This is a genomic window from Caballeronia grimmiae (genome assembly GCF_000698555.1).
GTDB lineage: Bacteria > Pseudomonadota > Gammaproteobacteria > Burkholderiales > Burkholderiaceae > Caballeronia > Caballeronia grimmiae.
The window spans coordinates 1-57,671 of record NZ_JFHE01000017.1; the positions used below are offsets into that span (position 1 = coordinate 1).

Annotated in this window: 49 protein-coding genes and 2 pseudogenes (1 of these 51 running past the window's edge); 16 read left to right on the plus strand and 35 right to left on the minus strand. The window is 63.5% G+C overall.

All coding sequences use genetic code 11. From position 1 onward, the window contains the following. From BG57_RS34325 to edd, 6 genes are all read right to left on the minus strand, one after another. Nucleotides 1-3,055: ESPR-type extended signal peptide-containing protein (locus BG57_RS34325; protein ID WP_420912088.1), on the minus strand; the 3,055-nt coding region annotated here is incomplete at its 3' end. 430 nt (nt 3,056-3,485) lie between these two features. Next, entirely contained in the window at nt 3,486-4,613 is a 1,128-nt protein-coding gene (locus BG57_RS17785; protein WP_035966732.1) for a DUF2827 domain-containing protein, read from the minus strand. A gap of 46 nt (nt 4,614-4,659) precedes the next feature. After that, complete coding sequence (locus BG57_RS17790; RefSeq protein ID WP_052005879.1) at nt 4,660-5,808, minus strand: DUF2827 domain-containing protein; 1,149 nt, start codon at nt 5,806-5,808, stop codon at nt 4,660-4,662. Next, nucleotides 5,805-6,965: a DUF2827 domain-containing protein gene (locus BG57_RS17795; RefSeq protein ID WP_081850936.1), complete on the minus strand. Its 1,161-nt coding sequence runs from the start codon at nt 6,963-6,965 to the stop codon at nt 5,805-5,807. Before BG57_RS17795 ends, BG57_RS17790 begins: the two co-directional genes overlap by 4 nt. Before the next feature lie 512 nt (nt 6,966-7,477). Continuing rightward, nucleotides 7,478-8,110: a bifunctional 4-hydroxy-2-oxoglutarate aldolase/2-dehydro-3-deoxy-phosphogluconate aldolase gene (eda, locus tag BG57_RS17800; RefSeq protein ID WP_035966734.1), complete on the minus strand. Its 633-nt coding sequence runs from the start codon at nt 8,108-8,110 to the stop codon at nt 7,478-7,480. 78 nt (nt 8,111-8,188) lie between these two features. Continuing rightward, the gene (gene edd / locus BG57_RS17805; protein WP_035966736.1) at nt 8,189-10,141 is read right to left on the minus strand and encodes a phosphogluconate dehydratase; all 1,953 of its coding nucleotides are present in this window, start codon (nt 10,139-10,141) and stop codon (nt 8,189-8,191) included. 296 nt (nt 10,142-10,437) lie between these two features. Here edd and BG57_RS17810 point away from each other — a divergent pair, with 296 nt between their 5' ends. Both BG57_RS17810 and BG57_RS17815 read left to right on the plus strand, forming a co-directional pair. Then, nucleotides 10,438-11,277 carry a MurR/RpiR family transcriptional regulator gene (locus BG57_RS17810; protein ID WP_035966738.1) on the plus strand — a complete coding sequence of 280 codons (840 nt, stop codon included), beginning with the start codon at nt 10,438-10,440 and terminating at the stop codon, nt 11,275-11,277. A gap of 87 nt (nt 11,278-11,364) precedes the next feature. Further along, complete coding sequence (locus BG57_RS17815) at nt 11,365-13,242, plus strand: tetratricopeptide repeat protein (protein WP_035966740.1); 1,878 nt, start codon at nt 11,365-11,367, stop codon at nt 13,240-13,242. Here the strand turns inward: BG57_RS17815 and BG57_RS17820 are convergent. The 7 genes from BG57_RS17820 to BG57_RS17850 all read right to left on the minus strand — a co-directional run bounded on the left by BG57_RS17820 (nt 13,229) and on the right by BG57_RS17850 (nt 21,524). Further along, complete coding sequence (locus tag BG57_RS17820) at nt 13,229-13,645, minus strand: CopD family protein (RefSeq protein ID WP_035966743.1); 417 nt, start codon at nt 13,643-13,645, stop codon at nt 13,229-13,231. The two genes, BG57_RS17815 and BG57_RS17820, sit on opposite strands and share 14 nt — an antisense overlap. Before the next feature lie 8 nt (nt 13,646-13,653). After that, entirely contained in the window at nt 13,654-14,925 is a 1,272-nt protein-coding gene (locus tag BG57_RS17825) for a glutamate-5-semialdehyde dehydrogenase (protein WP_035966903.1), read from the minus strand. A gap of 133 nt (nt 14,926-15,058) precedes the next feature. Continuing rightward, the gene (holA, locus tag BG57_RS17830) at nt 15,059-16,156 is read right to left on the minus strand and encodes a DNA polymerase III subunit delta (protein WP_035966745.1); all 1,098 of its coding nucleotides are present in this window, start codon (nt 16,154-16,156) and stop codon (nt 15,059-15,061) included. Nucleotides 16,157-16,186: 30 nt separating this feature from the next. Further along, nucleotides 16,187-16,738 (minus strand): LPS-assembly lipoprotein LptE, encoded by a 552-nt coding sequence (locus BG57_RS17835; RefSeq protein ID WP_035966905.1) that lies wholly within the window; start codon nt 16,736-16,738, stop codon nt 16,187-16,189. Between the two features lie 77 nt (nt 16,739-16,815). Next, nucleotides 16,816-19,410, minus strand: a complete 2,595-nt coding sequence (gene leuS, locus BG57_RS17840; protein WP_035966748.1) for a leucine--tRNA ligase — start codon at nt 19,408-19,410, stop codon at nt 16,816-16,818. Between the two features lie 398 nt (nt 19,411-19,808). Continuing rightward, on the minus strand, nt 19,809-20,606 hold the full coding sequence (dapB, locus tag BG57_RS17845) for a 4-hydroxy-tetrahydrodipicolinate reductase (RefSeq protein ID WP_035966749.1): 798 nt from the start codon (nt 20,604-20,606) through the stop codon (nt 19,809-19,811). A gap of 126 nt (nt 20,607-20,732) precedes the next feature. Beyond that, entirely contained in the window at nt 20,733-21,524 is a 792-nt protein-coding gene (locus tag BG57_RS17850; protein WP_035966753.1) for an outer membrane protein assembly factor BamE, read from the minus strand. A gap of 172 nt (nt 21,525-21,696) precedes the next feature. On the opposite strand from BG57_RS17850, the gene fur reads away from it, so the two are divergent. Continuing rightward, nucleotides 21,697-22,125 carry a ferric iron uptake transcriptional regulator gene (gene fur, locus BG57_RS17855; RefSeq protein WP_008342866.1) on the plus strand — a complete coding sequence of 143 codons (429 nt, stop codon included), beginning with the start codon at nt 21,697-21,699 and terminating at the stop codon, nt 22,123-22,125. 183 nt (nt 22,126-22,308) lie between these two features. Here fur and gap read toward each other — a convergent pair whose 3' ends face one another. Next, complete coding sequence (gap, locus tag BG57_RS17860) at nt 22,309-23,319, minus strand: type I glyceraldehyde-3-phosphate dehydrogenase (protein WP_035966755.1); 1,011 nt, start codon at nt 23,317-23,319, stop codon at nt 22,309-22,311. Between the two features lie 44 nt (nt 23,320-23,363). After that, a complete protein-coding gene (gene tkt, locus BG57_RS17865; protein WP_035966756.1) occupies nt 23,364-25,415 on the minus strand; it encodes a transketolase in 2,052 nt (683 codons plus the stop codon). Nucleotides 25,416-25,767: 352 nt separating this feature from the next. On the opposite strand from tkt, the gene BG57_RS17870 reads away from it, so the two are divergent. Then, entirely contained in the window at nt 25,768-26,181 is a 414-nt protein-coding gene (locus BG57_RS17870) for a VOC family protein (RefSeq protein WP_035966757.1), read from the plus strand. Between the two features lie 18 nt (nt 26,182-26,199). Beyond that, entirely contained in the window at nt 26,200-26,937 is a 738-nt protein-coding gene (locus tag BG57_RS17875; protein ID WP_035966758.1) for a 16S rRNA (uracil(1498)-N(3))-methyltransferase, read from the plus strand. Between the two features lie 77 nt (nt 26,938-27,014). On the opposite strand, the pseudogene BG57_RS17880 reads toward BG57_RS17875, so the two are convergent. From BG57_RS17880 to BG57_RS17890, 4 genes and pseudogenes are all read right to left on the minus strand, one after another. Next, nucleotides 27,015-27,422 (minus strand): annotated as a pseudogene (locus BG57_RS17880) (barstar family protein); the annotation flags it as partial. A gap of 63 nt (nt 27,423-27,485) precedes the next feature. Continuing rightward, nucleotides 27,486-27,593 (minus strand): annotated as a pseudogene (locus BG57_RS34330) (barstar family protein); the annotation flags it as partial. Between the two features lie 15 nt (nt 27,594-27,608). Next, nucleotides 27,609-28,118, minus strand: a complete 510-nt coding sequence (locus tag BG57_RS17885) for a ribonuclease (RefSeq protein WP_035966762.1) — start codon at nt 28,116-28,118, stop codon at nt 27,609-27,611. A 412-nt stretch (nt 28,119-28,530) separates the two neighbouring features. After that, on the minus strand, nt 28,531-30,825 hold the full coding sequence (locus tag BG57_RS17890; protein ID WP_035966764.1) for an NADP-dependent malic enzyme: 2,295 nt from the start codon (nt 30,823-30,825) through the stop codon (nt 28,531-28,533). 266 nt (nt 30,826-31,091) lie between these two features. On the opposite strand from BG57_RS17890, the gene thiL reads away from it, so the two are divergent. From thiL to BG57_RS17905, 3 genes are read left to right on the plus strand one after another with little or no spacing between them, the layout of a single operon-like run. Continuing rightward, on the plus strand, nt 31,092-32,078 hold the full coding sequence (thiL, locus tag BG57_RS17895) for a thiamine-phosphate kinase (RefSeq protein WP_035966907.1): 987 nt from the start codon (nt 31,092-31,094) through the stop codon (nt 32,076-32,078). Continuing rightward, nucleotides 32,068-32,601, plus strand: a complete 534-nt coding sequence (locus BG57_RS17900) for a phosphatidylglycerophosphatase A family protein (RefSeq protein WP_174447232.1) — start codon at nt 32,068-32,070, stop codon at nt 32,599-32,601. The genes thiL and BG57_RS17900 overlap by 11 nt, the downstream gene beginning before the upstream one ends. A gap of 28 nt (nt 32,602-32,629) precedes the next feature. Next, nucleotides 32,630-33,130 carry a CinA family protein gene (locus tag BG57_RS17905; RefSeq protein WP_035966765.1) on the plus strand — a complete coding sequence of 167 codons (501 nt, stop codon included), beginning with the start codon at nt 32,630-32,632 and terminating at the stop codon, nt 33,128-33,130. A 98-nt stretch (nt 33,131-33,228) separates the two neighbouring features. Here BG57_RS17905 and pyrF read toward each other — a convergent pair whose 3' ends face one another. Next, on the minus strand, nt 33,229-34,044 hold the full coding sequence (gene pyrF / locus BG57_RS17910) for an orotidine-5'-phosphate decarboxylase (protein ID WP_035966767.1): 816 nt from the start codon (nt 34,042-34,044) through the stop codon (nt 33,229-33,231). A 333-nt stretch (nt 34,045-34,377) separates the two neighbouring features. Here pyrF and BG57_RS17915 point away from each other — a divergent pair, with 333 nt between their 5' ends. Then, entirely contained in the window at nt 34,378-35,109 is a 732-nt protein-coding gene (locus tag BG57_RS17915; RefSeq protein WP_035966768.1) for a 2OG-Fe(II) oxygenase, read from the plus strand. Between the two features lie 61 nt (nt 35,110-35,170). Here the strand turns inward: BG57_RS17915 and BG57_RS17920 are convergent, their stop codons facing one another. From BG57_RS17920 to mpl, 15 genes are all read right to left on the minus strand, one after another. Next, a complete protein-coding gene (locus tag BG57_RS17920; protein WP_035966769.1) occupies nt 35,171-36,250 on the minus strand; it encodes an aldose 1-epimerase in 1,080 nt (359 codons plus the stop codon). A gap of 81 nt (nt 36,251-36,331) precedes the next feature. Next, the gene (locus BG57_RS17925; protein ID WP_035966770.1) at nt 36,332-37,225 is read right to left on the minus strand and encodes an SMP-30/gluconolactonase/LRE family protein; all 894 of its coding nucleotides are present in this window, start codon (nt 37,223-37,225) and stop codon (nt 36,332-36,334) included. Beyond that, nucleotides 37,225-38,010 carry an SDR family NAD(P)-dependent oxidoreductase gene (locus BG57_RS17930; RefSeq protein ID WP_035966771.1) on the minus strand — a complete coding sequence of 262 codons (786 nt, stop codon included), beginning with the start codon at nt 38,008-38,010 and terminating at the stop codon, nt 37,225-37,227. The genes BG57_RS17925 and BG57_RS17930 overlap by 1 nt, the downstream gene beginning before the upstream one ends. 12 nt (nt 38,011-38,022) lie before the next feature. Further along, complete coding sequence (gene araH, locus BG57_RS17935) at nt 38,023-39,039, minus strand: L-arabinose ABC transporter permease AraH (RefSeq protein WP_035966773.1); 1,017 nt, start codon at nt 39,037-39,039, stop codon at nt 38,023-38,025. Nucleotides 39,040-39,057: 18 nt separating this feature from the next. After that, nucleotides 39,058-40,572 (minus strand): L-arabinose ABC transporter ATP-binding protein AraG, encoded by a 1,515-nt coding sequence (gene araG / locus BG57_RS17940; protein ID WP_035966775.1) that lies wholly within the window; start codon nt 40,570-40,572, stop codon nt 39,058-39,060. Between the two features lie 66 nt (nt 40,573-40,638). Next, nucleotides 40,639-41,646 (minus strand): arabinose ABC transporter substrate-binding protein, encoded by a 1,008-nt coding sequence (locus BG57_RS17945; protein ID WP_035966776.1) that lies wholly within the window; start codon nt 41,644-41,646, stop codon nt 40,639-40,641. A gap of 204 nt (nt 41,647-41,850) precedes the next feature. Continuing rightward, complete coding sequence (locus BG57_RS17950) at nt 41,851-42,630, minus strand: SDR family oxidoreductase (RefSeq protein WP_035966777.1); 780 nt, start codon at nt 42,628-42,630, stop codon at nt 41,851-41,853. Next, on the minus strand, nt 42,627-43,304 hold the full coding sequence (locus BG57_RS17955) for a 2-dehydro-3-deoxy-6-phosphogalactonate aldolase (RefSeq protein WP_035966778.1): 678 nt from the start codon (nt 43,302-43,304) through the stop codon (nt 42,627-42,629). Before BG57_RS17955 ends, BG57_RS17950 begins: the two co-directional genes overlap by 4 nt. A 25-nt stretch (nt 43,305-43,329) precedes the next feature. Next, nucleotides 43,330-44,319: a 2-dehydro-3-deoxygalactonokinase gene (locus BG57_RS17960; protein WP_035966779.1), complete on the minus strand. Its 990-nt coding sequence runs from the start codon at nt 44,317-44,319 to the stop codon at nt 43,330-43,332. Continuing rightward, complete coding sequence (locus BG57_RS17965) at nt 44,316-45,242, minus strand: IclR family transcriptional regulator (RefSeq protein WP_052005880.1); 927 nt, start codon at nt 45,240-45,242, stop codon at nt 44,316-44,318. The genes BG57_RS17960 and BG57_RS17965 overlap by 4 nt, the downstream gene beginning before the upstream one ends. 362 nt (nt 45,243-45,604) lie before the next feature. Continuing rightward, the gene (gene mtgA, locus BG57_RS17970) at nt 45,605-46,366 is read right to left on the minus strand and encodes a monofunctional biosynthetic peptidoglycan transglycosylase (RefSeq protein WP_081850937.1); all 762 of its coding nucleotides are present in this window, start codon (nt 46,364-46,366) and stop codon (nt 45,605-45,607) included. After that, the gene (gene aroE / locus BG57_RS17975; protein WP_035966782.1) at nt 46,366-47,220 is read right to left on the minus strand and encodes a shikimate dehydrogenase; all 855 of its coding nucleotides are present in this window, start codon (nt 47,218-47,220) and stop codon (nt 46,366-46,368) included. The genes mtgA and aroE overlap by 1 nt, the downstream gene beginning before the upstream one ends. Then, nucleotides 47,217-49,277 (minus strand): ribonuclease catalytic domain-containing protein, encoded by a 2,061-nt coding sequence (locus BG57_RS17980; protein WP_035966783.1) that lies wholly within the window; start codon nt 49,275-49,277, stop codon nt 47,217-47,219. The genes aroE and BG57_RS17980 overlap by 4 nt, the downstream gene beginning before the upstream one ends. Before the next feature lie 62 nt (nt 49,278-49,339). Further along, a complete protein-coding gene (locus BG57_RS17985; protein WP_035966784.1) occupies nt 49,340-49,939 on the minus strand; it encodes a YqiA/YcfP family alpha/beta fold hydrolase in 600 nt (199 codons plus the stop codon). Beyond that, a complete protein-coding gene (mpl, locus tag BG57_RS17990) occupies nt 49,936-51,354 on the minus strand; it encodes a UDP-N-acetylmuramate:L-alanyl-gamma-D-glutamyl-meso-diaminopimelate ligase (protein ID WP_035966785.1) in 1,419 nt (472 codons plus the stop codon). The genes BG57_RS17985 and mpl overlap by 4 nt, the downstream gene beginning before the upstream one ends. 173 nt (nt 51,355-51,527) lie before the next feature. On the opposite strand from mpl, the gene BG57_RS17995 reads away from it, so the two are divergent. From BG57_RS17995 to tpx, 7 genes are all read left to right on the plus strand, one after another. Continuing rightward, nucleotides 51,528-52,184, plus strand: a complete 657-nt coding sequence (locus BG57_RS17995; RefSeq protein ID WP_035966787.1) for a hypothetical protein — start codon at nt 51,528-51,530, stop codon at nt 52,182-52,184. Between the two features lie 20 nt (nt 52,185-52,204). After that, complete coding sequence (locus tag BG57_RS18000; protein WP_035966788.1) at nt 52,205-52,744, plus strand: TlpA family protein disulfide reductase; 540 nt, start codon at nt 52,205-52,207, stop codon at nt 52,742-52,744. A 526-nt stretch (nt 52,745-53,270) separates the two neighbouring features. Then, nucleotides 53,271-53,747, plus strand: a complete 477-nt coding sequence (accB, locus tag BG57_RS18010) for an acetyl-CoA carboxylase biotin carboxyl carrier protein (protein WP_035966790.1) — start codon at nt 53,271-53,273, stop codon at nt 53,745-53,747. 152 nt (nt 53,748-53,899) lie between these two features. Then, nucleotides 53,900-55,267, plus strand: a complete 1,368-nt coding sequence (gene accC, locus BG57_RS18015) for an acetyl-CoA carboxylase biotin carboxylase subunit (RefSeq protein WP_035966792.1) — start codon at nt 53,900-53,902, stop codon at nt 55,265-55,267. Between the two features lie 19 nt (nt 55,268-55,286). Then, the gene (gene prmA, locus BG57_RS18020) at nt 55,287-56,189 is read left to right on the plus strand and encodes a 50S ribosomal protein L11 methyltransferase (protein ID WP_035966794.1); all 903 of its coding nucleotides are present in this window, start codon (nt 55,287-55,289) and stop codon (nt 56,187-56,189) included. Nucleotides 56,190-56,237: 48 nt separating this feature from the next. Further along, nucleotides 56,238-57,482 carry a zinc-ribbon and DUF3426 domain-containing protein gene (locus BG57_RS18025; protein ID WP_035966796.1) on the plus strand — a complete coding sequence of 415 codons (1,245 nt, stop codon included), beginning with the start codon at nt 56,238-56,240 and terminating at the stop codon, nt 57,480-57,482. Between the two features lie 99 nt (nt 57,483-57,581). Next, a protein-coding gene (gene tpx / locus BG57_RS18030; protein ID WP_035966798.1) for a thiol peroxidase crosses the window boundary here: on the plus strand, nt 57,582-57,671 show its start. 411 nt of this gene lie beyond the right edge of the window; 90 of the gene's 501 nt are visible here — the first part of the coding sequence; its start codon is at nt 57,582-57,584; its stop codon lies beyond the right edge, outside the window.

Genomic DNA, 57,671 nt, shown 5'->3' on the forward strand with positions numbered 1-57,671 from the left:
TCGTCGAGACCGAATCGACGCCCGTGGACAGCGAATTGATCGCCGTGGAGATCGAGGTCGACAGCGAGTTCACGCCCGTCGACAGCGAGTCGATGCCCGTCGACAGCGAATTGACTGCGGTCGAGGTCGAGGTCGACAGCGAATTCACGCCCGTGGACAGCGAGCTGACACCCGTGGAAAGCGAATTGACACCCGTCGACAGCGAGTTGATCGCCGTGGAGGTCGAGGTCGACAGCGAGTTCACGCCGGTCGACAGCGAGTTGACACCCGTCGACAGCGAATCGATCGCGGTCGAGGTCGAGGTCGACAGCGAATTCACGCCTGTCGACAGCGAGTTCACGCCCGTCGACAGCGAGTTGATCGCCGTGGAGGTCGAGGTCGACAGCGAGCTCACGCCCGTGGACAGCGAGGTGACACCCGTAGACAGTGAGTTGATGCCCGTCGAAGTCGAGGTCGACAACGAGGTCACGCCCGTCGACAACGAATTGATCGCCGTGGAAGTCGAGGTCGACAGCGAGGTAACACCCGTCGAAAGCGAATTGACGCCGGTGGACAACGAATTGATCGCCGTGGAGGTCGACGTCGACAGGGAGTTCACGCCCGTCGAGACCGAATCGATGCCCGTCGACAACGAATTGACCGCCGTAGAAGTCGAGGTCGACAGCGAATTCAAGCCAGTGGACAGCGAGCTCACACCCGTGGAGAGCGAGTTGACACCCGTGGACAGCGACGTAATCGCCGTGGAGGTCGAGGTCGACAGCGAGACCACGCTCGTCGAGACCGAATCGACGCCCGTCGACAACGAGGTGATCGCCGTAGAAGTCGAGGTCGAAAGCGAGTTCAGACCCGTCGACAGCGAACTCACACCCGTGGAGAGCGAGTTAACGCCCGTCGACAACGAGTTAATTGCCGTCGAAGTCGAAGTCGACAGCGAATTGACGCCCGTGGACAACGAATTCACGCCCGTCGACAGCGAGTTCACACCTGTCGACAGCGAGTTCACGCCCGTCGACAGCGAATTGACCGCCGTGGAACTCGAGGTCGACAGCGAATTCACGCCCGCCGACAGCGACGTGATGCTGGAGGACAGCGAGTCGAAGTTGCCATTCGAAGCCGAGATGGCCGTCGACAGAGAGTTGAAGCCCGAGGACGTCGCAGTCGACAGCGAGGTCAACTGGCCGAAGTTCACCGCATCCAGCGGGTCGGTGCCATCCGCCACGTTCGTCAGTTTCACCGCCGGACCGGCTGCGCGACCCAGCCTGACCGTCGAATGCGACGAATCCGTGTACATCACCGCGTCACTTAGCACCGTCGACAAGCTGCCGACCGTATTGTTCGTGGTGCTCAAACCGGATGACAGCACCGCGACCGTGCTGTTGGTCGTGGAGAGGCCCGTCGACAGCGTGCTCACCGCACTGGAAAGCGATGTGACGTTGCTGTTAGTCGTGGACAGGCCAGTAGACACGCTGGTGATGCCGCTGTTAGCCGTGCTCAGACCCGTCGACAGCGAATTGATGCCGGTCAACGTCGACGTAGACAGCGACACCAGACCAGTCGAGAGGCTACTGACAGTGCTGTTCGTCGTGCTCAGTCCGGTGGACAGCGAGCTCACCACGCTGTTGGTCGTGCTAAGGCCAGTCGACAGCGAACTTACCGCGCTGTTAGTCGTGGACAGACCGGTCGACAGGCTGTCGGCCTTGCTGTTTGCCGTGCTCAGGCCAGTGGACAACGAACTGACAGTGCTGTTGGTTGTCGACAAGCCCGTCGACAGCGAGCTCACCGTGCTGTTCGTCGTGCTCAGCCCGGACGAAAGCGAGTTGACCGCACTGTTGGCGGTGCTCAAACCGGTCGAGAGACTCGTTACCGAACTGGCGGCCGAACTGAGGCCGGTGGAGACACTGCTTACCGAACTGTTGGCGGTGCTCAGCCCCGTCGAGAGACTGAGCACGCTGTCGTTCGTGGTGCTGACGGCGCTCGAAAGACTGGTCACCGCGCTGGTGGTGGTGCTGACGGTCGTGGAAAGACTGGTGACCGTATTCGCCGTGGTGCTAAGGCCGATCGACAGGCTGCTAACCGCACTGTTCGCCGTGCTCAGCCCAGTGGAGAGCGAATTGATTCCCGTCGAAACGGACGACGACAGCGACGTGATCCCCGTGGACGCCGAAATCGACAGCGAATTGAGACCCGTCGAAAGACTGGTCACCTTGCTGGTTGCGGTGCTGACCGTGGTCGACAGCGAATTCACCGTGGTCGACATCGACGTGACAGAACTCGACATCGAGTTGACGGTCGTCGAAGTGGTCGTCGAAAGGCTGACCCAGGTGGTCGACATCGAGTTAATGGCAGTCGACGCGCTGGTCGACAGCGAGCTCAACCCCGTGGACAGCGTGATAACCGCGGTGGACATGCTCGACGATGCATTGAGCACCGAAGTGGACATGGAATCGACTTTCGAGGCCATCGTGGAGAAGCTCGAGGACATCGACTGCGACACCGTACTGATGGAGCCGGAGAGCGACACGGAGAAGCTATACAACTGACCGCCGTTCACTGCGTCCAGGCTGGCACCCGCGATATTCCCGTTCCCCACGTTGCTAAGCGCGACGTTGCTGAATTGGATGGTTGGCGCATTGAAATTGAGCGCAGTCTGAGCAACCATTCCAATGTTTCCATCGGCGCCTACCGATGATACGTAGGTACCCGCGAAGCTCCCAGTGAGAAAGACGCCCGAAAAATTCGTGAAACCGAAACTCGAACCACAACTGGGAGTGCCAAGCCCACTACCAGTCCCGTTGGTACACGCCGTCATGGACTGCGCCCAGGCGCTAGGAGCGCCAAACAACATGGCAACTGATGCGCCAACACCGGCTACCGCGAGCATGGCGCTCTTGGGGCCATCTTTACGCCGACTTACCGCACCGACGGCTTGCTGACCGGTTTCCGCGTCGCATACCGCGCCGTCAGAATTCCGCTTGCCACGCGCCATCGCAGTCTCGGCGACTGCGACAAACGTCCCTACTTTTTCATTCCAAATACTGCGGTATGACTTATTCATAAACCGAATGACCCACAAAAAAACGAGCGTCTTTTATAAAACGAGAAAGGAAACACCCTTGACCACGGCACAGAATATTCAGGAGCACATCTCCGTTGAAGCGGACATGTCCTAAATTCTTTGAAACCAGACCGAAAACGCACGAAATTTAGACTCAGACTAAATTTCGGAGCTTTCTGATTGACCAAATATCACCACGACAAACAAGCAATGCAGCGCAAATCGTTAAGACTTATCTCAAGATAATGGCTTTATAAAGGCGCAATCTAAAGCGCAAGACGTCGACGCCATAAGCGCAGACTCTTGCCGATTACCAACGAATCTCTTAGGTACTGGGACGCAGACGTGAACGCGAAAAGGCGATATGGCTGATCGCTAGATCAGACATGCCGCCTGTAGAACTTCAAAGGGAAGATGCTGAACCGAAGGCTTACCGCAACGGCTTTTTGGTTAACGCGTCGAGCAGTGCTGTGTAGCCACTGACGAGTTCCGCGTTGTCCGGCAAATAGCGCGCTATCGCCGCCCGTTGTTTATCGCGATATTCCGTGAGCTGCGAGTCGTGATGATCGATTGCTTCGATCACCCGTCGCGCGCCCTCGCGCACGTCATTGGCCTGATAGTAGTAGCCAAGGTCCGTGCACAACGTCGCGTTGTGCACCAGCGGGTAGCCCTGCCAGCACACTTCCAGGTAGAAATAGTTCAGCGGGTTTTCCCACTGGTGCGATACGACGATATCCGTGTGATGCGCCAGATACCCCGGCGTTTCAAAGCGGCCCAGGAAGACAGCCTTATGATTGCGCACGATATCGAGCTGATTCATCAACGCGATAAATTCTTTGCAATTTGTTGCAATGGACTGCGCGTTGGTCACCTGAAGCAGTTCGATGTCATTCGGACGTTCGCGGTAAGCAAGTTCCGCAATAAGCGCCGGATAGAAGCAGAACTTCACGACATTGATGTTCGGCTCCATCACGCTCAAGCGACGCGGCCCCGACTTCGCCTGATACTCGCCTGAATTCGGCAAGGCGGCCGTACGCACGTTCAGGAACATCGGGCTCCATATGAACGGCACCACCTGCGCGGTCTGCCGTCGCAACACTTCGAAATACGGCGCGCTGATGTTCGCGACCTGCGGAATCATCCAGATGTCGTCGTAACGCTGATTCACGAACAGGTTATCGCCGAAGGTCGGCCTGTTGAACAGGATCGACTCCATCGCGTGAACGTATTCGAAGCCGCAGCAGTACGAGATCAGCCGCGCGCCGCGCCGCTTGAGGTACTCGGTGGCGTTCGCATCGATCTGGCCACCGAGTTCGATCAGCACATCGACGTTGTCCTTCGCGGTGTCGAATGTCACCGTCGGCCAGCGTTCAAGATCCCACGGCAGTTGTTTCGTGATCGCAACGTGTGTCGTATTGACGAGCACGACGCTTTTGACGTTCGGGCAGTTCTTGAGCGCTTCCGCCAGAAACACGGCGTTCTGCTTGATGCCGTTGTTCCACAATGTTTCGGCCTCGTGAAACAGACCGATGGTGATGCCAATTCGCAACTTCTTCATTACTGGTTACTCCATTGCCTTGCGGCGCATCCGTTTGACCAGGGGCTTATGCCCGCGCGTACACCGCTTCGATCGCTTCCGTGTAAGCCCGGACGTTGTCCTCATTCTCGGGATCGAGCGTGTGGAGGAATTTCCTTGCCGTCGCGCGATAGCTCTCGAAATTCGCGTCGTGCTCCGCGAACGCGCGAAGCAATGCGCGCCCGCCTTCTTCACAATCAAAGTCGTGATAGCGATAGCCGCAATCGCCGATCAGATGCGAGTTGTGAATCAGCGGATACCCGCCGTGAAGCGCTTCGTAATAGACGTAGTTCTGCGGGTTTTCCCACTGGTGGCTCACGACCGCATCGACCGAATGCGGCACGATATGAGCGAACGGGAAACGGCCCTCGAAGTTGCCGAGGCCGTGCTTCACGTAATCGAGGCTTTGTGCGAATCCAGCGAACGCGGGGTGATCCTTCAGCTTGAACGTGTTGTAGGCCCACACGCGTTCCAGCATGTCCGGATTTTCGCGATGCGCCGCTTCGCACGCGAGCATCGGGATATAACTCGTCTTCACCATGCAGACGTTCGGCTCGAAGATGCCCACGCGCCAGCGGCGGCGCCCCGGCTGATACCCGAACTTGACACCCTGCAGCTTCGCGGCTTCCCGCTCGAGCACGACCGGACTCCACAGGTGCGGCATGAGCTTGACCGGCGCACGGAACAGCGTCTCGAAATACGGCTTGCAGCTGACTTCGTATTCCGGCAGCGTCCAGACCTCGTCATACGGCGAGCCCGTAATGAGCATTGCGTGCTGAAGGTTGAACACCATGCGCTCGATATCGATGACGTAGTCATTGCCGACGCGCATCGTAATGATCTTGCCGCCCCGCTCGCGGAACTTCACCGACCATTCGCGGCCCAGTTGCGCGCTCATCTCGATCATCACGTCGAGCTTCGACATGGCCGTTTCCATGTCGATGAGCGGCACCGGGGAATCCGAGAGAAAACGCTTGGCGTCTTCGGGACCGCCGTCGCCGCCGCCCGTAACGAGGTACGTCGACTTCACGCGCGGCGAGCGCATGAGCAGCATCACCAAGTACAAGCAGTTCTGGAAGATTCCGTTTTCCCAGAGCGATTGCTCGCCCTTGCGGATGAAGATGGAAACGCCGATGTTGATCCGCTCCGGCATGCGGGATGTGCTTTGCATGTTCATACGCCTACTTTGAGCTCGGTTCCATGACAGAGGTTGATCAATCGGTCCGCGAAAGCGTTGAGGTTCACTTGATTGAACGGATCGACCGCATCGATTACGCGCTGCGCGCGCGCGCGATAGTCATCGAGCGAAGCGTCGTGCTCACGGAACGCGCGCAGCAACTGGCGGCCGCCCTCTTGCGCATCGAAGCCGGGATAGTAGTAACCGGCATCCTTTAGCCACGGCGAGTTGTGAATGAGCGGATAGCCGCCATACAGCACGTCCAGATACAGATAGTTCTGATCGTTGCCCCACTGGTGCGACACCACGGCGTCCGAGTACTGCGCCATGAAGCCGGCGATGTCGTTGCGGCCGTGGAACGTCGCCTTCGAGTCCTTCACGATGTTCAGCGAGTTGGCCATGTACGTGAGGGTCGGATGGTCCTTCATGTGCATCGTGTTGAGCACGTGCATGGCGGAGACGCTCGACGGATCTGCGCGATAGGCTTCCTCGCACACGAGCATCGGAATGCTCGACGTTTTCACCACCGAAATATTCGGCTCGTAGATCGAAACGCGGAAACCTTGCGGCTGAATGGCCGGCTGATCCGGCTGGCCCGAGCGGCGCTCGTAGCCGAAACGCAAGTTGTGCTCTTCCACTTCCGCGATGCGCTTCTCGAGAAACTGCGGATGCCAGATGAACGGAATCAGATGAACCGGGCAGCGATGCAGGGTGCGCATCATCGGGATGGAGAGGCGATCTTTCGACATAAGCCAGACTTCGTCGTAACGGTCCGGGCGCATGACGTGCACCGGCTTGTCGAAGACTGCAGACTCGGTCAGGCCAACATACGGCTGACCGCAGCAGTAATACGCGACCTTCTTGCCGCGTGCACGCATCAGGTCGAGCCATTGCGTATCCAGCGCGCCGCCCATTTCGAAAATGACGTCGACGTTATCGGTCGCGTCCGGGATGCGCATAATGCGCAGGCCTTTCGAAGCCGCGTCCACTTGCGGCGGCAACGCGTTCTGGTCACCGACGTCGATCAGTGCAACGCTTTCGACGAATGGAAGCTTCTGCAGCGCCTCCGCAAGAAAGATCACGTTCTGGCCCAGGCCGTTTTGCCAGATGTTTTGGCCTTGATGCGTGACGACGGAAATCCCGACTCGAATGGTCATTGAATGACATCCTAAAAATACGAAATTGCGCTTTTTGAAAAAGAGGTTCAGCGACAACTGCGATCACTACGGGCGGCACGATGCAACGTCGGACAGCGCCTGCAGTGGGAATAGAGCTATAGGTGCGGAATTGGGGAAGAACGGTAGGAGAACGCCGAGACTTCCGTATTGACTTGCTTCCGCAATTAACAATAGAAGAACTTCTGAACCGGAATATATATAAAAAGCGCCGGGATTCCCAGTAAATCCGGGATTAATGAGAGTCGTCTTATGCGATGCTCAAAAATCGATAAGCGTCCTAGTCGAGTTCATTTCAAAAATCGGATTTTTCTGATTCACAAAATGAACAAATCGTATTGCGGATAGGGAGTTGGCTCGCGCTAGATCAGCAGGTGCGCGCGATAGGTCGGCAGATGGCAGATGCCAGATGGCCGGGCACGGAAGGCCGGACCGAAACAAAAAAGGCGCGCGAAACCGCTCTTGCAGTCTCGCGCGCCTTCAGGAGAAAACGCTTAGTGTTGCGGCGCGAGTTCGCTTGCCGCGCGCGCCAGGCGCGTGACCTCTTCCCAGTTCTGCGCAGCGAGCGCGGCCTTCGGCGTCAGCCACGATCCACCAACGCAGACCACGTTCGGCTGTGCCAGGAAGTTGGTCGCAGTCTCGGCCGTGATTCCGCCGGTCGGACAGAATTTGAGATTCGGGAACGGGCCGTAGAACGCTTGCAGCATCGGAATGCCGCCCGCTTGTTGCGCCGGGAAGAACTTGACGATCTCGTAACCCAGTTCCATCGCGGTGATGATGTCGCTCGGCGTCATCACGCCAGGCAGGAGCGGCAAGCCCGCGTCCTGCGCGGCCTTGTGCATGTCCTTTGTCAGACCCGGCGATACGCCGAACTGCGCGCCCGCCTTCTTTGCCTGCGCGCAATGCTCAGGCTTGGTGATCGTGCCCACGCCGACGACGATATCGTCCGCCAGTTGACTCGCGCGTTCGATAGCGGCGATGCCAGCCTGCGTGCGCAGCGTGATTTCCAGCACCTTGACGCCGCCCGCATGCAGCGCGCGCGACACCTGTTCGCCCTGCTCGACCGATTCAAATGCGAGCACCGGAATCACCGGTCCCAGACGCACGATTTCGCTTACCGTTTTCATGTGATGCGACTCCTCGTTTTTATGCGGCGCCAACGGCGGCGATCCGCGGGTTTCTCTCAGGTTCGAGCGGCAGAATGATCAGTGATGCGTGGCGTGCGCCTTATTAAGCGCCGATGCAGCCGCTTTCGCGTTGTCCGACAGCGGGCCGCGCGCAGAGGATGACGCTGCGCCGTCCGCCTTCCCGGCGTGAGGGGCAGCCGCGCCGATCAGCGCGCCGAACACCGATGCGCCCTCTTCCGCCGGCAGCGCCGCGCTTCGGAATACGCCGAACAGTTCGCGCCCGAACCCTGCTTCATTCTCGGCCTGATGCAGCGGCGCTTCGACTTCGCGCGAATCCCATTCTGAAGCGTCGACTTCGATATCCAGCACGCCGGCGGGCGCATCGATCACGAGCATGTCGCCCGTGCGCACTTTCCCGAGCGGTCCTTGCAAGAGCGTCTCGGGCGACACATGGATGACGGCCGGCACCTTGCCCGACGCGCCCGACATGCGCCCATCGGTCACCAGCGCAACGTGGAAGCCCTGATCCTGCAACACGCCGAGCAGCGGCGTCAAACGATGCAACTCAGGCATGCCGTTGGCGCGCGCGCCTTGAAAGCGCACGACGGCGACGAAATCGCGCTTGAGCTGGCCGCGGTCGAACGCTTCCTGCACTTCTTCCTGCGAGTTGAAGACGATGGCCGGCGCCTTCACCACGCGATGCTCCGGCGCAACCGCCGAAATCTTGATGACGCCGCGCCCGAGCTTGCCCTGCATCAAACGCAGGCCGCCGTCCGGCTGGAACGGCTCGCCGATGCCGCGAAGCACCTTTGTGTCGTGGCTCTCGGGCGCGCCGTCGACCCACTGCAGCTTGCCGTCGATGAGCTTCGGCTCTTTGGTGTAATGCGACAGCCCCTTGCCGGCAACGGTCTGCACGTCTTCATGCAACAGCCCGCCTTCGAGCAGATTGCGCACCAGAAATGCGACGCCACCTGCCGCATGGAAGTGATTCACGTCGGCTTTGCCATTCGGATAGATCTTCGCGAGGAGCGGCACGACTTGCGACAGCTCGTCGAAATCGTTCCAGTCGATGATGATGCCCGCCGCGCGCGCAATCGCCACGAGGTGCAGCGTATGGTTCGTCGAGCCGCCCGTTGCAAGCAGCGCAACGATTCCGTTCACGATCGCCTTTTCATCGACGACATGGCCGATCGGCGTGTAATTGCCGCGCTCCAGCGTGATATCCAGCACGCGGCGCGCGGCCTCGGCGGTCAGTGCGTCGCGCAAAGGCGTGTGAGGATGCACGAACGCCGCACTCGGCAGATGCAGGCCCATCACTTCCATCAACATTTGATTGCTGTTGGCCGTGCCGTAGAACGTGCACGTGCCGTGGCCGTGGTACGCCGCCGCTTCCGCTTCGAGAAGCGTGCCGCGATCGCATTTTCCTGTCGCGAACTCCTGACGCACCTTGGCCTTCTCGTCATTGGTAATGCCGCTGGTCATCGGGCCGGCGGGTACGAAGATGGTCGGCAGATGACCGAACTGCAGCGCGCCGATAGCGAGCCCCGGTACGATCTTGTCGCAGATGCCAAGGCACAGCGCCGCATCGAACATGTTGTGCGTGAGCGCGACCGCCGTGCTCATCGCGATGACTTCGCGGGAAAACAGCGACAGCTCCATGCCGGCATTGCCTTGCGTGATGCCGTCGCACATGGCCGGCACGCCGCCCGCGAATTGCGCAATGCCGCCGTGCTCGCGCGCCGCCTGCTTGATGATGTCCGGGAAGTTCTTGTAGGGAGCGTGGGCCGAGAGCATCTCGTTATAAGACGAAACGATGCCGATGTTCGGCTCGCGCACCGCCTTGATCGCGATTTTCTCCTGGCCTTCGAGACCGGCAAAACCGTGAGCCAGATTCGCGCACGAGAGCGCGCCGCGCGCCGGGAACTTGCCGTGCGCCGCGTCGATGCGCGCGAGATACGCGGCTCGCGTCGGCTTGCTGCGCTCGACGATGCGATCGGTCACTTTCTTGAGTTGGGTATGCGGGGAAACCATCGAAGCTCCTTCGTCTCACTCCCGGCGCGCTTGCCGTCGAGGTTGGATGATCGTTGTGGGGAACGGCGGTCCGGCCTTTGCTGTGTCCTGTTGCCGAGGCCTTCGATGTTAGTAGAAAAACTACATGCCGACAACCGCAAAAAACGATGCTTTCACCACTGACCGCATTGAAATAAGCGTTGAATAATCTGTGATTTACGGGATTTCCCTAAGATTGAACATCTTACATGTAGTATTTGTACGCGATGAATCATCAGCTATAGTCCTCAGCATTTTCAGCATAGGCGAGATTTCCGATGTTGCTGTCCCAAGTCGAAGCAATGCGCGAACAACTGCGGCCATCCGAGCGCAAGCTGGCCGACTACGTGCTCGAAGCGCCGCGCGAAGTGCTCGACCTGTCGATGACCGACTTCGCGGTGCGCGCCGGCGTCAGCCAGCCGACCATTGCGCGTTTCTGTCAGGCGCTGGGTTTCTCGGGCTTTCGCGAATTCAAGATCCGGCTGGCTCAGAGCGTAGCAGCGGATGTTCCCACGGTTTATCGCGATGTACGCGCCGACGAGCCCGCCTCGGGCGTTGCGGCCAAGGTGCTCGATCGCACGATCGGCGCGCTGATTGCCGTGCGCAACAGTCTGTCGTCTGACAGCGTCGCGACCGCAATCGCGATTCTGGCCGACGCTCGACGCATCGAGTTCTATGGCGCGGGCGGCTCAGGCATCGCCGCGCTCGACATGCAGCACAAATTTTTCAGATTGGGCGTGCCGTCTGTCGCATACTCTGATCCGCATACCTACACCACGTCCGCTGCACTGCTTGGCGCGGGCGATGTCGTCGTCGCAATATCGAACACCGGGCGCACGAAAGACATTCTCGACGCGTGCAAGTCGGCGCTGAACGGCGGCGCCAAAGTCATCGCGATCACGCACGGCAATTCCCCGCTTGCACGTGTGGCGACGGTCGGATTATTCGCAAATGTCGATGAGGACACCGACATTTTTTCACCGATGACATCGCGCGTTTCGCATCTCGCGATCGGCGATATCCTGGCGGTCGGATTGGCGCTTGCACGCGGGCCAGCGCTCGCGGAAAAACTGGCGGAAGCGAAGGACGTGCTGGAAGGGCGGCGATTGAGAGCGTAGACGGGCGCAGGGCGCGTCGACGTCGAATGAGCATTCGATCGCCAGAGTTACTGACAATCCCTGGCACGCCTGGAAGGAGAAATACACATGGACTGCTCATTTACCGTCGAGCGTTTCGAATCTTGCGCGCATGGCGGCAAGGCCGATGAGGCCATCGCAATGTTCAGCGAACTTTGTGTTCCCTTGCGCAAGTACGTGAACATAGATCTGCGGAGCATCATGGACACTTCGGGCGTCTGGCCCCCTCCGAACGAGATGTGGCTCCAGGAGCAGTTCGCAAGACGAATGGCGGCCGCGCTCGTATCGTTGATCGGCAATACGGATTTCGAACTGACGGATGCGCAGTTCTCGAAATTGACGAGTTGCCGCCCCTTCATCCAGCACTTCCTGGGCGCTGCGCCACTGAACAACGCGGACTATGTTGCGCGAAAGTTTCTTCCTTCGGTCGAGAACGGCGACGTTCGACTGCCTTATCCCGACGCGATCAAGCGGCTCAACCTTCTGTGCAATTCCGAATCGCGCCTCGTAATCGACTATTCCGTCTGCATGCGTGCGGATCCGGCGTCGACGCTCAATCTCGCCATTGCGAACGCCGGAGAATTGCTTCCGGGCAGTGCTGAAGCGCACCGCAGACGTGAAGCGCTACTCGACTGGCTTGGGCGGACGCTCGAAGAAGTTGACGACCTGCGCGATATCGACGTGAGCGCGTTGGTGTATCTCTACATGAATTGCACCTATACCGAAGTCGAGCATCGGCATGCAATCAAGCGAAGCGTGAACAAGCTCACGCGCGCGTCTCTCGCCGGTGCCGGGCTAACCGACTTGGATGTGAATCACGGGGCTGAACGACGCGCCAATCGAGTCCGCCCATTGATGCTCGTGGTGCTGGAAGCATTCACGGATGGTCATTCCATTCTGCGCACTCATTCGCGGAATCTGCTCGCCGCCCGCGCGCGCTTCGACGTCGTGGCGATATGTTACCCGTCGGCCATCGAGAAAGCCGGGCGCGAAGTCTTCGATCGCGTCATTGAGATTCCCGATGGCAAGTCGTTTGCCGAAGGCCTCGCCATGATCCGCGAATTCGCGGAGAACGAATGCCCGGACGTGCTTTATATGCCGAGCGTGGGGATGTCGCTGCTGACGATATCGGTCTCGAACATGCGTCTCGCGCCCTTGCAAATTGCCGGTTTGGGGCATCCCGCGACCACGCATTCCGACTGCATCGACTATGTGAGCGTCGAGGACGATTATGTCGGCGATCCGGCATGCTTCAGCGAAGCGCTGCTGCGGCTTCCGAAAGATGGTCAGCCGTATCGGCCCTCGCTGCGTCTGGGGACGATACCGCCGAGAGGGAGCAAAGCGCCGGGCAGTGTGCATATCGGCATTGCGAGCAGCCTGATGAAGCTCTCGCCTAGCTTTCTCGCTGCGTGCAAGCAGATTCTCGAGCGCAGCAAGGTCCCGGTCGTCTTTCACTTCATGACGAGCGGCGGCGACATCGCCAGCCTCATGCACTTGCGCCGCGTGGCCTCATCGATCATTCCTCGTAATCGCGTAGCAATCACGGCGAGCTTGCCGTACATGGACTACATCGGTTATCTCAACGACATGGACATGTTCCTGAGCCCCTTCCCGTTCGGCAACACGAACGGCATCGTGGATGCGTTCACGGTCGGGCTGCCGGGCGTCTGCAAGACCGGGCGGGAAGTGTTCGAGCGCATCGACGGCGCGATGTTCATGCGCGCCTACATGCCGGGCTGGCTGGTCGCGGATACGGCGGAGGAATACGTCGACGCCGCAGTGAGGCTGGCGAACAATCGCGAGGAACGGGAAGCGCTGCGCAAATACATGCTCGAAAAGAACATCGTTCAGCGCTTCTTCGAAGGACGTCCGGAAGTGTTCGGGGAGATGGTGCTCGACCTCGTCGACAAGCAAAAGGCCGAACACGCGTCTCTCAGAATGGCTTGATCACCACGAGCAAGGTTGCAGCGAGCAGCCCGAGCACGGGCAGCTCGTTGAACATGCGATACCACTTGTCGGAGCGCATGTTCTCGCCGCGCTGAAAAGTCCGCAGCAAACGCCCGCAATAAGCGTGATAGACGATCAGCAACACGACGATGCCGAGCTTCGCGTGCAGCCAGCCTTGCCCTCGTCCGATGCCGACGCCGAGCCACAGCCAGAGCCCGCAAGCCAGCGCGGGCACCGCGATGAACGTCATGAACCGGAACAGCTTCCTCGCCATGAGTAGCAGACGGGCGGTGGCGGCCGGATCTTTTTCCATCGCCAGATTGACGAAAATGCGCGGCAGATAAAACAGCCCCGCAAACCACGACGCGATCAGCACAATGTGCAGCGATTTAATCCAGAGCATCGCTTGCCTTATTGACGCACTTCGCCGTGGCCCAGCACCACATATTTCAGCGACGTCAGCCCTTCGAGCCCGACCGGCCCGCGCGCATGCAGCTTGTCGTTCGAGATGCCGATTTCCGCGCCGAGCCCGAACTCGAAGCCATCGGCGAAACGCGTCGATGCGTTGACCATCACGCTCGCGGAATCGACTTCGCGGAGGAAACGCATCGCGCGGTCGTGGTCTTCGGTAACGATCGCGTCGGTGTGATGTGAGCCGTAAGCGTTGATATGCTCGATCGCTTCGTCCATGTCGCCGACGATCTTCACCGCCAGCACGGGCGCGAGATATTCGGTGCTCCAGTCGGCTTCCGTAGCGTCGACGAGCGAGCCGATGTGCGCCGCTTCCAGCACCGCGCGCGATTCGGCGTCCACGCGCAATTCGACGTCCTTCGCCTGGAATGCACGCGCCAGCAACGGCAGCGCCTCGCTCGCGATACCCCGCGCGACCAGCAACGTTTCCATCGTGTTGCAGGTGCCGTAGCGATGCGTCTTCGCGTTGTCGCAGATCGCCGCCGCTTTCGCGAGATCCGCGCGGTCATCGACGTACACGTGGCAGATGCCGTCGAGATGCTTGATCATCGGCACGCGCGATTCTTCCATCAGCCGCGCGATGAGGCTTTTGCCGCCGCGCGGCACGATGACGTCCACAAACTCGGTCATCGTGATCAGCTTGCCGACCGCCGCGCGATCCGCCGTCTCGACGACCTGCACCGCGTCCTGCGGCAACGCGGCCGCCTGCAGTCCCTCGCCGATCAACTTTGCGAGCGCGGTGTTGCATTCGAGCGCCTCGGAGCCGCCGCGCAGGATCGTCGCATTGCCGGACTTGAGGCAGAGCGCCGCGGCGTCGATGGTCACGTTCGGCCTCGATTCATAGATGATGCCGATCACGCCCAGCGGCACGCGCATCTGGCCCACCTGAATGCCGGTCGGCCGAAACTTCAGGCCGCTGATCTCGCCGATCGGATCGGCCAGCGACGCGACTTGCCGCAAGCCTTCGACCATCGTGTTCAGCGCCTTGTCGGAGAGCGTGAGGCGGTCGATGAACGCCGCGTCGTGGCCCTTCTCGCGAGCGCGTGCGAGGTCACGCGCGTTTGCGGCCTTGAGCGTCTCGCGTTCGCGCTCGATCGCGGTCGCGACTGCGACGAGCGCCGCGTTCTTCGCCGCCGTCGACGCCCGCGCCATCGCGCGGGAAGCCACGCGGGCGCGGCGGCCGAGGTCGGTCATGTATTGATCGATGTTCATCTGGGTCATTCCGTCTGCCGGTTCCGCGCGCCGGGCGCGGCGTCGCTGAAGTGTGGCGTCAGCGCGATGGGAAAGCGCGTCCGGTGCGTTGAAAGCCGGACGCTGAAACAGTCATTCTAAGCCGTGAAGCGTTTCAGCGACGCGGTCGCGCCGGTGCGGCGGCCGCGGCTTTCGATGGCGAGCCGCCCTGCGCGACGGCCATCGCCAGTTCGAACATGCCCGCCCACGGATCGGGCGGCGTTTCGCTGCCGCGTTTGCCCGCGCTACCCGACAGCCCCTTCACTTGCCGATCCAGCCGAGCCGCCAGCGACAGCGCCTTTTCCAGCGCCTCTTCCGTCACGCGCGAAAGCGCCGGGCCGATCAAACGCTCGCGCGGCCCCCAAACGCGGTTTTCGCGCAAAAGCGTGGCGAGCGGCTTGCCGGACGCGACGCCGCGCTTGATGCGCAACAGCGTCCGCACTTCTTCGACGAGCGCCCACAACACGAGCACAGCCGCCTCGCCCTCGCCCTTGAGGCCGTCGAGCATGCGCGAGAGGCGGCCGACGTCGCCCGTCAGCATCGCTTCGTTGAGCTTGAACACGTCGTATCGCGCGACGTTCAGCACGGCATCGTGAATCTGCTCGAAACTCAGCACGCCTTGCGGATACAGCAAGCCGAGCTTCTGGATTTCCTGATGCGCGGCAAGCAGGTTGCCCTCGACTCGCTCCGCGATGAAAACCAGCGCGCGCCGCCCTTCTTCGCCCGGCGCGACGCGCTGACCTTGCTGCGACAGGCGCTGGCCGACCCACATCGGCAACTGCGCGCGCTCGATCGCATCGATCTTCAGCGCGACGCCAGCGCCGCTGATCGCCGTGAACCAGGCCGATTTCTGCGTCGCCGAATCGAGACGCGGCAAGGTGACGAGCGTGACGACGTCAGGGTTGTCGGCGGCGGCGAGCGTCTTCAACGCTTCCGCGCCTTCCTTGCCGGGCTTGCCCGTGGGGATTCGCAGTTCGATGAGCTGACGGTCACCGAATAGCGACATCGACTGCGTGGCGCCGATGAGCGCGCTCCAGTCGAAGCCGCGCTCGACGGTGAACACCGTGCGATCGGTGAAGCCGGCGGCACGCGCCGTCGCCCGGATGCGGTCGCACGCTTCCTGCGCGAGCAGGTGCTCGTCGCCATACACGACGTAGAGCCCCTTCAGGCCTTTGGCGAGGTGCGCTTCGAGCGCGTCGAGCTTCAGTTGCATGATGACCGATAGACCGATAGCCGCCGGCGATCAGAGCGGCGGCGTCGGCAACGGCGCACGCGGCGCGATGCCCGGCGTCTGCTCGCTCGGCAATGGATGCAGCGAACGCACGACGGCAAGCCGGCGCGTCAACTGATCAACCGCGTCCATCCGCATGTCGTTGTAAAGCAGCGTCGCTTCCTGCGACTTGGCGAGCGTGTACTGGTCGCTGTAGGTCATTGCACGATTCAGCGCGATCACGCTCTGGGGAATCAGCACCGTGCCGTCCGCACCGATCAGCGAGTAAGCCAGGTTGTAAGTCAGCTCGTATTCCTGCACGACGCCCTGCGAGTTCAGGCTCAGCGTGCCCAGCCCCTGCCCTTCGGAAAGGAAGAGCGTGGCGTCGGGCTTTTCCCAGCCCTTGACGATCACCGTGTCGCTGCCGCCCTGCACCATGCGTTCGAGGCGCGCGACCATCTGCGGCACGCCGCCCGACACCGCCAGCCGCTTGAACGCATAGTCCTGCTGGCCGCGCAGCTGGAAGCCGCACGCGGACAGCGCGAGCGCGCCGCCGAGAAGCGCAAGGAACGAACGCCTGCGCATGCCGGCTCCCGGCGTTGTCGTTTCGGTACGTTGCTGCACGGCTTGTCCCGTCACACTCACTCCCTTGGCTTCAGCCATCAGACGACGACGTTTACGAGACGCCCCGGCACCACGACGATCTTCTTCGGCGCGCGGCCTTCCGCGAACTTCTCGAACATCTCGTGCGCGGTCGCGGCCTTCTCGATATCTTCGCGCGATGCCGCCTTCGGGACCGTGAGCGCGCCGCGCACCTTGCCGTTTACCTGCAACACGAGCTCGATCTCCGATTGCTCGAGCGCGGCTTCGTCGACCTTAGGCCAGGGCGCGTCGAGCAGCGGACCGAACAGCTCCGCGTATCCGAGTTCCTGCCACAACTGGAAAGCGATGTGCGGCACCACCGGATACAGCACGCGCAGCAGCACGCCGAAGGTTTCGTTCAGCACGCCGGCGCTGCTGCTCTTCGCGCCTTCGAGCGCGTTGAGCATCTTCATCGCGGCGGACACGACCGTGTTGTACTGCAGGCGGCCGTAGTCGAAATCCGCTTGCTTGAGCACGCTGTAGATTTCGCGGCGCAGCGTCTTGTCAGCGTCGGTGAGCGTCGATGCATCGAGCTTGCCGTGCTGGCGCAGCGCGTCCGCGTTGTCGTGGCCGAAGTGCCATACGCGGCGCAGGAAACGGCTCGCGCCTTCCACGCCCGCGCCGGACCATTCGAGCGATTGCTCCGGCGGCGCCGCGAACATCACGAAGAGACGCGCCGTATCCGCGCCGTACTGGTCGATCAGCGTCTGCGGATCGACCCCGTTGTTCTTCGACTTCGACATCTTCTCGACGCCGCCCAGCACGACCGGCTGGCCGTCCGCGATGAGCGTCGCGCCGATCGGGCGGCCCTTGTCGTCGTGCGACACGACAACGTCGAGCGGGTTGTACCAGGTCTTCTTGCCGCTCGCGTCCTCGCGATAGAACGTCTCGTTGAGCACCATGCCCTGCGTGAGCAGGTTCTTCGCCGGCTCGCCGAACTTGACGAGACCCATGTCGCGCATGACCTTCGTCCAGAAGCGCGAATACAAGAGGTGAAGAATCGCGTGCTCGATACCGCCGATGTACTGGTCCATCGGCATCCAGTAATCGGTCCGCTCGTCGACCATGGTGGCGGCGTCCGGCGCGCTGTAGCGCGAGAAGTACCAGGACGAATCGACGAAGGTGTCCATCGTGTCGGTTTCGCGCTTCGCCGCCGCGCCGCACTTCGGGCACGAGCAATTCAGGAACGCTTCCGACTTCGCGAGCGGATTGCCCGTGCCGTCCGGCACGAGGTCTTCGGGCAGCACGACCGGCAGATCCTTTTCCGGCACCGGCACGTCGCCGCAGCTCGGGCAGTGGATGATCGGAATCGGCGTGCCCCAGTAGCGCTGGCGCGAGATGCCCCAGTCGCGCAGACGCCACGTCACCTGCTTGTCGCCGAGGCCCTTTGCCTTCAGGTCGGCCGCGATCGCGTCGATGGCTTCCTCTGTCGTCAGGCCGTCGTACTTGCCGCTGTTCACGAGCCGGCCGGCGGTCTTGTCGGCGTACCACTCTTGCCACTCGTCGGTCGAGTAGGTCTTGCCTTCGACCGCGATGACCTGTTTGATCGGCAAGCCGTATTTCTTGGCGAACGCGAAGTCGCGCTCATCGTGCGCCGGCACGCCCATCACCGCGCCTTCGCCGTAGGACATCAGCACGTAATTGCCGATCCACACTTCGACGTTCTCGCCCGTCAGCGGATGCTTGACGAAGAAGCCGGTCGCCATGCCCTTCTTTTCCATCGTGGCGACATCCGCTTCCGCGACGCCGCCGCGCTTGCATTCCTCGATGAACGCCTGCAAATCCGCGTTGTCCCGCGCGAGGCGCGTGGCGAGCGGATGCTCCGCCGCGATGGCCGCGAAGGTCACGCCCATGATGGTGTCGGCGCGCGTGGTGAACACGCGCAAGAGCTTCGATTCCCCGTCGATTTCATACGGGAAGCCGAAGTTCACGCCGAAGCTCTTGCCGATCCAGTTCTGCTGCATGATCTTGACGCGCTCGGGCCAGCCGAGGCCTTCGAGATCGTCGAGCAGTTGATCCGCGTAATCGGTGATGCGCAGGTAGTACATGGGGATTTCGCGCTTCTCCACGAGCGCGCCCGAGCGCCAGCCGCGCCCATCGATGACCTGCTCGTTCGCGAGCACCGTCTGATCGACCGGGTCCCAGTTCACCGTGCCCGTCTTCTTGTACGCGATGCCCTTTTCCAGCATCTTCAGAAACAGCCACTGGTTCCACTTGTAGTACTCGGGCGAGCATGTGGCGACTTCGCGCGACCAGTCGATAGCGAGGCCCATCGACTGCATCTGCTTCTTCATGTACGCGATGTTGTCGTAGGTCCACTTGGCGGGCGGCACGCCGTTCGCCATCGCCGCGTTCTCGGCGGGCATGCCGAACGCGTCCCAGCCCATCGGCATCAGCGTGTTGTGGCCGTTCATGCGCAGATAACGGTACATCACGTCGTTGATGGTGTAGTTGCGCACGTGGCCCATGTGCAGCTTGCCCGACGGATACGGCAGCATCGAGACGCAATAGAACTTGGGTTTAGTCGACGTCTCGGTCGTCCGGTAGACGTCGTTCGCGCGCCAGTTGCTCTGCGCGGCGGATTCGACGTCGGCGGGTACGTATTTATCGTGCATGGTGTGTGTCTGGCTTGGAGCGAATGCTGGGAACGGACCTCGGGAACGACACGGCTGCGCACGCACGTATCGCGTGGCCTTCGCTTTCGGCTTCGGTCTTCGTCGGGAATGCGGCCCCGGCGATGCGGGCGCACCGGACGGGCAAAGGGCGATTATACCGTCGCGGCAGTCCGTGCTGGCGCGCGCGACTTCGTGCGATGAGGCTTGGCGTGCGCGCGTTTCGGGTCAGGCGGCCTGGTCGTTACGCGCTGATCAGGTTGCGAAGAATGCCGGGCCGCACAGCCGAAGCACGCGCATGTCCCCGCGGTATCGGGCGTTGCTTTAGTGGAGCTTGCCGGCCTCGCCGATGGAAAGCGGAGGAGCTGCGGCGTCCCCCGCCCCGGCCAGGACGCTACCGCTCAGCGCAAGCCGAGCACGTCCTGCATGTCGAAGAAGCCGGTCTCGTGCGATTCGAGGAAGCGCACCGCACGCAACGCGCCCTGCGCGTAGGACAGACGGCTCGCCGACTTGTGCGTGATCTCGACGCGCTCGCCGATGCCCGCGAACAGCACCGTGTGATCGCCGACGATATCGCCGCCACGGATCGCCGAAAAACCGATGGTCGACGCATCGCGCTCGCCCGTCACGCCTTCGCGCGCATAGACGGCGCAGTCTTTCAGATCGCGGCCGAGCGCATTCGCGACGACTTCGCCCATCGCGAGCGCGGTACCGGATGGCGCATCGACCTTATGCCGGTGATGCGCCTCGATGATCTCGATGTCGTAACCTTGCGCGAAATGCTTCGCCGCGTACTCCAGCAGCTTGAGCGTGACGTTCACGCCGACGCTCATGTTCGGCGCGAACACCACGCCGATCTTCTCGCCCGCCTGCTTCAGTTGCGCCTTCTGCTCATCCGAAAGACCCGTCGTGCCGATGACCATCTTCACCTTGTGACGCAGCGCGGCCTCGAGATGCGCCATCGTGCCTTCAGGACGCGTGAAGTCGATCAGATAATCGGCGTCGGCGAACACGCGTTCGACGTCGTCGGTCAGCTTGACGCCTGTGTTCTTGCCGAGAAAGGCGCCCGCATCCTGTCCGAGCTGCTCGACGCCCGGACGGTCGAGCGCGCCGACGAGTTGCGCATTGGAATCGTTGAGAACGGTTTCAATCAGCATCCGGCCCATGCGGCCCGACGCCCCGGCAATGGCGATCTTCATGGCTGTCTCGTGTTGAACCGCGCGGCGAGCACGCGGCTGGATGTTGGGGCGCCGCACCGGAAACGCGCGGCGCGAAATCGGGCCGGGCAGCGCGAAAGCCGCGCCGTCCCGATCAGGCTGCCCGCATTACTGCGGCATGGTGAACTGCGCCTGGCCACCCGCGTTCGCAGGCGTGGGCGACGTGCTCGCCGGACCGACCGCGCTGCTGTCCGGGATGTTGATCGTCTGCGGCTTGCGCTGCAGCTGGATCTGCGAATTGCTGCCCTGACTGCCCGCGCCGGGCGCTGCGCCCGCGGTTTGCGGCACGTTAGCGCGCACCGACGATTGCGTGCGGCCGGCCGGCATTTCGACCTGCGCGGTCGCGCGATTGGCGGCCTGCGCGGCTTGCTGATTCGCGTCGCCGGCAAAAGCGGCCGACGTGTTCGGCTGCGTGGACGGCTCGCCACCCGGCGCAGTCAACGCCGGCGCCGATGCCGCCGTGGCCGACGCCGCCGCTGCGACCGCCACCGGCTTCGCGACCTTGACGCCCTTGTCGCCGTCGATTTCAGCGAGCAATTCGAGGTTCGACGGCAGATTCTCTCCGCCCGACCAGCTCACGACGCGATCGCTCGCGAAGTTCACGACGAAGTCACGCTGCTGGACGATGGACGCCGAACCACGCTTGAAGTAGAACACGTAGTCCCAGCGATCCGCGTGAAACATGTCTGTCAACAGCGGCGTGCCGAGTAGCGCGCGGACCTGATCGCGCGACATGCCGACCTGCATCTGGCTTGCTGCTTCCTGCGATACGAAGTTGCCCTGCACGACCGTGATGCGATACGGCGTGATGCTTTGCGCGATCTTCTGCGTGACGCTGTCGTACGTCGAGCAACCCGCGAGCAACGCGGCGAGGGTTGCTGCGATGATGGTTCCCCGCATGCGACGGCTCTCCCTGCAATTCGATAAAAATTTTGAGAACATTTCACCTTTCGCGCACAGCGCCAGAAGGCCGCGCTCCTCTTCACTTTTCACCCGGTGCCGCCTGGATGTCAGGATTTAGAAAAACGCATTACTATGGGAACCTTGAATTGTACTCTAGGGATGCCTAGCGATGACCAATCCCGCCGATCTCAAAAACATCGGGCTCAAGGCGACCCTGCCCCGCCTCAAGATTCTCGAGATTTTCCAACACAGTCCGGTGCGCCATCTGACCGCTGAAGACGTGTATCGCAGCCTGCTCAATGAAGAACTGGACATCGGGCTCGCCACGGTTTATCGCGTGTTGACGCAGTTCGAGCAAGCAGGCCTCTTGTCGCGAAGCAATTTCGAATCGGGCAAGGCTGTGTTCGAACTGAACGAAGGCTCGCATCACGATCACCTCGTGTGCATCGACTGCGGCCGTGTCGAAGAATTCTTCGATGCGGAGATCGAACGCCGCCAGCAATCGATCGCGAAGGAGCGCGGCTTCAAGCTGCACGAGCACGCGCTCGCGCTTTACGGCGCCTGCACGAAGGAAAACTGCCCGCATCGCAAGCACTGAGCACGACGCGCCGCTCGTTGCGGCGTGCTGCGAGAACCGCCGTCCATCGGCTTCGATGGACGGCGGTTTCGTTTCGTCCGTACATTCGGCGATTCGCGTGTTGCCGAATCTCGCCTGCGTTCGGCGCACGCACAAAAAAGCCGCTCCGAAGAGCGGCTCTGCACGACTTCGATCAGGCAGCGCTTACTTGGCGTTTGCCAGCGCGACAGCCGTATCCAGCATGCGGTTCGAGAAGCCCCACTCGTTGTCGTACCAGCTCGACACCTTCACGAGACGGCCCGAAACCTTGGTCAGCGTTGCGTCGAACGTCGACGAAGCCGGGTTGTGGTTGAAGTCGACGGAGACCAGCGGCGCGTCGTTGTAGCCGAGGATGCCCTTCAGCTCGCCTTCCGACGCTTCCTTCATGATCTTGTTGACTTCTTCGACCGTCGTGTCGCGCGCGGCGATGAACGACAGATCGACCACCGACACGTTGATGGTCGGCACGCGGATCGCGTAGCCATCCAGCTTGCCGTTCAGTTCCGGCAGCACCAGGCCGACCGCCGACGCCGCGCCCGTCTTCGTCGGGATCTGGCTGTGCGTGGCCGAGCGCGCGCGGCGCAGGTCTTCGTGATACACGTCGGTCAGGACCTGATCGTTCGTGTAGGCGTGGATGGTGGTCATCAGGCCGTTGACGAGGCCGATCTTGTCGTTCAGCGGCTTGACGAGCGGCGCGAGGCAGTTCGTCGTGCACGATGCGTTGGAGATGACCGTGTCCGATGCCTTCAGCACGTTGTGGTTCACGCCGTACACGATGGTCGCGTCCACGTCCTTGCCGCCCGGCGCGGAGATGATGACCTTCTTCGCGCCGCCCTTGATGTGCGCGCTCGCCTTTTCCTTCGTCGTGAAGAAGCCGGTGCACTCCATCACCACGTCGACGTTCAGCTCGCCCCACGGCAGTTCGGCCGGGTTGCGGTTCGCCAGCACGCGGATGCGGTCGCCGTTGACGACGAGATAATCGCCGTCCACCGACACCTGGCCCGGGAACTTGCCGTGCGCCGTGTCGTACTGCGTGAGGTGCGCGTTGGTCTTGGCATCGCCGAGATCGTTGATGGCGACGATCTCGATGTCGTGCTTCTTGCCGTTTTCATACAAGGCGCGCAGCGTGTTGCGGCCGATCCGGCCGTAGCCGTTGATTGCAACGCGAATCGTCATGGTCTATCTCCTTGGCTTAAAAAAACCTGCTCGCTGACGCGGATTCACGCGGCCAGAACGGTCTTCGCCGTTGCGACGACGTTCTCCACCGTGAAGCCGAAATGCTTGAAGAGCGCACCGGCCGGCGCAGATTCGCCGAACGTGTCGATGCCCACCACGCCGCCTTCCAGGCCGACGTACTTGCGCCAGAAATCCGTCACGCCCGCCTCGATCGCGACACGCGCCACGCCCTTCGGCAGCACGCGCTCGCGATATGCGGCGTCCTGCTTGTCGAACACGTTCGTGCAGGGCATCGACACGATGCGCGCCCCGATGCCTTCCTTCGCGAGCGCCTCGACCGCCTGCATCGCCAGTTGCACTTCCGAGCCGGTCGCGATGAGGATGATCTTGCGTGCGGGAATGTCGTCGTTCCAGTCGCGCAGCACGTAGCCGCCCTTCGCGATGTTCGCGATCTGGATGTCGTCGCGCGGCGCGAATTGCAGATTCTGACGGCTGAAGATCAGCGTCGACGGGCCTTCGTGCTCGATTGCATGCGTCCACGCCACCGCCGTCTCGACGGTGTCCGCCGGACGCCACGTCTGCAATTGCGGAATCAGGCGCAGGCTGGACACGTGCTCGACCGACTGGTGCGTCGGGCCGTCTTCGCCGAGGCCGATGGAGTCGTGCGTGAACACGAAGATCGAGCGCGACTTCATCAGCGCCGCGACGCGCAGCGCATTGCGGCTGTAGTCCGAGAACGTCAGGAACGTGCCGCCGAACGGACGGAAGCCGCCGTGCAGCGCGATGCCGTTGATCGCCGCGGACATGCCGAACTCGCGCACGCCGTAGTTGATGTGATTGCCCCACTGGATGCCAGCGTGGCCCGCATTTGCGTTTTCCGCATCGCCGGCGGCGCGCACCGCTTTCGACGCCTTCCAGTTGGTCAGGTTCGAGCCGGTCAGGTCGGCCGAACCGCCGAGCAGTTCCGGCAACGCGGCGGCGAGACCTTCGATGGCCTGTTGCGATGCCTTGCGCGTCGCAATCGTCTCGGCACGCTGATTCGCGTCTTCGATGATCTTCGCCGCGCTCTGCTTCCAGTCGGCGGGCAACTCGCCCTTCATGCGGCGCGTGAATTCGTCCGCTTGCTGCGCGTACTTCGCGCGATAAGCGTCGAACGCCTTGTTCCAGTCGCTTTCCGCGCGCTGGCCTTGTTCCTTGCCGTCCCACGCCGCGTAGACTTCCTGCGGGATGACGAACGGCTCGTAGCTCCAGCCGATCGCCGCGCGCGTGGCCGCGATTTCGTCGCCGCCGAGCGGAGCGCCGTGCGCGTCGTGACCGCCCGCCTTCGTCGGCGCGCCCTTGCCGATGACCGTGCGGCAGCAGATCAGCGTCGGCTTGTCGGACTTCTTCGCCTGCGCGATGGCGGCATCGACGGCGTCGACGTCATGGCCGTCCACGCCGCGAATCACGTTCCAGCCGTACGCTTCGAAGCGCTTCGGGGTGTCGTCGTGGAACCAGTGCTCGACGTGGCCGTCGATGGAGATGCCGTTGTCGTCGTAAAACGCGATCAGCTTGTTCAGCTTCAGCGTGCCGGCGAGCGAGCAGGCTTCGTGCGAGATGCCTTCCATCAGGCAGCCGTCGCCAAGGAAAACGTAGGTGTGGTGATCGACGATCTTGGCGTCGGTCTTGTTGAATTCAGCGGCGAGCAGCGCTTCGGCGAGCGCCATGCCCACCGCGTTGCCGACGCCCTGGCCGAGCGGACCAGTGGTCGTCTCGACGCCCGGCGTGATACCCACTTCGGGATGGCCCGGCGTCTTCGAATGCAACTGGCGGAAGTTCTTCAGCTCGCTCATCGGCAGGTCGTAACCGGTGAGGTGCAGCAGCGCATAGAGCAGCATGGAACCGTGACCGTTCGACAACACGAAACGATCGCGATCGAACCAATGCGGATTCGCCGGATTGTGCTTCAGGTGGCGCGACCACAGCGCGACGCCAATTTCAGCCATGCCCATCGGCATGCCGGGGTGACCGGAGTTGGCTTGTTGAACGGCGTCCATGGCGAGCGCGCGGATCGCGTTGGCCATGAGGGCGGTCGGGCTGGAAGTCGGGATCGTCATGTCGTGTGTCGGCGGCTACGAGAGCTTGGGGCAGGTGCTGAAATGATCCACGGTGCTTCTTGCCGCATGCCTTCGACCGATGCTTTCGCACCGGGCGCCGGCCCCGCAGCACACCATGTTTTCAGGACCGGAACGACGAGAAACGACGAGGATCGGGAGTCGGTCATTCTAACAGACCGGTCCGATTGACAGGCGCGCGACGGCGCGTCGAACGTGCGCCATCCGGCAGTTCGCCCGGGCATTCCACGTGCGACGGACGCGGCGTGCGAAGCCCGCGGGCCGCGCCGCCTGCCCGCCTCGTGGCAAAATGCCCGTCAATTGTGTGAGCAACGAAGCCTGAGGAGTACGCTCGATGACCGATCCCCGCCCCGCCGATGTCCCCTGGTTGACGCCCTACCTCACCGTGAAGGATGCGCGCGTGAGCATCGGCTTCTACGAGAAGGCGCTCGGCTTCGTGGTGCGCGACAGCGTCAACGACGACGGCACGATCATTCACGTCGAGATGACGTATCACGGACAGTTGATCGTGATGTTCGCGCCCGAAGGCGCTTACGGGTCGCAGGCGCGCACGCCGAAAAGCGCGGGCCAGACGGCGCCGCAGTCCTTCTATCTTTATGTCGACGACGTCGACGCCACGTTCGCGCAGGCGCTCGCGGTCGGCGCAAAGCCGCTGATCGAGCCGCAGGACCAGTTCTGGGGCGACCGCTTTGCCCAGTTCGGAGACCCGGACGGTTATCGCTGGGCGATTGCGCGGCATCTGCGTTGAACGGTTCTCAAGTTTCTCATGCCACGTTTCTACGTTGACGGCGCGCTCCTCGCGGGCCAAACCCTTTCCCTTCCCGACGATGTCGTGCGTCACGTGCAGGTGCTTCGCCTCGCGGCCGGCGACGCGATCACGCTTTTCAACGGCACGGGCGGCGAGTATCACGGCGTGCTCGTCGATATTGCGAAGAAGACGGCGCTCGTCCGTATCGATAGCCATAACGAGCGCGAAGCCGAGCCGCCGTATCGCGTGACGCTGGCGCAAGGCGTCGCGGGCGGCGACAAGATGGACTGGCTCATCGAGAAGGCGGTGGAGCTGGGCGTCGCGGGCATCGAACCGTTGATGGCCGAGCGGGGCGTCGTCAGGCTCGTGGGCGAGCGTGCGCTGCGGCGTCAGGCGCACTGGCAGGCGCTCGTGCGCGCCGCTTGCGAGCAATGCGGACGCAACCGCGTGCCGGAAGTCGCGCCGCCGCGTGACCTGTCCGCGTGGCTTGCGGCGCTGCCGGGTGCATCAGATGGCGATGTGCGCCTGTTGCTGTCGCCGCGCGCCGAAGTCTCCTTCGATGCGCTGCCCGCGGAGCCGCCGCGTGGTCGGGTGACGCTGGTGATCGGTCCGGAAGCCGGGTTTTCGCCTGCAGAAGAGAGCGAAATTGCGAGCGCGGGGTTTTCAGCGCTCGGTCTGGGGCCGCGCGTGCTGCGCACCGAAACGGCGGGCATCGCGGTGCTAGCGGCGCTGGCCGCGCGCTGGGGCGGTTGGTGACGCGCTTTCTGGCCGCTCCAACGAAAACAGCCCGACGAGCATACTCATCGGGCTGTTCTCTATGTGACGCCGACAGTTCAGACGAACGAATAAAACACGCGGAAGGCCACGCGCCGTTCGGCCCAGAATTCGGCCGCGTCGCGGAACACATCGAGCAGCGTCTCACGCCCTTCCTTGTCGAACTTCTGGGCGATCGGCAGTTGATCCAGCACGATCACGAAGCCCGGCTGCGAACCCGCCTTGTGGACGAGATCGGTCAGGCTGTCATACAGCGCGTCATAGTTCTTGCCGAAATGCTTCGGGAACAGAAACGACAGCGCGATCGTCTCCAACACTTCCTGCTTGCTCTGCGCCTGGCCGAGATACGCGTAGAGAAAATGCTGACCGAGCCGGTTCGCCTCGTCGGCGAGTTCCTGCACACGGAACGCGCGTATCGACTGCACGATGTTCGGCCGCACCGTCGCGAAAAGAGACTCCGATTCCTCCTGAGGATGCCCCTCGGCGTCCGCGCTGTGCTGCGGATTCGGCTCGTCTTCGGGTCTGTTGTCGTGTTCTGTCATCCGTAGCCGCAATACTCGCTGGAACAGGTTGCCATCGCCGGTGGCGAAAAGATCACCCGCGACGCCGTTGTCGTGCGCGTAGATGTTGTCGCTCATGCCGTTAATCCCTAGTTATCCCGCAATGCGTTTCAAACTGGCGTAATGGTCGTCCGAGTAGTAGCAATCGTCTGTTTGCTGCTTCGGGCCACCGCATACGATCCGGCGTGCGCCGCGATCCCGCGCGCGCGGCGTGGGGACTGTGTACTCGTGGTAGTAGCCGCGGGGATGCCGCGGCAGCAAACGCTCGCGATTGCCGAACACGACGCCGTCCTTCTCATAAGGAAACGGGCCGCCCGCTTCGATCAGCCTCAGCGTCTCGACCGCTTGCCTCGGCAACTGGGCGACGCTGATTGTCCCGGGGCCATCGCCGCGCGCCTGAGCGACGGCAGGCCGCTCCGCTTCAGAGGACGCGACTGTCGCATCCGGCCTCGCCGACGCCTTTCCCGCCTGATTCGACTGCTCCGCAATCGTGGGCGTGGACGTTGGCCGTGGAGCCGCGTCGCCGTGCGAAACATCCTTGCCGCAACCGCTCAGAACGAGACTCAGAGCGACGATACAAGCGAACGCCGATGCACGCTTCACGAAACGATTGTCCCCGCGTTGATCCGAAATTCGACGACCATGAAAGATATAAGGGTATCGCTAATGACAGGGGGAAGCAACGTTCCGCCGAATTTCGGAAATTTTTTCTCAACTTCGACTCGTGGAAGCCTAAAAACCGGAGAAAAGACAGGAATTTTTAGCCTTTGTCTGAGTTACTTTTATCCTGTATGAGATAAAAATGCATGCGTAGGGATCGAAACCTCTGGACCGGTTGCCTCACCTGTCGCCAGTTTCGCGCGATGCCCGCCATCGCGATTGCTCTGCATTGGGCGGCAACCCCTTGCCTCTGCCCCAAGCGTGCCAGCACCGGCACGCTTTTTTTTCGCCCAAAGAAAAACGCGGCAGGAAGAACTCCTGCCGCGTTGTTTGCGGTGACGCCCGAGCCGGATGCTTAGCGCGAGGCCGTCGTGTCCGCGACCAGCAGCGCCGTCATGTTGACGATGCGACGCACCGTCGCCGACGCCGTCAGCACATGCACCGGCTTCGCGGCGCCGAGTAGGATCGGCCCGATCGCGATGTTGTTGCCCGCCGCCGTCTTCAGCAGGTTGTACGAGATGTTCGCCGCGTCGATGTTCGGCAGGATCAGCAGATTCGCGTCGCCTTCGAGCGTCGATTCGGGCAGCACTTCGCGGCGCAAACGCGCGTCGAGCGCGACGTCGCCGTGCATTTCACCGTCCACGTCGAGATCGGGTGCGCGCTGCTTGAGGATCGCCAGCACGTCGCGCATCTTCTGCGCCGTCGGCGCGTTGCTCGTGCCGAAGTTCGAATGCGACAACAGCGCGATCTTCGGCAAGATGCCGAAGCGCTTCACTTCCTCCGCCGCGAGAATCGTGATCTCGGCGAGTTGCTCCGGCGTCGGATCGACGTTGACGTGCGTATCGACGATGAAAATCTGGCGGCCGGGCAGCACGAGCGCGTTCATCGCCGCGTACACGTTGCAGCCTTCCTTCTTGCCGATCACCTGATCGATGAAGTGCAGGTGACGATGCGTCGTGCTCACCGTGCCGCAGATCATGCCGTCCGCTTCGCCCTTCTTGACGAGCATCGAGCCGATCAGCGTCGTGCGGCGGCGCATTTCGAGCTTCGCCATCTGCTGGCTGATGCCCTTGCGCGCCATCATCGAGTAATAGGTCTGCCAGAAATCGCGATAGCGTTCGTCGTGGTCCGTATCGACGACCGTGAAGTCGACGCCCGGCGTCAGACGCAGGCCGAACTTCGTGATGCGCTGCTGAATGACCGCCGGACGGCCGATGAGAATCGGCTTGGCGATCTTTTCGTCGACGGCGATCTGCACCGCGCGCAGCACGCGTTCCTCTTCGCCTTCCGCGAACACGATGCGCTTCTTCTCCGGCTCGACGCTGCGCGCAAGCTGGAATACGGGCTTCATCGTCGTGCCGCTGTGATACACGAACTGCTGCAGATGCTGCTCGTAGGCGTCCATGTCCTCGATCGGACGCGTCGCCACGCCTGATTCCATCGCGGCCTTCGCCACCGCCGGCGCGACCTTCACGATGAGACGCGGATCGAACGGCTTCGGAATCAGATATTCCGGACCGAACGACAAGTCCTGGATGCCATAAGCCGTCGCGACGATATCGCTTTGTTCCTGACGCGCCAGTTCGGCGATCGCGTTCACGGCCGCGATTTCCATTTCCTTCGTGATCGTGGTCGCGCCTGCATCGAGCGCGCCGCGGAAGATGAACGGGAAGCACAGAACGTTGTTGACCTGATTCGGATAGTCCGTGCGGCCGGTCGCGAGCACCGCGTCGGGACGCACTTCGAGCGCGAGTTCCGGCAGGATTTCCGGCGTCGGATTGGCGAGCGAGAGAATCAGCGGCTTCGCGGCCATGCCCTTCACCATCTCCTGCTTCAGCACGCCGCCAGCCGACAGGCCGAGGAATACGTCCGCGCCTTCGATAACTTCCGCGAGCGTGCGCGCGCTGGTTTCGCGGGCGTAGCGCTCCTTGTCCGGGTCCATCAGCTCGACGCGGCCCTTGTAGACCACGCCGGCCAGATCGGTCACGTAAATGTTCTCCAGCTTCATGCCGAGATCGACGAGCAGGTCGAGACACGCGAGCGCCGCCGCACCCGCGCCGGACGCGACGAGCTTCACTTCGCCGATGCTCTTGCCGACCACCTTCAGCCCGTTGGTGACCGCCGCCGCGACGACGATGGCCGTGCCGTGCTGGTCGTCGTGGAAGACCGGGATCTTCATGCGTTTGCGCGCTTCACGTTCGACGATGAAGCAGTCCGGCGCCTTGATGTCTTCGAGATTGATGCCGCCGAAAGTCGGCTCCAGCGCGGCGATCACGTCGACGAGCTTGTGCGGATCGGTTTCGTTCAGCTCGATATCGAACACGTCGATGCCTGCAAACTTCTTGAAGAGCACTGCCTTCCCTTCCATGACCGGCTTCGACGCCAGCGGCCCGATGTTGCCGAGACCGAGCACCGCGGTGCCGTTCGTCACCACGCCGACGAGATTGCTGCGGGCCGTGAAGCGCGCGGCGTTCAGCGGATCCGCGACGATCTCCTCACATGCGAACGCCACGCCCGGCGAATACGCGAGCGCGAGATCGCGCTGGTTGATCATCTGCTTCGTCGGGGCGATCGCGATTTTCCCGGGGGTCGGGAACTCGTGATAATCGAGCGCGGCTTCGCGCAACTTCGTATTGGCGGGAGTCGTCATAAGGCGGGCTGAAAGTGCGGGAATTAGAATAGAGATTCCAACGCATTGTAGCGCCAAACCCCTACGGTTTCGGGACGGCAGTCCGTGCATTTCGGCTATAAGTGCCGTGACTGCCAAACGTCTGATCGCATGGCGCGGCAAGGCTCGCAGCGCATCGTCCTGTTTTTTCGAGATATAGGCGGCGGTTCTCGATCGTTCGGATTCCAGCCTTGTCGTTATCGCCGTTCCGTTTTTGCAGCGCACAAAAAATGACTCATTCGCCGACGATGCTCTCCGAGTTCTCCTTAATCGACCGCTTCTTCGCACGCCGCGCGAAAACGCCCGCGCCGCGTCAGGGCGACGCGCCGCTCGGCATCGGCGACGACTGCGCGCTGATCGCGCCGCCCGCGGGGCATCAGTTGGCCATCTCGACGGACATGCTCGTCGAAGGACGTCACTTCTTCCCCGATGTCGATCCGTACGCGCTCGGTCACAAGGCGCTCGCCGTCAATTTGTCGGACCTTGCCGCGATGGGGGCGAAGCCGCACGCGTTCACGCTCGCCCTCGCGTTGCCGCGCGCCGATGAAGCGTGGCTCCAAGCGTTCAGCGACGGCCTGTTCGCGCTGGCCGACCGCTTCGGCTGCGCGCTGATCGGCGGCGACACGACGAGCGGACCGCTCAACATCTGCATCACCGTATTCGGCGATGTACCGCACCACACGGCGCTGCGTCGCGATGCAGCGAAGCCGGGCGACGACATCTATGTTTCCGGCACGCTCGGCGATGCCCGCGCGGCACTCGGCGCGATGCTCGGCGAATGGCAAGCGCCGGACGCTGCGGCATCGGCGTGGCGGCGCGCGCTCGAACGCCCCGAACCGCGCGTGGCGCTCGGCATGGCGCTCGGGGGCATCGCGCACGCGGCGCTCGATATCTCCGATGGCCTCGCCGGCGACCTCATGCATATCCTGAAGCGCTCGAACGTGCGGGCAACCGTCGATGCCGACGCCGTCCCCTGCTCAGACGCCGTGCGCGCCATGCCGGACGCCGCGCGCCGCCAATGCACGCTCGCGGGCGGCGACGACTACGAGCTTTGCTTCACCGCGCCGCGCACCGCACGCGATGCGATTGCGCGCATCGGCGAACGCGTGGGCGTGCCGCTGACCTGCATCGGTAGAATCGAATCTTTCGGTTCGCCGGAAATCGCGTGGCGCGACGGCGCCGGCGCTCCGCTTTCTTTGATGTTGCAAGGCTTCGACCACTTTCATGCAGACTGACCCGACTCTCGCGAACGCGCCCGACCGGCCGCGTCCCGCGCCGCGCAAGGCGACCGCGCGCTTCATGCTCAACCATCCCGTGCATATTCTGTCGCTCGGCTTCGGCAGCGGGCTGTCGCCTGTCGCACCGGGCACCGTCGGCACGCTCTTCGCGTGGGCGTCGTTCGTTGTGTTCAACCGGCATCTCACGGTTGCCGAATGGGGCGCGCTGATCGTCGTCGGCTACATTGCGGGATGCTGGTTCTGCAGCTTCACGGCGAAGAGGATGGGCGTCTCGGACCCGTCGGCGGTGGTGTGGGACGAGATCATCGCGTTCTGGCTGGTGCTGCTGTTCGTCACGCCCGCGACCTTCACCGGCCAGTTGTGGGCGTTCATCGTGTTCCGCTTCTTCGACATGGTGAAGCCGCCGCCCATCCGCTATTTCGACCGGCATCTGAAAGGCGGCTTCGGCATCATGTTCGATGATCTCGTCGCGGCGTTCTTCACGCTGCTCGTAATCGCGCTGTGGCGCATGACCGTTTGATTTCATTCCTCTCTTCGAGAACACCGCCATGCCAACCGACACCGTCGTTCACCAACTCGCGATTCGCGTCAGCAACAAGCTGCGCGACGAACGACTGATGCTCGCGACCGCCGAATCGTGCACGGGCGGCATGGTCGCCGCCGCGATCACGGACATCTCGGGCAGCAGCGCGTGGTTCGAGCGCGGTTTCGTCACGTATTCGAATCTGGCGAAGACGGAGATGATCGGCGTGCCCGCCGCGCTGATCGAGCAGCACGGCGCGGTGAGCGAGCCGGTCGCGAAAGCGATGGCCGAAGGCGCGCTGCGCAACAGCCGCGCACAGGTATCGGTGTCGATCACGGGCGTGGCCGGCCCGGCGGGCGGCAGCGACGCGAAGCCGGTCGGCACCGTCTGCTTCGCGTGGAGCAACCGGCTGCATACGGCATTCGAGACGCTGCACTTCAAAGGCGACCGCGAGCAGGTGCGAACGCAGGCGGCGGCGCATGCGCTGAGAGGCTTGCTGGAGTTTCTCGAACAGCGCGAGCGATGAGAGGCGGGCAGTCGCAAGATGCGGGCGCAGTGGCCCGCTTCCCGGAGGAATACATTCAGGCGCTCTTCACGCCGACATCCGGCGCGTGAGCGTGCGGTTCATCGATACGCGTTGATCGTATCGCGTGTCTTCTTCGCGGCAACGGCCGCTGCGTCGGCGTAGTCATCGCCCTTGCCGGCGTAGATGATCGCCCGCGATGAGTTGATGAGCATGCCGGCGCCGTTGGCCGTGCGGCCTGCACGCACGGTCGCTTCGACATCGCCGCCCTGCGCGCCAATGCCGGGAATCAGCAGCGGCATATTTCCGACGATGCCCCGCACCGCTTCGATCTCCTTCGGAAACGTCGCGCCGACGACGAGGCCGAGCTGGCCCTGATCATTCCACTTCGTCGCCGCGAGCTTCGCCACGACCTGATACAGCGGCTGACCATCGGACGTCGTCAGGAATTGCAGGTCCGAGCCGCCCGGGTTCGACGTGCGGCACAGCACGATCACGCCCTTTCCCTCATGCGCGAGATACGGCTCGATCGAATCGAAGCCCATGTACGGATTGACCGTCACGGCATCGGCCTTGTAGCGCTCGAAGGCTTCCTTTGCGTATTGCTCCGCCGTGCTGCCGATATCGCCGCGCTTTGCATCGAGAATCACCGGAATGCCAGGATGCTTTTCGTGGATATGCGCGATCAGCGCTTCGAGCTGGTCTTCCGCGCGATGCGCCGCGAAGTATGCGATCTGCGGCTTGAACGACGACGCGTACGGCGCGGTGGCGTCGGCGATGGTCTTGCAGAACTCGAAGATCGCGTCGGCGCGGCCGTTGAGCGCGCCCGGAAACTTCGACGGCTCGGGATCGAGGCCGACGCACAAGAGCGATTGGGTCCGCGACCACGCGGCGTTGAGAGACTGGATGAAGGACATGGCGGGCAAGTCTGGAAGCGTCGAAGGCATAAATTTTAGCGTATCGCTCTTGGAAGAATGATGCGCATCGGGGCTGATTCGTCCGTCTCCTCCTAAAGACCGGACCAGGCAGTTTCAGAATTTGCCGGCAAAATTGAGATTATCCTGATAGTAAGCGCCGTAGCATCGATCAAGAATGGCTATATACACGAGGCGGATGCTTACCAAGGCTTATATTCTCCAGCCGGAGTCAGCAGCACTGTGTGAATCTTGCCAATCCGTGCGCCCAAAGTTCGAGGCGTGCTGAGTACGCGCCCGATAACTTTTATTAGCGCATCAGGAATTCATAAATTCATGACAGTTACTTCAGAGACTTCGCCAGACTTCACCCAGTTTCACGAGCACGCTTTTAGCCCGTCAGAGTGCGCGGTGCTGATCGAGCGGTTCAATCAATCGGAATACAAAATAACCGGATCAGCCGGAGGCCAGATTCAACAGTCAGTAAAACGCAGCACCGACCTCATAATTAGCCTTCATCGGGAATGGGATGACGTCAATGCGTTTCTCAATCAAAGAATCCTGCAATACCTTATTCAATATATTCGCAGCTATCCCTTTGTGCTGAACAGTAATATCAGACAGGCCCCGACGCCCGGATCGGGCCGAACCGTCCTGCGCGATGTTGCTCCGCTAGAATTTCCTTCATTGACCGACCAGGAGTTGATCGAGGCCATCGACCTTTTCTTTATGCCCGGGTCTATCAATCTGCAGCATTACGCGGCCAATGTAGGGGGCTATCCGGCCTGGCACAGTGAATATCACGCCCAGAACCTCGATGGCCTTCACCGGGCCCTCTTCTGGGTGGTCTACCTGAACGAAGAGTTCGACGAAGGCGAAACCGAGTTCTTTTTTCAACGGACCAAAATCAAGCCGCGCACCGGTTCCCTTCTCATAGCTCCAGCAGGATTCACGCACACGCACCGTGGCAATGTGCCGAAAAACGGAGACAAGTACATTGCCACGAGTTGGGTCATGTTGAAACCGGCGGCAGCTCTGATGAATCAAGCCGCTTCGGCCGCACAGTAACTCGTGCGTCGATTTATTCGCGCCGACAGCCGCCTATTCGGTGGCCGGCGCGTATCGCGCTTCACCTCAGCAAGCCTTCGCGCTTCCGCGCACGCCGTGCCCCTTCCCCGATGCGCTCGACGGTGAAGCGAAACTCCCGCGCCAGCCGCTCGCCGGGCGCGAGCACGGTCATCCCGTGCGCCTCGCCGCCGCCGGGCAGATTCACCGCGTTGATCGGATGATCGACCGGCTCGAAACAGAAGAAGTCCTCGCCGGGCGGCGCATAGAGCACGTAGTAATCGGTATCGGCGGCGATCGTGAGCGACAGGCGGCGCTTCGGCCACAGCACGCTCGTGCGTCCGCTCCAGCCGGTGAACGCGTTATTCACCATTTCCGATGGCATCGGATAAGCGACGCCGAATTGCCACGCAGGCGGCGCGGGAACGTGACGGACCGGCAGCCAGTCGTCGCCACAAAGCCACAGCCCGCCCGCCGCGGCGGATAGTTCGGTATCGGTTTCGCGCATCAGAAACGGATGCAATCCGAGGCCGAATGGCAGCGCTGCATCGCCGCTATTGCGCACTTCGAGCGTGACGACGAGCGTCGCGTCTTCGAGCGCGTAAGTCTGCGCCGCGTGAAACGAGTACGGCTTGCCGTCGTGGCGATCGAGCGTCAGGCGCACGCGCGTCGCCTCTTCCTCTTCGACCTCCCACGCGCCGAGCCAGCCGTCGCCATGCAGCGGCAGCGGTTCGTCGGGACGATTCGGCGGCACGTCGACCGCGCGTCCGGAGAACTGGAAATGCCCGTTGCCGATGCGGTTCGAATACGGCAAGAGCGGATAGCACGCGAGCTCGTTCGGGTCAGTGCCGGGACCGGGATCGGCGCACGGCCGGAAGATCGGCACGAGCACGCCTTCGTGGCGCCAGTCGAAACGCGTGATGCCGCCGCCGAGCGCCGGCGCGACCTCGAGCCGCAAGTGCGCGTTCACCAGCGTGATGCAGCCTTCGACGTCCGCGCCGCCCATCGCCACGACCGCGGTGTGCGGACCGGGGCGGATTGGCGGTTCGGAGGCGGCGGCGAGGCGCGAGCGGCGAGCGTTCGCCTGCGCGGTGGATGTCGTCGATGCGGATTTCAGCCTTTGCTCCGTGCGCGCAACAGTCATGACTCGTGCTCCATCGAGAGGCGACCGACCCGGCATCGCCGGGGCCAGAGCGGGCGGCGCGTCAGTGCGCGCCGCCTCGTTTTATCCGTTCAGCTTGCCGGCGAAGACCGGTTCCGCGATGCCGCGCACGCCGGGCTGCGCGGTGAAGATGCCGCCCGCGTGCGGATCGGCGTCGAGCGCATCGTCGTCCAGACCGGCGCGCGCCGTCGTGATGAAAAGCGTATCGAGCGATGCCCCGCCGAACGCGACGCAACTCGGCTGCGCGCTCCGCACCGCGATGCGCGCCGTCTCGCGGCCATCGGGCGCATAACGCACGACGCGCCGGCCGGCCCATTGTGCGTTCCACAGGCCGCCGTCGGCATCGACGATCGAGCCATCGGGGAAGCCCGTGTCATCGGACAGTTCGACGAACACGCGTTGATTGCCGAAGTCCGGATAATCGCACGCGCGGATGTGGCGCGTCGGCGTGTCGCAGTAATACATCGTCGCGCCGTCCGGGCTGAACGCCGTGCTGTTGTTGATCGCGAAATCGCCGAGCGGCAGGCGTTCCAGCGACAAGTCCAGATTCAGCCGATACATCCCGCCGATGGGCTGGGCGTCGTCGACATCGTGCTTGGTGCCGAACACGAAGCGCCCTTCACGATCGCAGCGGCCGTCGTTGAGACGCGTCGGCAGATGCGCTTCCACTTCGACGATCGTCTCGATCTTCCCCGACGCAATCTCGAAGAACGCGAGCCGCGACGCGAGACCCAGCAACAGCACGTTCGGATCGGCGCACAAGGCGAAGCAGGCAAGGCGTTCGGGCATCGCGAACGATGCCGTCGCGCCGTCGCGCGGGTCGTAGCGCCACAGGCGCTTGCCTTCGATATCCGTCCACCAGAAGCGCCCGCTCGCGGCGCACCACGTCGCGCCTTCGCCGAGTTCGCACCGGCTGTCGATCAGAAGCTGCGCATCCATCGCGTGCGCGCTGTTCATCAGGACCACCCTGCATCGACGATCATGTCCTGCGCCGTCATCATGCTGCTGTCGTCGGACGCGAGGAACAGCGCCGCGCGTGCGAGGTGATGCGGCAGCAGTTCGCCGTCGATGCATTGCCCTTGCTTGAGCGCGAGCTTGCCGGCTTCGTCGAACCACAGCCGCTTCTGCTTCTCGGTCAGCACCCAGCCCGGCACGAGCGTGTTGACGCGAATGCCGAACTTGCCGACATCGCGCGCAAGGCCGCGCGTCATGCCTTGCACCGCCGATTTCGCCGTCAGATACACCGGCATGCCGCTGTTCTTCAGCATCCAGCTGACGGAGCCGAGATTGATGATCGAGCCGCCGCCCAGTTGCTTCATGTCGTCGATGACGGCCTGCGCCGCGAAGAACTGATGGCGGACGTTCACCGCGATGCACGCATCGTAGTACTCGGGCGTCACGTCCGCGATCGCATGGCGCTGGTCGTTGGCCGCGTTGTTCACGAGCACGCCGATCGGCCCGAGCGCGCTGCGCACATCGGCGATGCCCTGACGCAATGCGCCGATGTCGGTGAGATCGACGCGCAGGAACATTGGGCGCACGCGGTCCGCGCCCGGCGATGCGCCAAGCTGGTCCGCGAGCGCTTCGCCCGCGCTGGTGTCGATATCGAAGAATGCGACTTTTGCGCCCTGATCGAAGAAATGTTCGACGAAGGCCGCGCCGATGCCGGTCGCGCCGCCGGTGATGAGCACCGTCTTGCCGGCGAGGCTCGGATAGCGCGCGAGTTTGCTGTCGATTGCCATATCTCTTCCTGATTAATCCCGCGATCCGCGGTTCTTCAACTGGTCGAGCAACACCGCGGCGAGCAGGATCGCGCCGCGCACGAGGTACTGATAGAACGCGTCGATGTTGAGCAGGTTCATCACGTTCTCGACGGTGCCCATGATGAGCACGCCGATCACGACGCCCGAAATCGTCGCGCGTCCGCCGAGCAGCGACACGCCGCCGAGCACGCACGCCGAAATCACGTTGAGCTCGAAGCCTTGCGCCGCGTTCGGCTGCCCCGACGTGATTCGCGATGCAAGGATAACGCCGGCCAGCGCCGTCACCGCGCCCTGGATCAGAAAAATCCACACGCGCGTGCGTTCCACGTTGATGCCCGCGAGCCGCGACGCCTCCGGATTGCCGCCGATGGCAAGCGTGTTGCGCCCGTACACGGTCTGGTTCAGCAACACGCCGAACACGACGAAACACGCAAGCGTCACCCAGATAGGCAGGGAGATTCCGAGCATCGACAAGCCACCGAGCGCAATGAACGTATCCGACGACACGCCCACCGCCTGCCCATGCGACACGATGAAGCCGAGCCCGCGCACGATTTCCATCGTGGCCAGCGTGGTGATCAGCGCGTTGATGCGCAGATACGCAATCACCGCGCCGTTCACGAAGCCGATCACCGCGCCCGCCGCAACAGCAGCAATGATCGCGATAAACGTGTTGTCGGTCGCGTTCAGCACCATCGCGCACAGCACGCCGGCGAAGGCGATCGTCGATCCCACCGACAAGTCGAAGTCGCGCGACGCGAGACAGAACATCATCGTGCACGCGACCATGCCGATCTGCGAAATCGACAGCGCGAGACCGAGCATGTTCTCGATCGAGAAGAAGTGATCGACGGAAAGCGACATCGTCACGAACATCACGATGAAGATCACGATCAGGCTGTACTCCGTGATCTGCTGCCACCACTTCTGTTTGTCGTTCTTCTGCGGGATCAGCGCGTTCGCGACCGTTTCGCTCGCCTGTCCCACGATGTTTTCTCTTGCTTCCATGATTCGCTCCTCTTGTCTTTACGCGGCCTGCGCAACCGTCTCGGCCTGCGGCAACGCAAGGCTCAGCACCGATTGTTCGCTCGCCTTCCCGCGCGGCAATTCGCCCGCGATCCGCCCCTGCCGCATCACGACGATGCGATCGGATACGCCCAGCACTTCCGGCAACTCCGACGAAATCATCACGATCGCGCAGCCGCGCTCCGCAAGCTGATAGATCACGTTGTAGATTTCGTGCTTCGCGCCGACGTCGATGCCGCGCGTCGGTTCGTCGAGAATGACGACCTTCAGATCCGGCTCCGCGAGCCAGCGCGACAGAATCGCCTTCTGCTGATTGCCGCCCGACAGGAAACGGATGCGCTGCTTGCGGCTCGGCGTCTTGATCTTCAGCAACTGGATGAAACGGTCGGCCGTCTGCGCTTCCTTCTTGCGGTCGAGAAACAGACCGCCGCGCAAATAATGACGGCGGCACGAGATGTTGATGTTCTCAGCGACCGTCGCCATCGCGACGATGCCCTCTTCCTTGCGATCCTCCGGACACAGCACGATGCCGTGACGGATCGCTTCGCCGGTGCTGCGTATCCTGATCGGCTGGCCGTCGAGCTGGATGTCGCCGCCCTTCTTCTTGTCCGCGCCGTACACGAGATGCATCAGCTCGCTGCGGCCCGCGCCGACCAGTCCGAAGAAGCCGACGATCTCGCCGCGCTTCACCTCGAAGCTTGCTGGCGCGCTCAAGGCATCGCCCTGCACGTTCTTCACGGAAAAGCGCACTTCGCGCAACTCGCGCGCCCGATAGTTATAGATGTCGCTAATTTCGCGGCCGACCATTTCCTGCACGAGCGTATCGCGCGACACTTCGGCGAGCCGCGTGTGCGACGCGATCTTGCGGCCGTCGCGGAAAATCGTGCAGGCGTCGCACAGTTCGTAAATCTCGTCCATGCGATGCGAGATATAGATCAGAGCGCGCTTGTCGGCCTTCAGGTCGCGCACGAGCTTGAACAGCACTTCCGTCTCGCGATGCGACAGCGACGAAGTCGGCTCATCGAGCGCGATCACGCGCGCATTGCGCAACAGCGCCTTGCAGATTTCGACCATCTGCCGCTGCGCGATGGAGAGCTTGCGCAGCTTGGCGCTCGGATCGAGATCGACGCCCATCGCCGCGAGCCGCTCGCGCACGTGCTTTTTCGCGGCGCTCTTGTTGACCCAGCCGAGCCGGTTCGGCAACGCGCCGAGCAGCAGGTTTTCGGACACGGTGAGGTCCGGCACGTACTGCAACTCCTGATGGATCACCGCGATGCCCGACGCGATCGATGCCGCCGCGCTTCCGAAGTGCACTTCTTTTTCGTCGATGAGCACACGCCCCGAATCGGGCTGATACTCGCCGCCGAGAATCTTCAACAAGGTCGATTTGCCCGCGCCGTTCTCGCCCATCAAACCGTGAACTTCGCCGGCATTGACGTCGAACGACACGCCGTCGAGCGCACGCACGCCTGGAAACACCTTGCCGATATTGTCAAAACGCAGCGTCGCTGACACATCGCCTCCTTTGTCGCCAATGCGCGGGCCGCTTCCTGCAACGCGGCCCGCTTCGCTTCACCCGATTTAGTTCGACGCCAGGCCCATCTGCTGGCGCACCGACGACACGTTCTCACGCGTGGCGAGCATGCCGGTCGTGAGCGTGAGCATCGGCGGCGTCTTGCCGTCCTTGATCCACGCATACATCAGCTCGGACGTCTCTTCGCCGTGGCGCTTCGGGCTGATGATGACGGTGCCGAAGAAGCCCGTCGGCTGCGGCTTCTTGAATTCGTTCAGCGCCGAATCCGATCCGCCGATGCCGATGCCGATCATGTTGTCGGCCTTGAAGCCGCGCCCTTCCGCCGCGCGCACCGCGCCGAGCACGCCTTCGTCGTTCAGCGCATACGCGACCCAGTGCTTGAACTGCGGGTTCTTCGTGAGCGCGATGTTCGCGGCGTTGAATGCGTTCTCGGTGTCGGTCTTGGCCTGCGGCGCGGCGATGATGTTCGCCTTCGGGAAGCCGGCAGCGACGAGCGCATCGGTGGCGCCGGACGTGCGGTCGTGCGCGGTCGGCAACTGCTCGTAAGTCACGTCGATGGCGCCGACTTCCTTCATGTCCCAGCCGCGCTTCTTGATCTCGGCGGCGATGCCGTCGCCCACCTGCTTGCCGATGTTGTACGCCGAGATGCCCATGTGCGGCACGGACTCGATCGGCTTGCCGGAACCGTCGACCAGGCGGTCATCGACGGTCATCATCTTCAGCTTGTCGGCCTTCGCCTTCGCGACGATGCCCGGCCCGAGCTTCACGTCCGGCGTGCAGATGATGAAGCCCTGCGCCTTTTGCGCGGCGAGGTTGTCGATGGCGCTCATCACCTTTTCGCCCGACGGCGCGCCGATCTTCACGAGCGTGAAGCCCTTGCTCTTCGCGGCCGCTTCGGCGAACTTCCATTCGTCCTGGAACCACGGCTCTTCCGGCTGCTTCACGAGGAAGCCGATCTTGACGTCATCGGCGGCCTGCGCGACGGGCGCGGCGATCAGCGTGGCGCTCGTGGCGGTGGCGGCGGCGATCAGCGTGAGGAACAGTCTGCGTTTCATCTTGTGTCTCCCGAGTTTTTACCCGTTGTCTCAAAAGCCCGCGTGTCGGGCCGTTACGAAATGTGTGTGGCTGCTTGTGGCTACCTGTGACTGCCTGCGACTGCTTGTGGCTGCTGTCGTCTTCATGCCGCCGTCGCATCGCGGCAGTCAGCTTGCGCATCAGCGCCTTTGCCGCACTGCGGCCAGTGCGTCATTCCTCGTGTTCTAGTCGTGATAGAGCGCCGAGCGCCCGCCATCCACGGTGATGCAGCTCGCGTTGATGAAAGGCGCTTCATCCGATGCGAGGAACACCGCCGTCATCGCGACTTCGTGCGGCTGGCCGATGCGCTTCATCGGCTGCAAATCGAGCGTCGCCTGCCGCGCGGCGGCCGGATCGGGCTGCGCGTCCCACCAGTCGAGCGTCAGTTGCGTTTCGATATAGCCCGGCGCGATGGCATTCACCCGCACGTTGTTCGGCGCGTATTCGATGCCGAGCGCGCGCGTCAGGCCGATCACGCCGTGCTTCGCCACCGGATACGGAAAGCAGCCGGGGATGATCTTGAACGCATGCGTCGACGCGATGTTCACGATGCTCCCCCGCCCGCGCGCCACCATGCCCGGCAGCACCGCGCGGCAGCCGTTCCAGACGCCATCGAGATCGACGGCGAAGCAGCGGCGCCAGTCGTCGTCGGTCATCGTGAGCGGATCGCAGAACACGTTGATGCCGGCGTTGTTCACGAGCACGTCGACGGGGCCGAGCCGCGCTTCGGTTTCCGCGACGGCTTCCTTCACTGATGCGCCTTGCGTCACGTCGGTCCGCACCGCGAGCACGTTGTGCGCGCCGGTCTCCTGCCGGATGCGCGCGGCCGTCGCCTGCGCGGTTTCGATGTCGAGTTCCGCGAGCGCCACCGCCGCGCCTTCGCGCGCGAACGCCAGCGCGATCGCCGCGCCGATGCCGCGCCCCGCGCCCGTGACCATCGCGACCTTGCCGGCGAGGCGGCTCATCGTTTTTCACCTCGGGCGATCGCCAGTCCGCCGACGAACGCCTTCGCGTGCGACGCCGTCACCTTCACGCCCTGACCCGGCTTGTACAGCGCGGAGCCGAGGCCGAAGCCGTTCGCGCCCGCCGTCAGGAACGGCCCCATGTTGTCGGGCGAGATGCCGCCGACCGGCACGAGCGGCACGTCTTTAGCGATCACCGCGCGCCACGCCTTCACGACCGTCGGCCCGAGCTGCTCGGCGGGAAACATCTTCAGCACGTCCGCGCCGTTCTTCAGCGCGATGAAACCCTCGTTCGGCGTCGCGACGCCGGGCGCGCACGCGAGCCCGAGCGCCTTGGCGGCCCGCACGACATCGCCGTCGCTGTGCGGCATCACGATCAGTTCGCCGCCGGCGGCCTTCACGTCGTCGACATAACTCGGATGCAGCACCGTGCCTGCACCGACGATGGCGTCGGCCGGCAATGCCTGGCGGATCGCCGCGATGCTGTCGAACGGCTGCGGCGAGTTGAGCGGCACCTCGACGATGCGAAAGCCCGCTTCGTACAGCGCGCGAGCGTGGTCGGCGGCATCGTCGGGCGTGACGCCGCGCAGGATCGCGATCAGCGGGCACGCGGCGAACGCCTTCGCGAGACCGGCGTGCATCTGATACGGCGCGGGGAGATTGATGGGTGGCTGCATCGTCGTGACTCCTTCTCGGTGCTGCTCAGGCCGCACGCACGGGCGCTGGTACGAGCCCGGCTTGGACGGCGATTCGGCATAGGCCCTGCTCGGTGGCGTTCGCAACGGTGGCGGCGTCGAGACAGCCGAAGCGCGCGAGCGCCGCCCGATAGCGGTCGCACAGCGTGTCGTTGCCGATGAGCCGCAGCGTCCTGCCCGCCAGCGACGACTGATCGCGCGCCAGCACTTCGGTGAGGCCGCGCAGTTCGTGGCCGATCAACAGGCCCGACAGATAATCCGGCTGCTGCGCCGGCGTGAGTTGCCCGGTGAGGCCGAGCGTGCGCGTGCTGAAGATTGTCGCGAGCACGCCGGGATGACCGGCATCGCGTGCGGTATCGACGCCCCGCTCGAACGCCGCCGCGTCCGCCGCCGCGCCTTGCTGCATCGTGCGGCCGAGGATCGTGTAATCGCGCAGCGCGCCGAACAACTCGCCCGTCATGAACGTGTAGAAGCGCTCGATGCGCCCCGCCTGCACGAACGCCCACTTCGCGTGCGTGCCGGGCAGGCCGATCAGCACGCCGCCCTCCGCGTTCAGCGATGCATCGCTCGACAGCGCGCCGACGATCTGCGTTTCCTCGCCGCGCATCACGTTCGGCAGCACGCCGCGCTCGAGCACGCCCGGCACAATCCGCACCGTCGCGCCGCGCGCCGTTTCGATCGCGACGATGCCTGCGACGAGCGCATCGGCATCGGCGGGCGCCTCGACGTACGGCGCTTCGGCCCAGCCCTGCGCGCTGCCGACCATGCCTGCAGCCAGCACCGGCAGTTGCGGATGCGCGTCGAGCCACGCGCCGCAGGTTTCTTCGAACGCCTGCTCGAAGCCGCCCGCCGGCAGATGCATGATTCCCGCGGGCGATGCGTGCGTGTCGAGCGCGACGCCATCCGCGCCGAGCAAATAGGCGCGCAGCGAAGTCGTGCCCCAGTCGAGCGCGACGAGCGCGGGCGCGGCGAAGGTCCGTGCGACAGGCGCGGTCATCGCTTGATCCTGCGATTGCTTTGCGGCGCGCGCCAGCCGAGTTCCGACGAGATTGCACGCGCTTCCTGCTGCACAATCGGAATCAGTTCTTCCATGCGCTCGTCCGGCATATAAGGAATGGTGCTCGCCACGGAGAGCGCCGCGACGATCGCACCCGACGCATCGCGCACGGGCGCGGCGACACAACGTATCGACGCTTCGTTTTCTTCGAGATCGAACGTGTAGCCGCCTTGCGAATAGCGCGTCATGCGCTGCACGAACGTGCTGACGTCCGGCCGATGATCCGGCTTGAAACTCGTGCGGGCGAGCGCGCGATGCGACGCCTCCAGCAGCTTCTTCCACGCGTTGCTTTCGAGATCGAGCATCATCGCCTTGCCGATGCCCGTCGACGCCAGCGGCATCCGGTGCCCGACGCGCGAGCGCATCTCCAGTCCGCGCGTGCCGGGAATCTTGTCGATGTACAGCACGTCGTCGCCATCGCGCACGCCGAGGTGGATGGTGTCCTGCGTATGCCGCGCAAGCGATTGCAGATACGGCCGCGCGACGGTGGTGAGCGGCATTTGCTCGAGCGCGATAGTGCCGAGTTCGATCAGCTTCGGCCCGAGCAGATAGCCGCCCTGCACTTGCCGCAGATAGCGCGCCTGCACGAGGGAGCTGACGAGCCGATGCGTGGTGCTGCGGGTCGTGCCGAGCGCCGCGCTGAACGAGCGCAGATCGCGCGCCCCGTTCGCGGCGGCTTCGAGAATCGCGAGGCCGCGCAACAACGTCTGTGTGCCGGCCTGCTGCGGCGTGATGTCGACGAGCGCGCTCGGCAGCGCGATGGCGTCGGGATCACGGCCGTGCGGTTGGGCGTTCTGCTGGCTGCCCGCCGCGCCGATGGAACTGCTGCGCGCACGCGTCGCGCTGGTGGAGTGGTCGCTCATGTCGGCTCGTCCTCGCGATTCATGCAGCGCGGACAAGCCGCGACACCTGGATGAACCGGCGCTGGCCGGCGCGAAACACCGATGAATCGTGCAACGCAACCCGCGAGCGCGGGCGAGCGGTCGAGTGCATGACGTGTCTCCAGTCTGTTCTTGTCGGCGCATGTCAGTGGCGCATGCGCTCGGGGCTTCGTGGCGGTTCCATCGAAAGCCTGCACGGATTGTAGTTCCGGCTATCTCGATAATTCAATATGTGATCGTCGGGTTCACATAATGGGACTCAAGCTGACAACCGAAAGGCGCCCAAAAAAGAAAAAGCCCTGACGGATCAGGGCTTTGCAATGTTTAGCGACGCCAACTAAATTTCACTCGGGCAGTTCGGCTGCGCCCATTCGACGCGCGATGACACGCGCCCGCGACGCGAGATAAGCCGAGTTCCGATGGTCGTCGAAATACTTCGGGCGCGGCAGCATCACGGCGAGGCGCGCGCTTTGTCCGGCCGTCAGTTTCGCCGCCGAGGTCTTGTAGTAATACTGCGCCGCCGCTTCCGCGCCATAGACGCCGTTGCCCCATTCGACCGAATTCAAATAAATCTCGAAGATGCGCTGCTTGTCCATCCAGAACTCGAGCATCCACGTGATGACGAGCTCCTGCGCCTTGCGCAAATAGCTCTTCTCTCGCGACAGGAAAAGGTTGCGCGCAAGCTGCTGCGAAATGGTCGATCCACCCGCGACGATTCTTCCGCGCGCCTTGTTCCTCTCCCACGCCTGCAGGATCGCGTCGGTTTCGTAGCCGTTGTTGTTGACGAAGTTCGCATCCTCCGACGCGATGATCGCCCGCTTCAGATTGCGCGATATCTGGTCATAGGGCATCCACGTCCGTTGCAACGGCGTGCCGGGGCGGGTGCTGGCAAGCGTCCACGCGTCGGCGCGCATGAACGCGGTCGAGCCGGGATTCAGCACCGTCCATATGCCGATCTGCGCGAAGAAGTAGAACTGCGTCGCGATCGCCGCGATGACGAACACGGAGAGGCCGTAAGCGATCCATCGCGCGGGTCCGAGGCGCACCGCCGGGCGTGGCTGCCGCGAGCGCGGCGACGTGCGGCTCGGAGCGGGCGCGGTCGTCATCAGGCTTTGGCCGCCAGCGTCAGGCGCAATTCGCGCAGCACCGCGCCGCCGTCCGGACGCACGCCGCGCCAGATGAAGAACGATTCGGCCGCCTGTTCGACGAGCATGCCGAGGCCATCGGCGGCGCGTGCGCCGAGGCGTTCGGCGTGCTCCATGAAGACCGTCGGCTTGGGGCCGTACATCATGTCGTAGGCGAGCGTGCCCGCGCCGAACGCCGCGTCGTCGCATTCGGGCAGCGCGGCATCGAGACTGCCGGCCGTCGCGTTGATGATCACGTCGTAACGCGCTTTTTCCGCGCTATCCGCGCCGCCGCCTGCAAAGCGCACGCCGCTCTCACGCGCCTGTGCGGCGAATTGGTCGACGAGTTCGCGCGCCTTCGCCGCCGTCCGGTTGACGATGGTGAGCGCGGCGGGCTGCCGGGCGAAGATCGGCAACACGACGCCGCGCGCCGCGCCGCCCGCGCCGAGCAGCAGAATGCGCGCGCCCTGAAGGCTCACGCCCAGATTCACTTCGATGTCCCGCACGAGGCCGACGCCATCGGTGTTGTCGCCGCGCACGCCGTCATCGGAGAACGAGAGCGTGTTTACCGCGCCGGCCGCCGCCGCACGCGGCGACAGCGAATCCGCGAAGGCGTGGGCATCGAGCTTGAACGGGACAGTCACGTTCATGCCGCGTCCGCCCGACGCGATGAAGGTTTTCACCGCCGCCTCGAAACCGCCGAGCGGCCCGAGAATGCGCCCGTATTCCACCGGCTCGCCCGTCTGCTCGGCGAACCGCGCGTGAATCCACGGCGATTTGCTGTGCTCGACAGGATTGCCGATCACCGCATAACGGTCGGCTTGCGCGTGGCTCATGCGGTCGGCTCCGTGGAATCGGACGTAGGTTCCTGCGGCTGCCCAGTGCCTTCGGTCTGTGCTTCCGCCTGCGCTTCAGCTTCGCTTTCGGCGCTGAGATCGTCGGCCTCGATGATTTCTTCCTCGGCTTCGTCTTCCTCGGCGGGCGCGCTCGCGGACGGCGCGTCGATCACGTGCAGCAGACGGCACGACGCTTCGACGGTCAGCTCATCAATCGATACGACTTCGAGCATCACCCGCGTGCCGCGCGCATGCACGCCGAGACCGGGCACGTGCAGGATCAGCGGAATTTCTTCGAGCCGCACGAGATCGTCCTTCACCACCGAAGCCGGAACGTGCCGCTTGTTCTCCTGCTTCAGCCAGCGCAGACACCAGAAATATTCCATGCGGCGCTGGTGATCGGCGTAGGCGCTGTAGGTATCGTCGAAACCCTGCACGACGGCGAAGAGGTCCGCGTCCTTCGGCTTGAACGGCGCGGCGAGCTTCGCGGTCACGCCATGCTGCACGCACGCGAGCAGTTGCCACTGATTGACGAGGTCGACATAGCGGCGCAGCGGCGACGTGCTCCACGCGTATTGCGCGACGCCCAGCCCTTCGTGCGGCGCGGGCGTCGTCTGCATGCGCGTGCGCTTCGGGCCGGGACCGCCGAAACCGCGTTGCGAACGATAAATGCCCGGCACGCCGTGATCGTTGAGGAACGCGCCCCACGACGAATTCGCGAGAATCGCCAGTTCGGCGACGATCAGATCGAGCGGCGATCCCCGGCGGCGCGGCGTGATGGTGATGTGCTCGCCTTCGACATAGAAATTGAAGTCGTTGTTGCGCTGCACTTCGCGCTTGAGCCCGTAAGTCGCGCGTGCCTGCTGGCGTTTTTCGAAGAGCGACTGCGCGAGCGGCCACAGCACGGCGATGTCTTCCTTGTGCGGATAATCGCCCGTGCCGGCGGCGAGGCTTTCCTCCGTGACATGCTCGTCCAGATGGTTGTGCCGCAGGTTGCTTTTGACGAAGACGCGTTCGGCGCGTGTTTCAGTCGCGACGATGTCCTGCGTCTCGCGATTCACGATGATGTAAAGCGACAGCGCCGGACGCAGCCCGCCTTCGCCGAGCGTGAACACTTCGACGACGTTGTCGGGCAGCATCGTGATCTTGTCGCCGGGCATGTAGACAGTCGACAAGCGGCTGCGCGCGATGGAATCGACCGTGTCGCCGCGTGCGATGCCGAGCGCCGGCGCCGCGATGTGAATGCCGATGCGCAGGCGGCCATCGGCGAGATGCTCGACGGAGAATGCGTCGTCGATTTCGGTGGTCGTGACATCGTCGATGGAAAACGCCTGGACATGCGCCTCGGGCAAGTCTTCCGGCAGCGGCGCGGTCTGCACCGCCGGGAAACCGATCCCATGCGGGAAAAACTCGGACAGGAAACGCGCCTCGTGCAGCGCCCGCGCGGACGCGATGCCGCCGCATTCGAGCATCAGCCGCGCCTGCGAAATGCCGCGCGCCGCAGCGGCGGCTTCGAGCGCCTTGTACTCGATCGAATTCTTGTCCGGCTTCGTCAACAGGCCGATGGCCTTGCCCTTCAGCGCCTCCGGCAGCGTGCCCGCTTTCAGCTCCTCTTCGTAGCCGGCCTGCACGAGCGCCTGCTGACGCTTGCGCTCGAGCGACGCCAGCGCCATCTGCAACTGCTCCTGCGGCGCGCGCTGGTACTGACCGCGTCCCTTGCGGCGGAAATAAACCGGCGAGCCATGCATGCGCAGCACGAGCGCCGCGCGTTCGGCTGCACCGAACTTGTCGCCGAAATAATCCGCGCCCAGCGCGGCGAACGGAAACTCCTCGTCGGGCGCGCATTCCCACAGGAAATCGAGGTCGATCTCCTGCGCGATGGCGTTGGCTTCCTGCATGAGATCGCCGGCGGCGGGCTTGTCGAATTCGATCAGCACGTCTTTCGCGCGCACCTTGGCGCGGCGTCCGCCCGGCAACTCGACCTGGAACGCGTCGCCTTGTTTCGACAAGACCGAGCCGGCCTTGAAACTACCCGATTCCTCGAAGAAAACGTTCACTCAATACTCTCGTAAGACGGTGGACCGGCGCGCAGCGGGCGCGCCAGTGTATGAATGGGGCATCACGCAGCCGCTGGGGCAAGCGCGGCGCGCGGCGTCTGATCGCAGAAGGCAAGCACATCGGCGAGATAGTCGCCGAAGTCGCTGATCGCGTGATCGCTGCCTTCGATCAACGTCGTGCGTACGCCGGAATAGTGGGCAAGCATCGCGCGATAGTCGAGCACTTCGTCGCCGGTCGCGGCAATCAGGAAATAGCGCTCGGGGCGCGTGATGGCATCGACATGAAGCGCGCGAAGTTCGTCGAGATGACGCGGCAACACGGTGATGGTGCCGCCGCCGTGCCACAACGGCTGTTCGCCGAGATACGCACTGAGATCGACATCGGGCATCACGGCGGGATTCAGCAGCACCGCGCGCCAGCCGTGCTTCTCCGCTAGATAGGTCGCGTAGTAGCCGCCGAGCGAACTGCCGACGACGGTAACATCCTCCGGTAGCGCCGCGCCGGCGATGGATTCCGCCAGCGCGATGGCGTCGCACGGAGAAACCGGCAACACCGGGCACTGCCATTCGCTCAGCCGGCCGAGTTCCGCGAGGCGCGCGCGCATCATGCGCGCCTTGAACGATTGGGGAGACGAGCGAAAGCCGTGCAGGTAGAGAATCACGCGGGGCCTCTTGCAGTTGTCCCCGGACCCGGACGCGCCGACAGCGCATCGAGCAATTTCTGATGTACGCCGCCGAAACCGCCGTTGCTCATCACGAGCACGTGGTCACCGGGGCGCGCCGCACTGACGACCGCTTTCACCAGCGGCTCTATTTCATTGAAGGCCTGCGCCCGGTCGCCGAGCGGCGACAACGCTTCGGCCAGGTCCCAGCCGAGCTTGTCGCGGCCTTCGCGCGCGCCGTAGCCGAACACGAGATCCGCGCCGGCGAGGCTCGCGGGCAGTTGCGCTTTCATCGTGCCGAGCTTCATCGTATTCGAACGCGGCTCCAGCACTGCGAGGATGCGCGCGTGACCGGCATCGCCGATGCGCGTGCGCAATCCCGCGACGGTCGTTTCGATGGCGGTCGGGTGATGCGCGAAGTCGTCGTAGACGGTGACGCCTTCGACGCTGCCCTTCACTTCCATGCGCCGCTTGACGTTGCGGAAACTCGCCAGCGATTTGACTGACTGCGCCGCCGGCACGCCGACTGATCGCGCCGCCGCGATCCCCGCGAGCGCGTTCATGCGATTGTGCTCGCCCTGCACCTGCCAGTCGACCACGCCCAGCCGCTCGCCTTCCCAATAGACGGCGAACTGCTCATCGACGGTTTCGCCATCGCGGGCGGGCAGCGCCTGCCATCCGCCTTGCACGCCGAAGCGTTCGACGCCCGACCAGCAACCGCGCGACAGCACGCGTTCGAGCGCCGCCTCGCGCCCATTGGTAACGATGCGTCCGACGCCCGGCACCGTGCGCACGAGGTGATGAAATTGTGTTTCGATGGCGGCGAGATCGGGGAAGATGTCGGCGTGATCGAATTCCAGATTGTTGAGCACCGCCGTGCGCGGACGGTAATGGACGAACTTGGAACGCTTGTCGAAGAACGCGGTGTCGTATTCGTCGGCCTCGATCACGAAGAAGCTCGAATCGGTCAGGCGCGCGGAAATGCCGAAGTTGAGCGGCACGCCGCCGATCAGGAAGCCCGGATTCATGCCGGCGTCTTCGAGCAGCCACGTGAGCATCGAGCTCGTCGTGGTCTTGCCGTGCGTGCCGGCGACCGCGAGCACCCACTTGCCCGCGAGCACGTGCTCGCCGAGCCATTGCGGGCCAGACGTGTACGGCAGGCCGCGATCCAGAATCGCTTCCATCAGCGGATTGCCGCGCGACACCACATTGCCGATGACGAACAGATCCGGCTCGAGCGATAGCTGCTCGACGCCAAAGCCCTCGATCAGTTCGATGCCCTGCGCCTCGAGCTGCGTGCTCATCGGCGGATAGACGCCCGCGTCGCAGCCGGTGACCTTGTGACCCGCCTCGCGAGCCAGGACGGCGAGACCGCCCATGAAGGTGCCGCAAATGCCGAGGATGTGGATGTGCATAAACCGTGTCGCGCCGCGCAGGCGATGAAGTGCGGAAAAGAGGACGGCGCGTGGACGGAAAACCCGTGCAGGAACGCGCCTGGAGGCGCATATTGTAACCGAGCGCGCCGGCCGCCTGACTGCGCGCCCGCGCGCCGCAAGGGCCGCCAGGCGTTATCTAGTATGATTGCCCAATGGTCCGCAAATCACACTTCGATCCGCAACGCGTGCGCGAGGAAATCGCAATCGCCGCAGCGAGAATGATCGCCGAAGATGGCCTCGACTACTCCACCGCAAAGCGGAAGGCGGCGCGGCAGGTCGTCGGCGAGACGAAAATCGGCGGCGAGTTTCTACCCGACAACGACCAGATCGAAGAGGAAATCCGCGAATATCAGGCGATTTTCCAGAGCGACAGCCAGCCCGCCGTCCTGCGCCGCATGCGCGAGGCAGCGCTCGACTGGATGGAACGGCTCAAGCCCTTCGACCCCTATCTGACAGGCGCGGTGCTCAATGGCACGGCAGGCGAGCATTCGGATATTCATCTGCAATGCTTCTGCGACAACCCGAAGGAAGTCGCCATTTATCTGCTGAACGCCAACGTCCAGTACGACGTGTCCGAGACGCGGCACTTCGCCGGACGCGGCTACGTGGAAACGCTCAGCTTTCTGCAGCGCGAGCGCGGCGAGGAACCGATCGGCGTGCACATCGCGCTTTACGGACCCAACGATCTGCGCGGCGCGGTGCGTGCCGACGGACGCGGACGGCTCGCACGCGCGAACGCGGCAGCCGTGCGCGCGCTGCTCGACGATCCCGGCCCTTCCGATCGTCCGCCGCTGGAAGTCGGCGGCTGATTCTCCAAGACTTTTCCTCCATGAACAGCAAACGCATCCTGGCGGCCCTCGCGGTCGCGATCGCGGCGACGGTCGGCGGCTTCTACGCGGGCCATCGCTTCACCGGCGTCGATACCGAAGCCGCCACGCAGCCGAGCGGCAACGCGGTCGAGCAGTTGTGGCAGACGACGCCGCCCGCCGCTGCCGGAACCTCGCAGCCGCTCGCGGCTTACAAGGGCAAGCCCGTAGTCGTCAACTTCTGGGCGTCGTGGTGCGGACCGTGCGTGAAGGAAATGCCGACGCTGTCGGCGCTGCAGCGCGAGTATAAGAAGAAGGGCATCACGTTCATCGGGCTCGGCGTGGACAGCGAGAAGAACGTCAACGACTTCCTGAAGAAGGTTCCGGTCGATTACCCCGTCTACGTGACCGGTTTCGGCGGCGCAGATCTTGCGCGGAGCTTCGGCAACAACGCGGGCGGACTGCCTTTTACCGTCGTGATCGACGCGAAGGGCGCGGTCCGCTCGACGAAACTCGGCGAAGTGAACGAAGCTGAACTCAAGCGAACACTGGACGCGCTGTAAAGAATCGCCGCCTGATCGCTCGTCTTTGCGATAAGTAAGCAGCAACTTAGCAGGGTTTTGCGGGAACATCGTCGTTTGGGTGCGACAATGCCGGTAAATCGTGCCGTCCCGATTTTGTGTCGTGCACGGCAAAACTAGACAACATTCTCTAAACGGCGCTAAAGTGCGCCGAATTCCGCACAACCGAAGCGACCATGATCATTCCGCCGGCGCCGCAAGGCCATGCAGCCGAATCAGCCGATGCCTGTTCGAACGGGCCGTGCCGCGCCGCGCGAAATGCAACTGCTCGCGTGCCGTTCAGGCGCACGCTTCAAAGCGACCACGCCAAGGCGTTCCGTGCGAACGCCGTCCGCGTGCCGATCGACTCTGCCGATTTTGCCGCCCGCGCATGGGCGGGCGCACCGATGCGCCGAATGCATGTGCGCGCCGGCCGGCCGGCCGCGCCGGCTCGCGGCTGACAGTCATACACCCACAAAGTCAAGCACCGGGCAGTCCCGGTCTCCAAGTATTGAAAGGGGAATTTTCGATGGACCTTCGTAAACTGAAAACGCTGATCGACCTCGTCTCGGAATCCGGCATCTCGGAGCTGGAAGTGACGGAGGGCGAAGGCAAGGTTCGCATCGTCAAGAACGCAGCACCCGTCTACATGCAGGCGCCGCAGCAGTACGCGCCGCAGGTTCAGGCGCCGTCCGCGCCGGGCATGTCCGCCGGCGTCGATGCAGGCGCAAGCGCGGGCGCAGCGACGCCGGCGGCTTCCGCGCCGCAGGGCCACATCGTGACGTCGCCGATGGTCGGCTCGTTCTACCGCGCGCCGTCGCCGGGCGCGGACCCGTTCGTCCAGGTCGGCGATACGGTGAAGGAAGGCCAGACGATCTGCATCATCGAAGCCATGAAGCTCCTGAACGAAATCGAAGCGGACAAGTCCGGCGTCGTGAAGGAAATCCTCGTCGAGAACGGTCAGGCGGTCGAGTATGGCCAGCCGCTCTTCGTGATCGGCGACTAAGCGCGTCGAGCCGTGCGCCGGGCGCATTGCTCGGTCTGCGCGGCGTCACCGCGCCGGCGCGTGCTTGTGCCTCAGACTCCTGAAAGCGCGCGCCGCCGATTCGAATCCCGAGGGCCGCTCGCGCGTGCCCGTTGATGAGCCGACCCACAGCCATGTTTGAAAAAATTCTCATTGCGAACCGCGGCGAAATCGCGCTTCGCATCCAGCGCGCGTGCCGCGAACTGGGCGTCAAGACCGTCGTCGTCTATTCGGAAGCCGACAAGGAAGCCAAGTACGTCAAGCTCGCCGACGAAGCCGTGTGTATTGGACCGGCGCCGTCGAACCTGTCGTACCTGAACATGCCGGCGCTCATCAGCGCCGCCGAGGTCACCGACGCCGAAGCCATCCACCCCGGCTACGGCTTTCTTTCCGAGAACGCCGACTTCGCCGAGCGCGTCGAGCAGTCGGGCTTCACGTTCATCGGGCCGCGCCCCGAAACCATCCGCATGATGGGGGACAAGGTCACCGCCAAGCAGACGATGATCAAGACCGGCGTGCCGTGCGTGCCGGGCTCGGAAGGCGCGTTGCCGGACGATCCGAAAGAGATCGTGAAGATCGCGCGCACGGTCGGCTATCCGGTCATCATCAAGGCGGCGGGCGGCGGCGGCGGACGCGGCATGCGCGTCGTGCATACGGAAGCGGCGCTCGTCAACGCGGTCAACATGACGCGCGAAGAAGCGGGCCGCGCCTTCGGCAATCCGCAGGTCTACATGGAGAAATTCCTGGAGAACCCGCGGCATATCGAAATTCAGGTGCTGTCGGATTCGTTCCGCAACGCGATCTGGCTCGGCGAGCGCGATTGCTCGATGCAGCGCCGTCACCAGAAGGTCATCGAAGAAGCGCCGGCGCCGGGTATCGCGCGGCGGCTGATCGACCGTATCGGCGACCGCTGCGCCGACGCGTGCAAGAAGATGGGCTATCTCGGCGCGGGCACGTTCGAATTCCTGTACGAGAACAACGAGTTCTACTTCATCGAAATGAACACGCGCGTGCAGGTCGAGCATCCGGTGACGGAGCTGATCACGGGCGTCGATATCGTGCAGGAGCAGATTCGTATCGCCGCCGGCGAGAAGCTCGCGTTCCGCCAGAAGGACATCCAGTTCCGCGGCCACGCGATCGAATGCCGCGTCAATGCGGAAGATGCGTTCAAGTTCACGCCGTCGCCGGGACGCATCACGTCGTGGCATGCGCCGGGCGGCCCGGGCATCCGCGTCGACTCGCACGCCTACAACGGCTACTTCGTCCCGCCGAACTACGATTCGATGATCGGCAAGCTGATCGCCTACGGCGCGACGCGCGAACAGGCCATCAACCGCATGCGGATCGCGCTGTCGGAAATGGTCGTCGAAGGCATTTCGACCAACATCCCGCTGCATCGCGAGTTGATGATCGACGCCAAGTTCGTCGAGGGCGGCACAAGCATCCACTACCTCGAGAACAAGCTGGCCGCGCGTCAGGCGGCGGTGGCGGAAGAGTCCTGAGTCAGAAAGAGACACGAGCATGAGTTACCGGGAACTGATCGCCGAGCTGGATCGCGAGCACGCGGAAGCGCTGTCGGATGCGCTGCTGGAAATCGGCGCGCTGTCGGTGTCCGTCGAAGACGCCGACGCCGATACGCCCGACGAGCAACCGCTCTTCGGCGAGCCCGGCCTCACGCCGGAGCGCAGCGCGTGGAAGCGCTCGCGCGTCGTCGCGCTCCTGGCCGAGGACGCCGATCCCGCCGTGCTGCTTGCGGCGGCCGCGAACGAAATCGGCCTCAACGCGACGCCCGCGTTCTCGGTGCGCGACGTGGAAGAGCAGGACTGGGTGCGCCTGACGCAAGCGCAGTTCGAGCCGATTCCGATCGGCGAGCGTATCTGGGTGGTGCCGTCGTGGCATGACGCGCCCGATCCTTCCGCGCTCGTGCTCGAACTGGACCCTGGTCTCGCGTTCGGCACGGGCAGCCATCCGACTACGCGACTCTGCATGGAATGGCTGGAGCAATCGGTGCAGCCGGGCCAGTCGCTGCTCGACTATGGCTGCGGCTCGGGCATCCTCGCGATCCTCGCGAAGAAGTGCGGCGCCGATCCTGTCTATGGCATCGACATCGACCCGCAGGCGGTCGAATCCGCGCGCCAGAACAGCGAGCGCAACCGGGCGGCCGTCACCTACGGGCTGCCCGACGAATGCCCCGCCGGCGAGTTCGATATCGTAGTCGCGAATATTCTCTCGAATCCGCTCAAGCTGATGGCCTCGATGCTTTCCTCGAAGGTGAAGCCCGGCGGGCGCATCGCGCTGTCGGGCATTCTCGCCCGACAGGCCGACGAAGTCGCGGCGGTCTATGCGGCGTGGATCGACATCGCCGTCTGGCGCGAGCACGAAGGCTGGGTGTGCCTCGCCGGAACGCGCCGCGAAAGCCATTAGAATAGCGCCATCGTTCACGACCCGGCCGCGAGGCCAATGGCAATACACATGGCGCTCGCAACCCGCTGCCCTCACTGCGAAACTGTTTTCAGGCTCGACCCGTACCTGGTCGCGCCGCATGATGGCCGCGTGCGTTGCGGACACTGTCAGGAAGTCTTCGACGCCGCGCATCATACGTTCGAGCTTCCCGACGACGCCGCAGCAGCGGATGAGCCGCAGCACGCAACCATCGTCGATGACGAGGTGGCAGTCGGGCCGTCCACGTTCACCGCGCCAGCGCCCGAAGCCGACAAGGAACCGCCCACGCTCGTCGTGCCCCGCACGCTAGAACTGGGCAAGCGGGCGAGCGTCGAGCCGCCCGCTCCACGCGTCGAAGACGACGATCCCACGATTCATGCGAAGCCGCCGGCATTCGCTGCGGCGCCTTCGCGTCCTGCCCGGAAGGATGCAGCCAACGAATCGGCCGTTCAGCCTCCCGTCGACGACCGGCGCAAGCCCTTTGTTCGCGTCAGCGCGCCGCCCGACGATCGCCCGCCGCCGACGCCCACGCGCCCCGAAACGCCGCCGGCGCGCTTCGTCAATTCGGTCGACGACCGCGCGGAGCCGTTCATCGGTCCAGATCATCGCGAGTCCGATGCGCCGCCGCCTCGTCCCGCGCCGCCCGTCGAGCCCGCGTCCTCATGGCATGACGACGAGGAGCCGCGTTTCGGCGCACGGCCACCCGCGCCGGGTGCGGCGCACGCACCCAGCGCGAACGAAGCCTTTCCCGTGACGCGCGAGCCACGTCCCGCTTCGCAGCCGCCCCGGCGCGGGCGCAAGGCCGTGCAGATTGCCGGCTACCTGCTCGCGGCGGTGCTCGCGCTGCTCCTGCTGATGCAGCTCGCGTGGTGGCAGCGCGAAGCGGTCATGGTCTACATGCCCGGCACGCGCGCCCTTTACTCCGCTATTTGCACTGAGGTCGGCTGCACGTTTTCGCCGCCGCGCTATGTCGCGGGGCTGCAGATCGAGAGTTCGGGGCTGCGTCAGGTCGACGGTCCGCACAAGCTCGAACTGAAACTGATGTTGCGCAATCGCGCCGACGTCCCCCTCGCCTATCCGGCGCTCGAACTCACGCTGCTCGACGACAAGAGCGATGTCGCGATCCGGCGGGTGCTGTGGCCGCAGGATTACGCGCGACCGGGTACGATATTCGCCATCGGCCTTCCCCCGCAAAGCGCGCAGCCGGTCGTCGTACGGTTGGATACCGGCGATGCCGTCGCCGCGAATTACCGCGTTCAGGTCTTCTATCCGTGATGGCGCGATCGCGTGACGGGGCATTCGCGCCCTGCCCGCCGACCGCGCCACGCCAAGTGAAACTTCCCGTCAGCATCTGACACCTCTCTGGAGCGCAACATGAGTCAAGTTACCCTCGGCGGCAATCCCATCGAAGTCAGCGGCACGTTCCCGAGCGCAGGACAGCAAGCCCCGGAATTCAACCTCGTC

Bases quoted from the DNA above. Each gene is read 5' to 3' on its own strand.
- BG57_RS17785 (WP_035966732.1), bottom strand. From the start codon at position 4,613: ATGAAGAAGTTGCGAATTGGCATCACCATCGGTCTGTTTCACGAGGCC.
- BG57_RS17790 (WP_052005879.1), bottom strand. From the start codon at position 5,808: ATGAACATGCAAAGCACATCCCGCATGCCGGAGCGGATCAACATCGGC.
- BG57_RS17795 (WP_081850936.1), bottom strand. From the start codon at position 6,965: ATGACCATTCGAGTCGGGATTTCCGTCGTCACGCATCAAGGCCAAAAC.
- eda (WP_035966734.1), bottom strand. From the start codon at position 8,110: ATGAAAACGGTAAGCGAAATCGTGCGTCTGGGACCGGTGATTCCGGTG.
- edd (WP_035966736.1), bottom strand. From the start codon at position 10,141: ATGGTTTCCCCGCATACCCAACTCAAGAAAGTGACCGATCGCATCGTC.
- BG57_RS17810 (WP_035966738.1), top strand. From the start codon at position 10,438: ATGTTGCTGTCCCAAGTCGAAGCAATGCGCGAACAACTGCGGCCATCC.
- BG57_RS17815 (WP_035966740.1), top strand. From the start codon at position 11,365: ATGGACTGCTCATTTACCGTCGAGCGTTTCGAATCTTGCGCGCATGGC.
- BG57_RS17820 (WP_035966743.1), bottom strand. From the start codon at position 13,645: ATGCTCTGGATTAAATCGCTGCACATTGTGCTGATCGCGTCGTGGTTT.
- BG57_RS17825 (WP_035966903.1), bottom strand. From the start codon at position 14,925: ATGAACATCGATCAATACATGACCGACCTCGGCCGCCGCGCCCGCGTG.
- holA (WP_035966745.1), bottom strand. From the start codon at position 16,156: ATGCAACTGAAGCTCGACGCGCTCGAAGCGCACCTCGCCAAAGGCCTG.
- BG57_RS17835 (WP_035966905.1), bottom strand. From the start codon at position 16,738: ATGCGCAGGCGTTCGTTCCTTGCGCTTCTCGGCGGCGCGCTCGCGCTG.
- leuS (WP_035966748.1), bottom strand. From the start codon at position 19,410: ATGCACGATAAATACGTACCCGCCGACGTCGAATCCGCCGCGCAGAGC.
- dapB (WP_035966749.1), bottom strand. From the start codon at position 20,606: ATGAAGATCGCCATTGCCGGGGCGTCGGGCCGCATGGGCCGGATGCTG.
- BG57_RS17850 (WP_035966753.1), bottom strand. From the start codon at position 21,524: ATGCGGGGAACCATCATCGCAGCAACCCTCGCCGCGTTGCTCGCGGGT.
- fur (WP_008342866.1), top strand. From the start codon at position 21,697: ATGACCAATCCCGCCGATCTCAAAAACATCGGGCTCAAGGCGACCCTG.
- gap (WP_035966755.1), bottom strand. From the start codon at position 23,319: ATGACGATTCGCGTTGCAATCAACGGCTACGGCCGGATCGGCCGCAAC.
- tkt (WP_035966756.1), bottom strand. From the start codon at position 25,415: ATGACGATCCCGACTTCCAGCCCGACCGCCCTCATGGCCAACGCGATC.
- BG57_RS17870 (WP_035966757.1), top strand. From the start codon at position 25,768: ATGACCGATCCCCGCCCCGCCGATGTCCCCTGGTTGACGCCCTACCTC.
- BG57_RS17875 (WP_035966758.1), top strand. From the start codon at position 26,200: ATGCCACGTTTCTACGTTGACGGCGCGCTCCTCGCGGGCCAAACCCTT.
- BG57_RS17890 (WP_035966764.1), bottom strand. From the start codon at position 30,825: ATGACGACTCCCGCCAATACGAAGTTGCGCGAAGCCGCGCTCGATTAT.
- thiL (WP_035966907.1), top strand. From the start codon at position 31,092: ATGCTCTCCGAGTTCTCCTTAATCGACCGCTTCTTCGCACGCCGCGCG.
- BG57_RS17900 (WP_174447232.1), top strand. From the start codon at position 32,068: ATGCAGACTGACCCGACTCTCGCGAACGCGCCCGACCGGCCGCGTCCC.
- BG57_RS17905 (WP_035966765.1), top strand. From the start codon at position 32,630: ATGCCAACCGACACCGTCGTTCACCAACTCGCGATTCGCGTCAGCAAC.
- pyrF (WP_035966767.1), bottom strand. From the start codon at position 34,044: ATGTCCTTCATCCAGTCTCTCAACGCCGCGTGGTCGCGGACCCAATCG.
- BG57_RS17915 (WP_035966768.1), top strand. From the start codon at position 34,378: ATGACAGTTACTTCAGAGACTTCGCCAGACTTCACCCAGTTTCACGAG.
- BG57_RS17920 (WP_035966769.1), bottom strand. From the start codon at position 36,250: ATGACTGTTGCGCGCACGGAGCAAAGGCTGAAATCCGCATCGACGACA.
- BG57_RS17925 (WP_035966770.1), bottom strand. From the start codon at position 37,225: ATGAACAGCGCGCACGCGATGGATGCGCAGCTTCTGATCGACAGCCGG.
- BG57_RS17930 (WP_035966771.1), bottom strand. From the start codon at position 38,010: ATGGCAATCGACAGCAAACTCGCGCGCTATCCGAGCCTCGCCGGCAAG.
- araH (WP_035966773.1), bottom strand. From the start codon at position 39,039: ATGGAAGCAAGAGAAAACATCGTGGGACAGGCGAGCGAAACGGTCGCG.
- BG57_RS17945 (WP_035966776.1), bottom strand. From the start codon at position 41,646: ATGAAACGCAGACTGTTCCTCACGCTGATCGCCGCCGCCACCGCCACG.
- BG57_RS17950 (WP_035966777.1), bottom strand. From the start codon at position 42,630: ATGAGCCGCCTCGCCGGCAAGGTCGCGATGGTCACGGGCGCGGGGCGC.
- BG57_RS17955 (WP_035966778.1), bottom strand. From the start codon at position 43,304: ATGCAGCCACCCATCAATCTCCCCGCGCCGTATCAGATGCACGCCGGT.
- BG57_RS17960 (WP_035966779.1), bottom strand. From the start codon at position 44,319: ATGACCGCGCCTGTCGCACGGACCTTCGCCGCGCCCGCGCTCGTCGCG.
- BG57_RS17965 (WP_052005880.1), bottom strand. From the start codon at position 45,242: ATGAGCGACCACTCCACCAGCGCGACGCGTGCGCGCAGCAGTTCCATC.
- mtgA (WP_081850937.1), bottom strand. From the start codon at position 46,366: ATGACGACCGCGCCCGCTCCGAGCCGCACGTCGCCGCGCTCGCGGCAG.
- aroE (WP_035966782.1), bottom strand. From the start codon at position 47,220: ATGAGCCACGCGCAAGCCGACCGTTATGCGGTGATCGGCAATCCTGTC.
- mpl (WP_035966785.1), bottom strand. From the start codon at position 51,354: ATGCACATCCACATCCTCGGCATTTGCGGCACCTTCATGGGCGGTCTC.
- BG57_RS17995 (WP_035966787.1), top strand. From the start codon at position 51,528: ATGGTCCGCAAATCACACTTCGATCCGCAACGCGTGCGCGAGGAAATC.
- BG57_RS18000 (WP_035966788.1), top strand. From the start codon at position 52,205: ATGAACAGCAAACGCATCCTGGCGGCCCTCGCGGTCGCGATCGCGGCG.
- accB (WP_035966790.1), top strand. From the start codon at position 53,271: ATGGACCTTCGTAAACTGAAAACGCTGATCGACCTCGTCTCGGAATCC.
- accC (WP_035966792.1), top strand. From the start codon at position 53,900: ATGTTTGAAAAAATTCTCATTGCGAACCGCGGCGAAATCGCGCTTCGC.
- prmA (WP_035966794.1), top strand. From the start codon at position 55,287: ATGAGTTACCGGGAACTGATCGCCGAGCTGGATCGCGAGCACGCGGAA.
- BG57_RS18025 (WP_035966796.1), top strand. From the start codon at position 56,238: ATGGCGCTCGCAACCCGCTGCCCTCACTGCGAAACTGTTTTCAGGCTC.